The 54,464-nt window shown below is 39.8% G+C and carries 75 protein-coding genes and 1 pseudogene (2 of these 76 cut by a window edge); 13 read left to right on the forward strand and 63 right to left on the reverse strand.

All coding sequences use genetic code 11. The features are described from left to right. The 13 genes from ACTSEZ_RS09320 to ACTSEZ_RS09380 all read right to left on the reverse strand — a co-directional run. Window positions 1-529 carry the start of a hypothetical protein gene (locus ACTSEZ_RS09320; RefSeq protein ID WP_369733904.1) on the reverse strand. It extends 611 nt beyond the left edge of the window, so only the first 529 of its 1,140 coding nucleotides appear in the window; it begins with the start codon at window positions 527-529; the stop codon falls past the left edge of the window. A gap of 1 nt (window position 530) precedes the next feature. Then, window positions 531-1,766: a hypothetical protein gene (locus tag ACTSEZ_RS09325; RefSeq protein WP_369733907.1), complete on the reverse strand. Its 1,236-nt coding sequence runs from the start codon at window positions 1,764-1,766 to the stop codon at window positions 531-533. Window positions 1,767-1,771: 5 nt separating this feature from the next. Next, window positions 1,772-2,644: an ABC transporter ATP-binding protein gene (locus ACTSEZ_RS09330; protein ID WP_369733909.1), complete on the reverse strand. Its 873-nt coding sequence runs from the start codon at window positions 2,642-2,644 to the stop codon at window positions 1,772-1,774. Further along, a complete protein-coding gene (locus tag ACTSEZ_RS09335; protein ID WP_369733911.1) occupies window positions 2,638-3,402 on the reverse strand; it encodes a hypothetical protein in 765 nt (254 codons plus the stop codon). The genes ACTSEZ_RS09330 and ACTSEZ_RS09335 overlap by 7 nt, the downstream gene beginning before the upstream one ends. After that, the gene (locus ACTSEZ_RS09340) at window positions 3,389-3,943 is read right to left on the reverse strand and encodes an RNA polymerase sigma factor (protein WP_369733913.1); all 555 of its coding nucleotides are present in this window, start codon (window positions 3,941-3,943) and stop codon (window positions 3,389-3,391) included. The genes ACTSEZ_RS09335 and ACTSEZ_RS09340 overlap by 14 nt, the downstream gene beginning before the upstream one ends. 237 nt (window positions 3,944-4,180) lie before the next feature. Next, window positions 4,181-4,681, reverse strand: coding sequence for a DUF402 domain-containing protein (locus ACTSEZ_RS09345; protein WP_369733914.1), 501 nt, complete (start codon window positions 4,679-4,681; stop codon window positions 4,181-4,183). Between the two features lie 42 nt (window positions 4,682-4,723). Then, window positions 4,724-5,176 carry a GrpB family protein gene (locus ACTSEZ_RS09350; RefSeq protein ID WP_369734090.1) on the reverse strand — a complete coding sequence of 151 codons (453 nt, stop codon included), beginning with the start codon at window positions 5,174-5,176 and terminating at the stop codon, window positions 4,724-4,726. A gap of 117 nt (window positions 5,177-5,293) precedes the next feature. Next, entirely contained in the window at window positions 5,294-6,097 is an 804-nt protein-coding gene (locus ACTSEZ_RS09355; RefSeq protein ID WP_369733915.1) for a pentapeptide repeat-containing protein, read from the reverse strand. Between the two features lie 27 nt (window positions 6,098-6,124). Then, the gene (locus ACTSEZ_RS09360; RefSeq protein WP_369733916.1) at window positions 6,125-6,769 is read right to left on the reverse strand and encodes a uridine kinase family protein; all 645 of its coding nucleotides are present in this window, start codon (window positions 6,767-6,769) and stop codon (window positions 6,125-6,127) included. 27 nt (window positions 6,770-6,796) lie between these two features. Next, a complete protein-coding gene (locus ACTSEZ_RS09365; RefSeq protein WP_369733917.1) occupies window positions 6,797-7,258 on the reverse strand; it encodes an NUDIX hydrolase in 462 nt (153 codons plus the stop codon). 200 nt (window positions 7,259-7,458) lie between these two features. Next, on the reverse strand, window positions 7,459-7,929 hold the full coding sequence (locus ACTSEZ_RS09370) for a GNAT family N-acetyltransferase (protein ID WP_369733918.1): 471 nt from the start codon (window positions 7,927-7,929) through the stop codon (window positions 7,459-7,461). Between the two features lie 7 nt (window positions 7,930-7,936). Then, window positions 7,937-8,677 carry a class I SAM-dependent methyltransferase gene (locus tag ACTSEZ_RS09375; protein WP_369733919.1) on the reverse strand — a complete coding sequence of 247 codons (741 nt, stop codon included), beginning with the start codon at window positions 8,675-8,677 and terminating at the stop codon, window positions 7,937-7,939. A gap of 154 nt (window positions 8,678-8,831) precedes the next feature. After that, on the reverse strand, window positions 8,832-9,356 hold the full coding sequence (locus ACTSEZ_RS09380) for a tubby C-terminal domain-like protein (protein ID WP_369733920.1): 525 nt from the start codon (window positions 9,354-9,356) through the stop codon (window positions 8,832-8,834). Window positions 9,357-9,650: 294 nt separating this feature from the next. Here ACTSEZ_RS09380 and ACTSEZ_RS09385 point away from each other — a divergent pair, with 294 nt between their 5' ends. Then, on the forward strand, window positions 9,651-10,199 hold the full coding sequence (locus ACTSEZ_RS09385; protein WP_369733921.1) for a helix-turn-helix domain-containing protein: 549 nt from the start codon (window positions 9,651-9,653) through the stop codon (window positions 10,197-10,199). 2 nt (window positions 10,200-10,201) lie between these two features. Beyond that, window positions 10,202-10,996 (forward strand): phosphatidylserine decarboxylase, encoded by a 795-nt coding sequence (locus tag ACTSEZ_RS09390; protein ID WP_369733922.1) that lies wholly within the window; start codon window positions 10,202-10,204, stop codon window positions 10,994-10,996. A gap of 80 nt (window positions 10,997-11,076) precedes the next feature. On the opposite strand, the gene ACTSEZ_RS09395 is transcribed toward ACTSEZ_RS09390, so the two are convergent. The 18 genes from ACTSEZ_RS09395 to ACTSEZ_RS09480 form a co-directional block, all read right to left on the reverse strand. After that, window positions 11,077-11,784, reverse strand: coding sequence for a DNA alkylation repair protein (locus tag ACTSEZ_RS09395; protein ID WP_369734091.1), 708 nt, complete (start codon window positions 11,782-11,784; stop codon window positions 11,077-11,079). 36 nt (window positions 11,785-11,820) lie between these two features. Further along, window positions 11,821-12,363: a ribonuclease FAU-1 family protein gene (locus ACTSEZ_RS09400; protein ID WP_369733923.1), complete on the reverse strand. Its 543-nt coding sequence runs from the start codon at window positions 12,361-12,363 to the stop codon at window positions 11,821-11,823. Between the two features lie 30 nt (window positions 12,364-12,393). Next, window positions 12,394-13,188, reverse strand: coding sequence for a phosphotransferase (locus tag ACTSEZ_RS09405; protein ID WP_369733924.1), 795 nt, complete (start codon window positions 13,186-13,188; stop codon window positions 12,394-12,396). Between the two features lie 433 nt (window positions 13,189-13,621). After that, window positions 13,622-13,834: a DUF4017 family protein gene (locus ACTSEZ_RS09410; RefSeq protein WP_369733926.1), complete on the reverse strand. Its 213-nt coding sequence runs from the start codon at window positions 13,832-13,834 to the stop codon at window positions 13,622-13,624. Between the two features lie 99 nt (window positions 13,835-13,933). Beyond that, on the reverse strand, window positions 13,934-14,440 hold the full coding sequence (locus tag ACTSEZ_RS09415; protein ID WP_369733927.1) for a GNAT family N-acetyltransferase: 507 nt from the start codon (window positions 14,438-14,440) through the stop codon (window positions 13,934-13,936). Between the two features lie 94 nt (window positions 14,441-14,534). Further along, window positions 14,535-15,236 (reverse strand): class I SAM-dependent methyltransferase, encoded by a 702-nt coding sequence (locus ACTSEZ_RS09420; protein WP_369733929.1) that lies wholly within the window; start codon window positions 15,234-15,236, stop codon window positions 14,535-14,537. A 32-nt stretch (window positions 15,237-15,268) separates the two neighbouring features. Beyond that, window positions 15,269-15,652 (reverse strand): nuclear transport factor 2 family protein, encoded by a 384-nt coding sequence (locus tag ACTSEZ_RS09425; protein WP_369733930.1) that lies wholly within the window; start codon window positions 15,650-15,652, stop codon window positions 15,269-15,271. 114 nt (window positions 15,653-15,766) lie between these two features. Further along, on the reverse strand, window positions 15,767-16,501 hold the full coding sequence (locus ACTSEZ_RS09430) for a class I SAM-dependent methyltransferase (protein WP_369733931.1): 735 nt from the start codon (window positions 16,499-16,501) through the stop codon (window positions 15,767-15,769). A gap of 28 nt (window positions 16,502-16,529) precedes the next feature. Further along, complete coding sequence (locus tag ACTSEZ_RS09435; RefSeq protein WP_369733932.1) at window positions 16,530-17,069, reverse strand: nucleoside/nucleotide kinase family protein; 540 nt, start codon at window positions 17,067-17,069, stop codon at window positions 16,530-16,532. Next, window positions 17,056-17,640: a GNAT family N-acetyltransferase gene (locus ACTSEZ_RS09440; RefSeq protein WP_369733934.1), complete on the reverse strand. Its 585-nt coding sequence runs from the start codon at window positions 17,638-17,640 to the stop codon at window positions 17,056-17,058. Before ACTSEZ_RS09440 ends, ACTSEZ_RS09435 begins: the two co-directional genes overlap by 14 nt. A gap of 54 nt (window positions 17,641-17,694) precedes the next feature. Beyond that, window positions 17,695-18,108 (reverse strand): hypothetical protein, encoded by a 414-nt coding sequence (locus tag ACTSEZ_RS09445; RefSeq protein WP_369733935.1) that lies wholly within the window; start codon window positions 18,106-18,108, stop codon window positions 17,695-17,697. A 302-nt stretch (window positions 18,109-18,410) separates the two neighbouring features. Next, a complete protein-coding gene (locus tag ACTSEZ_RS09450) occupies window positions 18,411-19,817 on the reverse strand; it encodes an Ig-like domain-containing protein (RefSeq protein ID WP_369733936.1) in 1,407 nt (468 codons plus the stop codon). A gap of 421 nt (window positions 19,818-20,238) precedes the next feature. Next, complete coding sequence (gene nei, locus ACTSEZ_RS09455) at window positions 20,239-21,066, reverse strand: endonuclease VIII (RefSeq protein WP_369733937.1); 828 nt, start codon at window positions 21,064-21,066, stop codon at window positions 20,239-20,241. Between the two features lie 119 nt (window positions 21,067-21,185). Further along, window positions 21,186-21,734, reverse strand: a complete 549-nt coding sequence (locus tag ACTSEZ_RS09460) for a hypothetical protein (RefSeq protein ID WP_369733938.1) — start codon at window positions 21,732-21,734, stop codon at window positions 21,186-21,188. 158 nt (window positions 21,735-21,892) lie between these two features. Then, window positions 21,893-22,042, reverse strand: coding sequence for a 50S ribosomal protein L33 (gene rpmG, locus ACTSEZ_RS09465; protein ID WP_369733939.1), 150 nt, complete (start codon window positions 22,040-22,042; stop codon window positions 21,893-21,895). Window positions 22,043-22,116: 74 nt separating this feature from the next. After that, on the reverse strand, window positions 22,117-22,662 hold the full coding sequence (locus ACTSEZ_RS09470; RefSeq protein ID WP_369733940.1) for a histidine phosphatase family protein: 546 nt from the start codon (window positions 22,660-22,662) through the stop codon (window positions 22,117-22,119). Next, the gene (rnz, locus tag ACTSEZ_RS09475; RefSeq protein WP_369733941.1) at window positions 22,652-23,581 is read right to left on the reverse strand and encodes a ribonuclease Z; all 930 of its coding nucleotides are present in this window, start codon (window positions 23,579-23,581) and stop codon (window positions 22,652-22,654) included. The genes ACTSEZ_RS09470 and rnz overlap by 11 nt, the downstream gene beginning before the upstream one ends. A 158-nt stretch (window positions 23,582-23,739) precedes the next feature. Beyond that, window positions 23,740-24,765 (reverse strand): zinc-binding alcohol dehydrogenase family protein, encoded by a 1,026-nt coding sequence (locus ACTSEZ_RS09480; protein WP_369733942.1) that lies wholly within the window; start codon window positions 24,763-24,765, stop codon window positions 23,740-23,742. A gap of 181 nt (window positions 24,766-24,946) precedes the next feature. On the opposite strand from ACTSEZ_RS09480, the gene ACTSEZ_RS09485 reads away from it, so the two are divergent. Together ACTSEZ_RS09485 and ACTSEZ_RS09490 are read left to right on the forward strand one after the other, a co-directional pair. Then, the gene (locus ACTSEZ_RS09485; protein WP_369733944.1) at window positions 24,947-25,324 is read left to right on the forward strand and encodes a winged helix-turn-helix transcriptional regulator; all 378 of its coding nucleotides are present in this window, start codon (window positions 24,947-24,949) and stop codon (window positions 25,322-25,324) included. Between the two features lie 135 nt (window positions 25,325-25,459). Next, entirely contained in the window at window positions 25,460-25,849 is a 390-nt protein-coding gene (locus tag ACTSEZ_RS09490) for an RDD family protein (protein WP_369733945.1), read from the forward strand. A 76-nt stretch (window positions 25,850-25,925) separates the two neighbouring features. Here ACTSEZ_RS09490 and ACTSEZ_RS09495 read toward each other — a convergent pair whose 3' ends face one another. Further along, window positions 25,926-26,345, reverse strand: coding sequence for a GNAT family N-acetyltransferase (locus tag ACTSEZ_RS09495; RefSeq protein WP_369733946.1), 420 nt, complete (start codon window positions 26,343-26,345; stop codon window positions 25,926-25,928). 141 nt (window positions 26,346-26,486) lie between these two features. Between ACTSEZ_RS09495 and ACTSEZ_RS09500 the strand changes: the two genes are divergently transcribed. From ACTSEZ_RS09500 to ACTSEZ_RS09510, 3 genes are all read left to right on the forward strand, one after another. Continuing rightward, complete coding sequence (locus ACTSEZ_RS09500; protein WP_369733947.1) at window positions 26,487-27,272, forward strand: GNAT family N-acetyltransferase; 786 nt, start codon at window positions 26,487-26,489, stop codon at window positions 27,270-27,272. 223 nt (window positions 27,273-27,495) lie between these two features. Then, on the forward strand, window positions 27,496-27,843 hold the full coding sequence (locus ACTSEZ_RS09505) for a PadR family transcriptional regulator (RefSeq protein WP_369733948.1): 348 nt from the start codon (window positions 27,496-27,498) through the stop codon (window positions 27,841-27,843). Further along, entirely contained in the window at window positions 27,830-28,828 is a 999-nt protein-coding gene (locus ACTSEZ_RS09510) for an HAAS signaling domain-containing protein (protein WP_369733949.1), read from the forward strand. Before ACTSEZ_RS09505 ends, ACTSEZ_RS09510 begins: the two co-directional genes overlap by 14 nt. A gap of 95 nt (window positions 28,829-28,923) precedes the next feature. Here ACTSEZ_RS09510 and ACTSEZ_RS09515 read toward each other — a convergent pair whose 3' ends face one another. The 10 genes from ACTSEZ_RS09515 to ACTSEZ_RS09560 all read right to left on the reverse strand — a co-directional run bounded on the left by ACTSEZ_RS09515 (window position 28,924) and on the right by ACTSEZ_RS09560 (window position 34,981). Further along, a complete protein-coding gene (locus ACTSEZ_RS09515) occupies window positions 28,924-29,313 on the reverse strand; it encodes a VOC family protein (protein ID WP_369733951.1) in 390 nt (129 codons plus the stop codon). Window positions 29,314-29,646: 333 nt separating this feature from the next. Continuing rightward, on the reverse strand, window positions 29,647-30,186 hold the full coding sequence (locus ACTSEZ_RS09520) for a GNAT family N-acetyltransferase (RefSeq protein WP_369733952.1): 540 nt from the start codon (window positions 30,184-30,186) through the stop codon (window positions 29,647-29,649). A 138-nt stretch (window positions 30,187-30,324) separates the two neighbouring features. Next, the gene (locus ACTSEZ_RS09525) at window positions 30,325-30,606 is read right to left on the reverse strand and encodes a hypothetical protein (RefSeq protein WP_369733953.1); all 282 of its coding nucleotides are present in this window, start codon (window positions 30,604-30,606) and stop codon (window positions 30,325-30,327) included. Between the two features lie 101 nt (window positions 30,607-30,707). Continuing rightward, window positions 30,708-31,136 carry an HIT family protein gene (locus ACTSEZ_RS09530; protein WP_369733955.1) on the reverse strand — a complete coding sequence of 143 codons (429 nt, stop codon included), beginning with the start codon at window positions 31,134-31,136 and terminating at the stop codon, window positions 30,708-30,710. Between the two features lie 96 nt (window positions 31,137-31,232). Beyond that, the gene (locus ACTSEZ_RS09535) at window positions 31,233-31,661 is read right to left on the reverse strand and encodes a GNAT family N-acetyltransferase (protein WP_369734092.1); all 429 of its coding nucleotides are present in this window, start codon (window positions 31,659-31,661) and stop codon (window positions 31,233-31,235) included. Window positions 31,662-31,768: 107 nt separating this feature from the next. After that, entirely contained in the window at window positions 31,769-31,972 is a 204-nt protein-coding gene (locus ACTSEZ_RS09540; protein WP_369733957.1) for a GrpB family protein, read from the reverse strand. 102 nt (window positions 31,973-32,074) lie between these two features. Continuing rightward, entirely contained in the window at window positions 32,075-32,452 is a 378-nt protein-coding gene (locus ACTSEZ_RS09545; protein WP_369733959.1) for a VOC family protein, read from the reverse strand. 141 nt (window positions 32,453-32,593) lie between these two features. Beyond that, window positions 32,594-33,283, reverse strand: coding sequence for a response regulator transcription factor (locus tag ACTSEZ_RS09550; protein ID WP_369733960.1), 690 nt, complete (start codon window positions 33,281-33,283; stop codon window positions 32,594-32,596). Continuing rightward, the gene (locus ACTSEZ_RS09555; RefSeq protein ID WP_369733962.1) at window positions 33,261-34,370 is read right to left on the reverse strand and encodes a HAMP domain-containing sensor histidine kinase; all 1,110 of its coding nucleotides are present in this window, start codon (window positions 34,368-34,370) and stop codon (window positions 33,261-33,263) included. Before ACTSEZ_RS09555 ends, ACTSEZ_RS09550 begins: the two co-directional genes overlap by 23 nt. 107 nt (window positions 34,371-34,477) lie before the next feature. Continuing rightward, window positions 34,478-34,981 carry a hypothetical protein gene (locus ACTSEZ_RS09560; RefSeq protein ID WP_369733963.1) on the reverse strand — a complete coding sequence of 168 codons (504 nt, stop codon included), beginning with the start codon at window positions 34,979-34,981 and terminating at the stop codon, window positions 34,478-34,480. A 527-nt stretch (window positions 34,982-35,508) separates the two neighbouring features. On the opposite strand from ACTSEZ_RS09560, the gene ACTSEZ_RS09565 reads away from it, so the two are divergent. Next, entirely contained in the window at window positions 35,509-35,937 is a 429-nt protein-coding gene (locus ACTSEZ_RS09565) for a hypothetical protein (RefSeq protein WP_369733965.1), read from the forward strand. Window positions 35,938-35,982: 45 nt separating this feature from the next. Here ACTSEZ_RS09565 and ACTSEZ_RS09570 read toward each other — a convergent pair. Both ACTSEZ_RS09570 and ACTSEZ_RS09575 read right to left on the reverse strand, forming a co-directional pair. Further along, window positions 35,983-36,214, reverse strand: a pseudogene (locus ACTSEZ_RS09570) (IS1595 family transposase); the annotation flags it as partial. Between the two features lies 1 nt (window position 36,215). After that, on the reverse strand, window positions 36,216-36,731 hold the full coding sequence (locus tag ACTSEZ_RS09575) for an AAA family ATPase (RefSeq protein WP_369734093.1): 516 nt from the start codon (window positions 36,729-36,731) through the stop codon (window positions 36,216-36,218). A 276-nt stretch (window positions 36,732-37,007) separates the two neighbouring features. Here ACTSEZ_RS09575 and ACTSEZ_RS09580 point away from each other — a divergent pair, with 276 nt between their 5' ends. Beyond that, a complete protein-coding gene (locus ACTSEZ_RS09580) occupies window positions 37,008-37,412 on the forward strand; it encodes a hypothetical protein (protein WP_369733967.1) in 405 nt (134 codons plus the stop codon). Window positions 37,413-37,477: 65 nt separating this feature from the next. Here the strand turns inward: ACTSEZ_RS09580 and ACTSEZ_RS09585 are convergent, their stop codons facing one another. Both ACTSEZ_RS09585 and ACTSEZ_RS09590 read right to left on the reverse strand, forming a co-directional pair. Continuing rightward, a complete protein-coding gene (locus tag ACTSEZ_RS09585) occupies window positions 37,478-37,981 on the reverse strand; it encodes an NUDIX hydrolase (protein ID WP_369733969.1) in 504 nt (167 codons plus the stop codon). A gap of 436 nt (window positions 37,982-38,417) precedes the next feature. Continuing rightward, entirely contained in the window at window positions 38,418-39,407 is a 990-nt protein-coding gene (locus ACTSEZ_RS09590; RefSeq protein WP_369733970.1) for a LacI family DNA-binding transcriptional regulator, read from the reverse strand. A gap of 83 nt (window positions 39,408-39,490) precedes the next feature. On the opposite strand from ACTSEZ_RS09590, the gene ACTSEZ_RS09595 reads away from it, so the two are divergent. Continuing rightward, on the forward strand, window positions 39,491-40,342 hold the full coding sequence (locus ACTSEZ_RS09595) for an HAD-IIB family hydrolase (RefSeq protein ID WP_369733971.1): 852 nt from the start codon (window positions 39,491-39,493) through the stop codon (window positions 40,340-40,342). A 116-nt stretch (window positions 40,343-40,458) separates the two neighbouring features. Further along, complete coding sequence (locus ACTSEZ_RS09600) at window positions 40,459-40,884, forward strand: PH domain-containing protein (RefSeq protein WP_369733972.1); 426 nt, start codon at window positions 40,459-40,461, stop codon at window positions 40,882-40,884. Between the two features lie 78 nt (window positions 40,885-40,962). On the opposite strand, the gene ACTSEZ_RS09605 is transcribed toward ACTSEZ_RS09600, so the two are convergent. The 6 genes from ACTSEZ_RS09605 to ACTSEZ_RS09630 form a co-directional block, all read right to left on the reverse strand. Then, window positions 40,963-41,277, reverse strand: coding sequence for a hypothetical protein (locus ACTSEZ_RS09605; RefSeq protein WP_369733973.1), 315 nt, complete (start codon window positions 41,275-41,277; stop codon window positions 40,963-40,965). Between the two features lie 576 nt (window positions 41,278-41,853). Continuing rightward, complete coding sequence (locus ACTSEZ_RS09610) at window positions 41,854-42,252, reverse strand: VOC family protein (protein WP_369733975.1); 399 nt, start codon at window positions 42,250-42,252, stop codon at window positions 41,854-41,856. A 40-nt stretch (window positions 42,253-42,292) separates the two neighbouring features. Further along, complete coding sequence (locus ACTSEZ_RS09615) at window positions 42,293-42,811, reverse strand: DUF6584 family protein (protein ID WP_369733976.1); 519 nt, start codon at window positions 42,809-42,811, stop codon at window positions 42,293-42,295. A 282-nt stretch (window positions 42,812-43,093) separates the two neighbouring features. After that, the gene (locus ACTSEZ_RS09620) at window positions 43,094-43,234 is read right to left on the reverse strand and encodes a hypothetical protein (protein ID WP_369733977.1); all 141 of its coding nucleotides are present in this window, start codon (window positions 43,232-43,234) and stop codon (window positions 43,094-43,096) included. Between the two features lie 97 nt (window positions 43,235-43,331). Then, a complete protein-coding gene (locus ACTSEZ_RS09625) occupies window positions 43,332-43,607 on the reverse strand; it encodes a hypothetical protein (protein WP_369733978.1) in 276 nt (91 codons plus the stop codon). Window positions 43,608-43,706: 99 nt separating this feature from the next. Then, complete coding sequence (locus ACTSEZ_RS09630) at window positions 43,707-44,165, reverse strand: DUF2750 domain-containing protein (protein ID WP_369733980.1); 459 nt, start codon at window positions 44,163-44,165, stop codon at window positions 43,707-43,709. Window positions 44,166-44,353: 188 nt separating this feature from the next. Here ACTSEZ_RS09630 and ACTSEZ_RS09635 point away from each other — a divergent pair, with 188 nt between their 5' ends. After that, window positions 44,354-44,653 carry a hypothetical protein gene (locus tag ACTSEZ_RS09635; RefSeq protein ID WP_369733981.1) on the forward strand — a complete coding sequence of 100 codons (300 nt, stop codon included), beginning with the start codon at window positions 44,354-44,356 and terminating at the stop codon, window positions 44,651-44,653. Window positions 44,654-44,725: 72 nt separating this feature from the next. Here ACTSEZ_RS09635 and ACTSEZ_RS09640 read toward each other — a convergent pair whose 3' ends face one another. From ACTSEZ_RS09640 to ACTSEZ_RS09655, 4 genes are read right to left on the reverse strand one after another with little or no spacing between them, the layout of a single operon-like run. After that, window positions 44,726-45,187: a GNAT family N-acetyltransferase gene (locus ACTSEZ_RS09640; RefSeq protein ID WP_369733983.1), complete on the reverse strand. Its 462-nt coding sequence runs from the start codon at window positions 45,185-45,187 to the stop codon at window positions 44,726-44,728. Window positions 45,188-45,214: 27 nt separating this feature from the next. Further along, the gene (locus ACTSEZ_RS09645; protein WP_369733985.1) at window positions 45,215-46,246 is read right to left on the reverse strand and encodes a serine hydrolase domain-containing protein; all 1,032 of its coding nucleotides are present in this window, start codon (window positions 46,244-46,246) and stop codon (window positions 45,215-45,217) included. A 28-nt stretch (window positions 46,247-46,274) separates the two neighbouring features. After that, window positions 46,275-47,051, reverse strand: coding sequence for a hypothetical protein (locus ACTSEZ_RS09650; protein WP_369733986.1), 777 nt, complete (start codon window positions 47,049-47,051; stop codon window positions 46,275-46,277). Further along, window positions 47,026-47,562, reverse strand: coding sequence for an RNA polymerase sigma factor (locus ACTSEZ_RS09655; RefSeq protein ID WP_369733987.1), 537 nt, complete (start codon window positions 47,560-47,562; stop codon window positions 47,026-47,028). The genes ACTSEZ_RS09650 and ACTSEZ_RS09655 overlap by 26 nt, the downstream gene beginning before the upstream one ends. A 218-nt stretch (window positions 47,563-47,780) precedes the next feature. Here ACTSEZ_RS09655 and ACTSEZ_RS09660 point away from each other — a divergent pair, with 218 nt between their 5' ends. Then, window positions 47,781-48,749 carry a GNAT family N-acetyltransferase gene (locus tag ACTSEZ_RS09660; protein ID WP_369733988.1) on the forward strand — a complete coding sequence of 323 codons (969 nt, stop codon included), beginning with the start codon at window positions 47,781-47,783 and terminating at the stop codon, window positions 48,747-48,749. A gap of 43 nt (window positions 48,750-48,792) precedes the next feature. Here the strand turns inward: ACTSEZ_RS09660 and ACTSEZ_RS09665 are convergent, their stop codons facing one another. From ACTSEZ_RS09665 to ACTSEZ_RS09695, 7 genes are all read right to left on the reverse strand, one after another. Then, complete coding sequence (locus ACTSEZ_RS09665) at window positions 48,793-48,993, reverse strand: hypothetical protein (RefSeq protein ID WP_369733990.1); 201 nt, start codon at window positions 48,991-48,993, stop codon at window positions 48,793-48,795. A 387-nt stretch (window positions 48,994-49,380) separates the two neighbouring features. Next, window positions 49,381-49,749: a hypothetical protein gene (locus ACTSEZ_RS09670; RefSeq protein WP_369733991.1), complete on the reverse strand. Its 369-nt coding sequence runs from the start codon at window positions 49,747-49,749 to the stop codon at window positions 49,381-49,383. A gap of 53 nt (window positions 49,750-49,802) precedes the next feature. Continuing rightward, window positions 49,803-50,411 carry a hypothetical protein gene (locus ACTSEZ_RS09675; protein ID WP_369733993.1) on the reverse strand — a complete coding sequence of 203 codons (609 nt, stop codon included), beginning with the start codon at window positions 50,409-50,411 and terminating at the stop codon, window positions 49,803-49,805. A gap of 178 nt (window positions 50,412-50,589) precedes the next feature. Next, window positions 50,590-50,916, reverse strand: coding sequence for an ArsR/SmtB family transcription factor (locus ACTSEZ_RS09680; protein WP_029279892.1), 327 nt, complete (start codon window positions 50,914-50,916; stop codon window positions 50,590-50,592). Then, window positions 50,917-51,336 (reverse strand): SRPBCC family protein, encoded by a 420-nt coding sequence (locus tag ACTSEZ_RS09685; RefSeq protein ID WP_369733994.1) that lies wholly within the window; start codon window positions 51,334-51,336, stop codon window positions 50,917-50,919. Window positions 51,337-51,520: 184 nt separating this feature from the next. Continuing rightward, entirely contained in the window at window positions 51,521-53,773 is a 2,253-nt protein-coding gene (locus ACTSEZ_RS09690) for an ABC transporter permease (protein ID WP_369733995.1), read from the reverse strand. After that, window positions 53,770-54,464 carry the 3' portion of an ABC transporter ATP-binding protein gene (locus tag ACTSEZ_RS09695; RefSeq protein ID WP_369733996.1) on the reverse strand. 7 nt of this gene lie beyond the right edge of the window, so 695 of the gene's 702 nt are visible here — the last part of the coding sequence; its start codon lies off the right edge, out of view; the stop codon is at window positions 53,770-53,772. The genes ACTSEZ_RS09690 and ACTSEZ_RS09695 overlap by 4 nt, the downstream gene beginning before the upstream one ends.

Below are 54,464 nucleotides of genomic sequence, written 5' to 3' on the forward strand. Positions count from 1 at the left end.
AGAATGAATACTTTTCATCACGCATGATCTCTTCAATATGCTTCTTCAGAGCACCAGTTGTTCCCTCTTTTTTTAATTCCAAAGAGGCAGTCCGGTATTTGTAAAGCTCATCTATGGTGTATTCCATAGCCTGCAGCTCCCAAAAGAGGTCTTCATTCCGTTCAAAGAAGACTAAATCGTGATAGTCCATTTGTTTTTGATTGTTGTCATCTGCATTTTCAAAAGCTTCAAAAGACGTAAGCCCTGTGGCTTTCGCTTTTGGGTCATTCTGCAAGTATGTATCAGCGTCCTCCACTTTCTTTTCGTATTGCTTAACAAAGTCTGCAAATTCCCGCTCATTCACATCTGGTCCATACTTTGGAATGATCTGCTGCTCTAAGGTGAAATGGTCTAGTGCAGGGCGTCCATTCGGAAAATACTGAATATGAAATTCAAAGAGCAGAAAATACAAAACTGCATTTGCAAATAGAAGGAGAGTGATGATTTTCCAGGAAAAGATTTTTTTCATTTCCATCCAGAATAAGTGCATATTAAACGATATCCTTTCTATAAAAACGCCTTATCGAGAGAATGCTGAAAACAACGCATGCTGCAAACCAGCTTGTCAATGTTACTAATTCATAATGTTCAAACATCGTTAAGCTGGACACTCCAGAAAAATACATATGAGGGTTTACTAATAACAGCGTTAGATTGAAATTCATCAAAATCAGAACCAGTGGAATTCCAGCAGAAAAAGAAGGAATCACAAACATACTGACCAGCAGCAAAATCATGACGATCCATGTCATATAACTGTTTTTTATAACTATGCTTAATGCAAATGTCAGTAAAGACACGATTATCAATATGAATGATAGAATGGCAATTGCCATCCATAAATAATGGTGAAACTCTATTGGCCACCGTGTAATATACGGAAATTTGTATTCCCAGTTCAGACCGCTGCTAATCAGCGAATGCCAAAGCCCCGAATAATCATAAAATTGAAAGTATGCCAGTAGGCTTATACCGAATAATGGAACGATCAAAAGCAACGTGCTCAGCAGACTTGCCGCAAGCTTATTCCAGATTAAGTGCCGTCCTCTTTTTGTCGTATACGCAACTAACTGCGAGCGATTTTCAAACTCGTAATTTGCGATAAGCGCTGTCAGCAGCACAACGAGCATGACACCCTCAAGAGCCGTATTTTTCAATAGGTTTCGAAATAATTCAGTATGCATGCGATAATCCCCGGCAAAAAACCACTGCTTATATTCTGCGTTTTCTTTCATTTTCTCAAGACGCGTATCCAGCTTTTTATATTCAGCCGTTACGGCTTTTTGTGTTATCCCGCTTAAACCAAGCCCTTTAACCATCGAGTCCCGCATTTGACCGGCGTCAAGTTCCGAATAGCGTCCTTCCAGACTTTTCCCCAGCCCTATGTACATCTGCATCAGACCGATACGGTCGATTTCCTGCTGCTCTTCTTTACTCGCCATTGAGTATTGTTCAAACGTCATAGCCTTTAAGAATGCATCGGCATCTTGATAGCTAGAATCAACTTTACGTACATCTTCATTTACATGTTCCTGCATCGTGTTCAAAATGGAATCATCAAAAGTCAGTCCGTATTCTTCTACAATATGATTTACAACCTTTAACTCAGCCTTATAGTCAGCGCCACTGTAAATGGTAAAGAGATTAAACGAAATAAATAACCCCAGCAAACAAAGGATGACGGGTGAACCTAACGCTTTTTTCATTTCCATCCAGGTGATTTGCATGTTGATTACCCGCCCGTGCTTTCATTTGCATATTCAACCAAAAAGACATCTTCCAATTGCGGATGAACCGGTTTCCACGCCGGGTCAGCCTGTTCATCTGCAACAAATCTGACCAGCATTGCCCCATGCTCCTGCTTTTCCTGCAGGGTTAAATATGTTTTTCGGAATGATGAAAAATCATCAAATGACATGGACGTCTCAAACACTTTTCCAGCAAGGGTTTCACAAATCTCCGAAACAGAAGCCTTATGCAGCAGCTCTTTATTTTTAATCATAATGATTTCATTTGCGATGGATTCAATATCCGATACAATATGTGTGGAAATAATGATGATGCGGTTTCGGGCCAATTCAGATAATAAATGACGAAAACGCGCACGTTCTTTCGGGTCTAACCCTGCTGTCGGCTCATCTAGTATGAGAATCTTCGGATCGTTCAGCAATGCCTGAGCAATACCCACACGCTGAATCATTCCGCCCGAAAATTTCTTCATTTTTTTATTTTTCACTTCTGAAAGTGCCACCATCTCAAGTACTTCGTCGATACGCTGTCCTGCAGATTTTCTATCCATTCCTTTTAGCGCCGCTAAATACGTAAGGTATTGTTTTGGTGTCTTGTGTTTGTAATAACCGAATTGCTGCGGCAAGTAGCCTATCAGCTCACGGTAAGACTCTCCAAGCGATTCAATTGGCTCACCCTTATACAGGATGGTTCCGCTTGTCGGCTGAATAAGCGTAACCAGCATCTTAATTAACGTCGTCTTACCGGCGCCATTTGGCGACAGCAATCCGAAAATCCCCTGATCGAACGTCAAATGAACGGCATGAAGTGCTGTAAAATCACCATATCGTTTTCCTAAATCCTTTAGCTCTAACATCCCAAAGCCTCCTCCTGTCTTCGATTAAATATGTGTTTTAAGGAAATCAGATAAACCCAAAAGCTCACCAGCAGAATAACGCCATAAGAAATCATTGACAGACTGTTGAGCACCGCTCCATACTCTTCTCCTGGCAAAAGAAATAATGCTGTATTGACCAGAACCCATCCGGCTATAAATAAAACACTGCGTTTCAAGAAATGTCCTGACCTTAAAACGAACAGCAGCCCCGCTGAAAATACAAACAAACCGGTCATTGACACCAGGATTCCACGCAGGACATTGAGATCCACTTGATAGGACAGAATGAAAACAACTGTCATGTTAACAAAAATAGCCATGCTGCTGAACACAAGCATTCTAACAACTAATAATTGATAGACCGTATATTTCATTGTCATCTCTAATTCAAATGTGCCATTTGCTTTTTTCTGATAGTAGTCATATGCCATGAAGCTGAGAAAAGACAGTGGAGACAGAACAAAGAGCATGCCATAAAAGTCAGCTTCCTGAACAGCCGGTTCATTACTTACTAAAAACAAATAGGCCAATACGATGACCATTAAACAGCCGCTGAATAATGCCTCACCCCGATTAATGAAAAGATACTGCCAGCCCATTTGACGTCTGATTTCAGCAATAGATAAAATTATGTTTTGTTTTTTCGGAAGACCCTGTTTTACAATCAATGCTACCTGTTTATTGATGTCTTCATCAGAAGGATAGGGAATTGACCATTTACGCTTATCCGTTGCCATGATTCTCAATCTCCTTTCTCAACTTCTTTAAAATGGCATAATACTTCGTTTTCACCGTTGATTCAGACAGAACCAGCAGCCCTGCAATCTCATGAAATGTCAGTTCTAAAAACAATTTAAAACGGACTATTTGCTGATCTTTCACATCAAATCGCTGAAGCAGTTCAATCACAAGCTGTATATCTTCTTTTGTAGAGAGCTCCTCTACAACACTGTCTGCACCTTCCATTTCAATTTCCTCTACATATACCGTCTGCTGGCCAGCCTGATACGATTTCGAGCGGAAATAATCAATGCAATGATTAGAAGCAATACGATAAAGCCATGTGCGAAATGAAGCTTTCTTTCCATCAAAATGCGAAATGGACTGCAGCGCGCGGATAAAAATTTCCTGTGTCAAATCCTGTGCCATTTGTTCGTCAAAAAATTGTCTGTACACAAACGCGAACATTTCTTTGTAGTATTTCTTGATCAATTTATTGGCACTTTCTTCATGGGCATGCTGCTGTATCTTCCTAATCCATCTGCCCTCAAAATCCACCGCTGCATCACATCACTTTCATCGTTCACCTGTATATTCGTAAAGCCACTATAAATAGTTTTAAAAATTTTATTTTTTATCATAAAAAATGCAGGCAGAAAACATATCCGTTTTCTTCCTGCATTTTTCATTTTATCTATCTATTACGAATTTTTCCATCATCTTTTAGCATAATCAGTAAGATTAAGACTTAATTTTAAACTGATTTCGGATGATTTGGCCTCTAAGCATTTAGAATCATTCATCTATTATCCCCAACAAAGCCCCATCAAAAGGAAATTCTTCTCTCTTGATTTTCCCTTTCAATTCTTCCAGTGATTGAATGGCGTAGTCTTTAAGATCTGGAGGGTAGTTGTATGCAGAGCTATTAATCTCAAATTCGTCTTCATCTACAACTTCCCAGTCTGCATGTTTCCGTTTAACCAGATCCAAGTCTAAATCGACAAAGGAAAGATGCTTGTTTTTAAGCACAGACGGCATTGCGATGTTGCAGTAATATGAGATGACTTCCCAGTTCTCTATCTCCATCGCCACTGTGAATCCTTCCTTTAAAGAAAAAAATTCTAATGACTCATTAGAAAGTGTAAAGGTTGTTCCTTTTGTATGGTGCGTTAGCTTTCTTCCCGGCTTGCAAAACACTAACACGTATTCAGATGTGATCTTCAGTAATTCTCCCTGCCATTCATAGTGAATGGTGTTTGGGTACTTTAATGCTGAAATGGTGATGATTGTTCCCATATGAAGGCACCTCTTTACGGAGTTCATAAGAACGTACTCATTCTAGTTTTTTTCTAAGATTGCCTTAACAAATTCCGTCTTTTCTTCTGCATACTTATGTTTGTCATTCGAATTTGAGCTTGCTAATGCAAGCTTCAGCTGTTCATATTCCTTTCTCTGCTGCTCATTCCCTCTCAAGTAATCTCTGAATTTCAGCTGTTCTGCCAAGTATCTATTACCTGTTTCGTACATATGGATCTGGTGTGTTCTCGGTTCACCTTTATTGAAGTAATGCCTTTCCGGTAAAACGTTTGTGCCTCTGTAAGCGTAACCTATTTTCTCCAGGGAGGGTGCACACTTTTCTCCGTCTGAAAAATCATGTATTTCTATAGCTATATCAATGATCGGCTTTGCACAAAGACCTTCAATGGCTGTACTTCCAATATGATGAACACGATGGATGTAAGGACCAATCAAATCTTGAATGCGCTGCTTCTCTGTCTCAAATTCAGTTATTCATTCGTTCGTCCATGGTACTAAGAAAACTTCGCCTCTGGGTAATCCGAGCATGTTGCATCTCCTGTCTATTTAAACTGCCTTTATGTATCTTCATTATTTATCGTCAGCACTAATTTACCAATGCCCCGGCTTCTCCAAATACACCGGAATCTTAGTATGAACATCTCCAATAGCGGAATTAATTTGTGACTGTGTCAAAAAAAGAGCTTCCCTCAGGTCAGCACCCCTCAAATCTGCATCTCTCAGGTCGGCACCAATGAAATCCGCCCTTTTTAAATCACTGTTGCTTAAGTTTGCTGCTATCATCAATTTCCCGCGAAAATCTTTACCCTGCAGGTTCAGCCCTTTAAGATATGCACCTATGAAGTCCGCAGCCTTTCTGCTTTTTTTCTTTTGAGTATTAATCACTCTGCTTCTGTACAATTTGCTTGTTTCTATTAGTAGAGCATTGACCTTTCTCCGGTGTGCTGTCACATCTATTTGTAAGATATCCGCTGGTTTTCTTAAAGTAAGCTCAACCGTTTCCTCATAGTTCCTTTGGAGACTTGTTTGAATGGACTGAGTTTCTTTTAGATTCAGGGCCTGCTTAAGGTAGAACAGCATCTCATGCAGCTGCTGCACAATAGGAAAAACAGCGAACATCTCATCCGCATGTTCTTTATTCTTTCGCCAGTCCTGGCCGTTATAAATCGTTTGTGAAACATGCTGGCCGGCGCCAAAGCACTCATAGGATACACATCCCCGAAAGCCTTTTTCCCTTAATTGACTGTGTATGACGCAGGTATAAGTTGAACACAAATTCCGGCAAGGGTCTCCCCCATCTTTATCAAAAGGGAAATCGGCTGATTTTCCATAAGGTAATGCGACACAGCATAATGCAAAGCAATTTTGGCAATCTGATTTCAATTCATTAAGCATTACGAAGCACTTCCTGTTTATTGATTTCTAAAACTTAAAAAGATTTTTCTCTATGTATTCACCTTTTTCAAAAGATTTGATAACAATATCAAATTTCTCGCTGTACGGATGCATAAACAACTTGTACTGTATCCGGCGCTGATTATGGGAAAAGAGCAAGTACTCTTTATTCGTTCCACGTTCAAGAACATCCCGGTTCATTCTTCTGGCGAGCTCTGTTTCGTCATCCGTATAAAAATAAATTTTTAAATCATAGAGTTCCGGGTTCGTGAAAGCAACAGCCATACCCTCAACAATAGATATCCTTTTCTTTGAATCAATCAACATACTTTTTGAGTAAGGGGCATCGATTGTAAGAAAATCTAAACCTTGCCTGATCATCTGAACATCTCTTTCCAATGCAGGCAGATGATGAGCGTCCGGGTGACAGGCCGTCATTTTAAAGGTATGATTTTCGTTTCCATAGCTGTAGTCTATTCGGGCATGTTTTCTAACACCTGAACTTATGATGTAAGGATCTGTATTCAGATAATTGGCACCCTCTTTCAGTGCATTCCGGAGTTTAGCTGCGAAGGTGGTCTTCCCTGCAGCCCCGTGGCCTGAAATGCCGATTACGATACTTTTATCCGAGTTTCCAGTCCACTTTAAGATATCTTCAATTAGTTTATTCATGTGAGGTTCTCCCTTGAGTTCGTTACATTAAACTTCAAAAAAATGACGAATAAAAAAAGTACGGGTTTCTGCATGCGGCATTATTTTCATCAATTCAGTTCTGCTTACAAATTTGACGGCTTTTATCTCTTGATCAATGGGTTTGAGTAGGCTCAAGTCTCCTCTGTACTCAAAGTGAAACATCGTTGTTTCCTGCTGTTTAAAACCAGTTTTTGAATGCATATGCTGAGGAAATTTAAAACAGATTTTTTGTTCAAACTGCCCAATGAATTGAAATTGGTTTGACCCGGTTTCTTCTTCCAATTCTCTGCAAATGGATGCCTTCAAATCAGCGTCAGCCGGCTCAATGCCGCCTTTGACAAAATCCCATTGAGCTGGAATGTTTTCACATTCATTCATCGTGTTTATTTTCGTTTTATGTACAACCATAAACAAATCGTTATATGTTACGATAGCTCCGACTGCCATTCTGATAATCTCTTTCGACATCCCTTCTGTAAAACGTTCATATTAATCAAAAAATCTGATAAGATATACGATTCCATAAAGAGGTATACCGACAATCAGCATTCCCGCTAAAAAGTAACAGATACTTTTAAAGATACCCTTAAGGAAATCAGAGATTGCTCCAGCAAAATCATCTATAAAATGCTTCATGACACACACCTTCCAGTAAATGTTGAAAACCATTAGCCGAACGAGAAAATGCTGATCGAATAGTCCTCTTCAGGCAAATCACCCTGATAATCAAAGCCAGCCTTCAAATAGAAATTTTTCAGTTTCTCATTCCCCGCCCAGCAGTCCAAATATATTTTTTTCTTTACTGACATGGCGTAAGAACAAGCAAACTCTGTGATGTATAAGCCAATCCCTTTCCTCTGATTTTCAGGCAGAATCGCTATTTGACTTAAATACACACTGGCAGAATCAATGGCCAGCCCGCTTAATTGATTGATTTCTTCTATACAAAAGGCACCAATTAACACTGAGTCATCTACTAGTACGTACATTTCATGATTTTTAATTTTGTTTAAAAGCTTCTCTGCACACCAGGGATACTCCCATTGGTTTATTCCCTTTTCGTGCAAGTCGGCTGTAACTTGATTGTACACATGCAAAAGTTGCTTCAGGTCTTGTATATTAGCTAATCTTATGTTCATCTTCATATTATCCATTATCTTTTACACAAGAAAAAACCAAGACTACCGGAATCCGCTGTCTTCTTAAAAATTCTTCTTCACTGCTGAAATGCTCTCTTTGCGGTGTGCCTTCACGCAGATCAAGCACTGTAAAACCAGCTTGTCTAAGAGCCGAAAAGTAGTGTTCAGTTGTACGATGATACTTAATGACGGTTTGTTCAATCCACGGTTCTTTTCTTTCTCCCTCAAGGAAATAGTCATCAACAAGCCAGCTGCCTCGCTTATCTCCCTGCTCTTTACTTGCAAAAGCAGAGGTTGTAAGCGGGTGCTGAATGCTGAAAATGAATTTGCCGTTTTCTTTAAGTGTTTGATATACATCTTGAAAAAGGTTGCGAAGATTTGAGACATAATGCAGGACAAACCGGGACGTTACAAGATCAAATGCTTCTTTAGGAAAGGTATGTGCTTCTATCGTTTCGCAAAATACATTTCCATTTTGTCCAATCAGATTGGATCGCGCTGCTTCAGCCATTTGCTCCGAACCTTCTACTCCTGTATAGTGTTTTGCCCCCTGGTGTAAAAGCTCTTTACCAAACCTTGCATCACCGCACCCTAAATCAAGGATGCACTTATCCTGAATGTCCCCAATTAATTCATGAATGATCGGACCTTCAATGGCATTATTGGGACTGTCCTGTCTGTTCCTTCTGTTCATGTACTGGTCAAAAAAATCCGGCTGATTATAGGCACTGGCTCCTCTGAATTCCACTCATATCTCTCCCTGTTTTTTACAATTCTGCTCCTTGATTTAGGCTCTATTAAATTTAAATTTTGTATTTAAATACTATTAAGTGAAAGTCAAAGTGAAAAAATCCCCTATTTATTGAGTAAAAGTATTCTTAGATTTTTAAGAATCAGATTCCCTAATCTCCAATATAAAATATACATTGAAAAAGACATATGAAGAATTCAGGTTCCTTTATAGGTGAATGTTCTTCAATTTCCAAGTAAGTTTTAAAGAGTTCCGTTGTTTTCATATTCCACCTTGCAGCTTCCTTACCATCACAATAAAATTTTGCCCAATCCATTAACTCTTTCTTTACAATGAATTCATTACCAGATGTGCATTTAATTAGAAATTCAGGAGATATTGTTTGCCAACTACTATAAGATACAAGATATTCTTCCTGATTATCTAAGTTAACTATTTTATATTGTGATCTTCCCCATCGCGGCATCTTATTTCCCTGATATTTTATTTCTCGGCTTTCTGTAAATACATCGAACTGGACAAAAAAATTATGGCTTAAAAAGATATCAGCAATTCTTGTGAACATGTTATGATATGTTCGTTTAAAACTGCATACGATTTCACCCTTACTATCTGTTACGCTAACCATTTTTGTTGAATTTTTAACTTTTGGCGGGTTATAAGTTAAGCTCTGCATGTATCCTCCAAGTTTAGATTTACCAATGTACTTTAACAAGTTGTTAAAAACGTTGCTTATCTTGACAAACTGAACGAACACTAGTTTTCATATTGGTTAGATTCATAATTTCGAAGGCATCAATTATCAGCACAGTCTATTTTTATAAAGTTCTGACTCTACTTTAGCATAATTATCCAATTCTATAATAGTACTTCTTTACAGTGTTAACCATTTATCTAAACGATGTTTGACAATCTCTTTGCTTTCAACTATTATCATTACTAATAACAATAATAATTAAGGGTGAGAACAGTGACCAAGGCCAAGATGGATTTAATGCTGCATCCTGTCCGAATGCAAATTATCCAGCAGCTCTCGAGAAACGATGCGACTGTAAGCCAGCTGAAGGAATGGATCTCCGATATTCCACAGGCAACTCTATACCGCCATTTAAATATTCTCAAGAATAATAAGATTATTTTTGTGAAGGAAGAACGCAAAATAAGAGGGGCCGTTGAGAGGACGTATGCGATTGAAAAGCAGAATCCCCTCGTATCATTGGAAGAACTGACAAGTATGTCCGGTGAAGACCACCTGAACATGTTTATGACCTTTTTATCCAATGTGACCGGCCAGGCCAAAAGCTATCTGCTTGCGAATCCCGATCTGTCCAATGATCCATTTGGATACAGCCAAATCGATCTCTATCTCACAAAAGAGGAAGTTCAGGATCTATCTAAAAGCATGAATGAACTCCTCAGCCGATATCTATCAAATAAACCTTCCCCGGAGAACGAGAAGGTTACTCTGATTCAAATGCTTTTACCGGAGCCAAAGACTATCAAAGGAAGTGCTGACTGACAATGTTAACCCGATTTTATCGTAAAGTATTTGAATTAAACGGCCATCCTGCCGCTGCAAAATTACTCAAAAGGTTTGCGCAATCTAAAGCAAGTAAACCTTTCACAGGTTCATTTTCCAGACTCTATAAATTAAATATGCAGGAAGCAGGCAAAAGTCTGCAAGAATACGAATCTCTTCACGATCTTTTCACCCGTGAATTAAAACCGGGTGTCCGTCCGATTGCAGGAGGACAGGATTCGTTCGTTAGTCCGAGTGACAGTGTGTTGTCGGTTGTTGACGACCTGACGCCTGAAAGCAGGTTCGTTGTGAAGGGTCAGGAATACACAGTGGAAGAGCTGCTTGGCTCTAAAAGCGAAGCCGAGGTGTATTCCGGAGGACAAGTGCTGATCTTTTATTTAAGTCCCACTGACTATCACCGGGTTCACGTCCCAATGGATGCAGTGGTTGAAAACGTATATACATTGGGAAAAGAAGCCGCTCCCGTTAATACTATCGGCTTAAAATACGGACTCCGCCCTCTGACGAGAAATTACCGCCTTGTGACGAAATTCACCGTTGAAGGAGCACCATTTGCACAGGTGATGGTCGGTGCCCTCAATGTAAATTCCATTGAAAGAACCAATCATCAGCCTAATGTTCGCCGCGGTGACCCGTTTGGCTACTTCTCATTCGGTTCAACTGTTGTGATCTGTGTTCCAAAAGGACGTTTGAATTTTACCGGAAAGACGGGACCAGTGAAAATGGGCGAGGAAATTGGCAAATGGAAATCTGATGGTGACATTCCGAAGTTATAATGTCACGCAGTCTAATAAAAGAACGAAACATTATAAAAAGCAGCCAATGGCTGCTTTTTATCGTTGAATATAAATAAATTCTAACACCTAACATACTTACGCTTAAACCCAAGCCGTCCTTTATCCAGATCCTTTTGTATATTTTCAAAAGCATTAAGAGTACTGCTTTTTTTCGTGTCCCGCCTGATTTCTACTGTTCCGATTGCCTTGGCCGTTTCAACTGCTCTTTCACTCAGCGGCACATACGAAATCCCGACCGTATAAACAAATTGATTCATCGCATATTTCGCTCGTTCCGGCGAATCATGAATGGTGTTTTTGATCCCATCAAGCATCGCTGCAATCTTGCTTTCGGAAAATTCATGATCCTTGCGGTTTCCAAGCAGCCAGCAGTAGCAGCTCCAGCCTGCAGACATTTTGAGCTCTTCACCGCTCGCAATCCACTTATCTGCCACATCCTGAGCAATATCTGATTCAGATAATGTCACTGCCACTACATAGTCAGAAATCATATAAAAATATGCTGCATCGATCCAGCGGTCAAAATCCTCCTCTGTCATGGCTTTTGGATTTGCAATAATCCCGGCAAAATACATCGCATCATAATTCCCCGTGGCATACAGCTCTTCTGCAAGTGCCTGATTGATTTTAATTTGCTTGGCCATTGGTTTCATCGCTCCAGTTGCCACACCAAAAAGAGGTTCCTGCGCCCCGTTTGACATGTACATTTTCTTGGTCCGCTCCTTGCCGAGGGATTCAAGCTCCTGCATCACCGTTTTGGCATCCATTGTTTTTGCACGTCCTTTCATATCTTTAAAACGATCCTATCTGAGTTTTTGTTCGAGCAAACATTTATGTTCATTCACTAAATGTAATAGAGGGAATTCATTGTTATGTATTCTCTTTGTTATTCGATGAGCTTCATGCAAGGCTAGTTCATAAAGCTCATGATCAATAACTCCCTGCTTGCGGGCTTCCTCCAGCTCTTCTGTATCCAACTGAAACCATTCTCCCGATGGAAGGACAACAATGTCAATGAACAAGTCATCTATCCACGGCACATGTTCCTCTGCCCCAATTTCTTTACATACATCTATATACCACTGTGTCACCTTTCCGCAGGAATCAAACATGACAGTAAGCGAAAAATTTTCGTTTTTGGGGAAGTACTGAAGCCATTTGTAGCCGTTATCTGCAATACAAACACTCGTTTCTCCATATTTCTTAATTAGAGGTTCGGTTACTTGGACAATTTCGATTAAGGTTACATGCCCTATAAACTCTTTAGAACAAATTATCGTACTTGCAAACCTTTTTTGTACAACTCGTTTCCAGTCCCTGTAATCTCCGTATTTCCGCTTTAGCATGCCAACCCCCGCTTTCAGATCGAAAATGAATTATTCCCAATCATTCCTATGATTTGATATAAATGAAAGGTCTTTTTGATAATGTTCAAGATGGCCTTCTTCAATCATTTTCTGAAAAGCAGGATGACCTTCTCCCGCTTCCCTTATAATCGTCTTGCACAAGCCTTCGATACGCAGCAGAACGATATCCAGAAGAACATCCTCTACAAATGTTTTTCCGTAAGAATCAAGGAACATGTTTATTCTCTTTTTAATCCTGCTGGCATGCTCCGATGCTTGATAATAAACCTTCTCGCCTTTTTCAGAGAGATAAAATCTGCTTAACGGGACGCATGTATAAAGAGTGTACGCAATGTCCCAAATGCGCGGACCAGGTCCGGCGACATCAAAATCAATGATTCCGATTGGACGCTGGTTATTAAAAATGATGTTATATACCGCAAAATCATTATGACAGAGTACTTCATACGGCTGCGGAGTATTATCAAGCGGTTTCCAGCTGCTGTCGAATGGAAAATGACTGACAGCATCATGATAGAGCCGGAGCATTTCAGCTGTTTCTTCCAAAACCGCATCTGACCACATGTACTTTTTCAGCGGATAATGCCCGGCTTCGCCTTCAATAAAGGTCAGAATTTCTCTTCCTTTTTCATCCATGCCAAGATATTTGGGAGCATACTTAAACTCTTTGTCTTCCAGATGCTTTAGTAGTGAATGAATCTTTCTGCTATTTTGCTTGCATTCCCGTCTTACTGTCTGACCTGAGCGGTACACACTTGACACGTTGCCGCCAGTGAGCAATTCTTCGTCTGAAAGATTTGACAAAACGAGGCACCTCCTTCTTCATTTTTATATAATTAGAACATCATGAAATTTCTTCTCTCCACAACGACCTGTAATAACCTGACATCAATCCATCAACTTGAAAATGATCCATCTAAAACCTTCTTATCTGAAAAAGAAGATATACATCTCTTGAATAACCACTGCAAGCAGTGCTGTCATCAAAATATCAGAAACAACCCATTTCTTTTTTTCTCTGCTTATACTTTGAATCAAAAATATACCTGATTACATACACTGCCGTAAAAATGGCTAACAGTTCAAAAATCGTCAATTTCCGCGTCCTCAAGCGTCTGTTTGTTTCAAGAGTGTATTCAACAAAAAGAAGCATGAACCCTTCTCCGGACGCACGCTTCGATAAAAACATTCGATGTTCTATTAATATATGCTTTCTGTTCTTCGACTTAAATCCTTTTTACCCGTCAGTCCTCTTTTTTCTGTTCGCAAACAGCGAAACCATCATCGCGATCAGAAATCCAGGGACAGCATAAACCTGGACAACAAGTAAAGTCCAGCCCACTGTATCATATCCGGAACCCTCCGGACTTCCAGAGGGTATAAGGAGTCCAACCAAGCAAATCACAAGATACACTAGCACAGGCAGCATGATTATTTCCAAAATTTTCATTGTGAATCCTCCTTTAGTGTAATTTTACACTAAATGGACTTAAATGGAAACAACTTACAATAAATATTGGTAATAATTTCACTTGGATTATTTCTACCTTTACATTTCACGGCGGTATCTAAGAGAAATGTAGTCTTCATTTTCTTCATTGTCAAAGCTGCCCTGCTCTTTCACAAACTGAAAGCCTCTTGCTTCGTAGAAAGGAATGCCTTTCATATTCCCTTGTGAGACTGAAACCCACTGTTCAGTAGCTCCTTTGCTTTTTTGCACCTCAGTGAGAGCTCGTAAAAGCTTGGTTCCAATTCCTTCTCCCCGGCGGTCAGGATTTAAATATAAGACAAATACTTCCCCCTTGTCCTTATCAATTAATCCTCCGCCAATTGCTCCTGCGACTTCTTCACCCTGTAAAGCTACAAAATAACCATTCCAGCTGTCATTAGTGTTTAAAACCTCTTTATGAACTCGATCATAATTGTAAAAGTCTTTGATAATTCTTTCTATGTATTCAGATGAATGTGTTTCCATATAAGTAGCCCTATAACCGTCTGAACATACTTTGATGATGCCTTCAATATGCTGTATTCCTGCTTTTACTACTGTAATCAAACAATTCCCTCCTTATACTGGATACTTGGCGGTAAAATAAGCACTATTATGAAAATAAGTATATACTCTGTATCAAATAATTCTATTAACTCGGTCAGTTTTTCAAACTCATCAGACTCGTCCATAAAAAGTCTTCCCCGAATGTTTTATCAGGCTGTCTGACTTTCTTCATTCTCCTGAAAGTATGAATGGAGAAATCCTTTGTGAAAATTTCTTTAAAGCGCTCTTCTGAATAGCCAATTCCCCCACTTAGATGTCCATTCCGATAAACATCCCAATCCGGCGTCCCTGCAGCCCCCTCGGTTGTAAAACAGACAATGCCAAAGCGGCCATCTTTCTTTAGAGCTTTTTTTAATAATTGCAAGTAGGTCAGCCTGCGATGCGGAGCTAAATGATGAAAAAGCCCGCAATCATAAACAAAATCATAAGAATGTGGAACAAAATCAAAATCGAATAAGGAAGTGCAGATAAAGTTAATGGACAGGCTCTCTGTTGCCGCTCTTTCCGACGCCCAGTCAATCGCATTTTGAGAAATGTCCAATGCATCTACGTCACAGCCTATCTTGGCCATATAAATGGCATTCCTTCCAGGACCGCACCCAAGTTCAAGTACTCTCCCCGGCTTAATATCATGGTGAAAGTATTCTGTTAAATTTTCATCAGGTCCGTTTATCTTGAAGAATGGAACTTCTTTTGATCTGTCCCTGTAAAAACCCTCCCAGAAATCCTTTGGCTCTCTTAACAAAGCGTCTAACATATCAAAAACATCTTCTTCATTTAAGATGGATTTACTCATTTTTTATCCCCTAATTTGAGACATTGCTGCTTTTATTTCTCCACTTTACTAGTAATGACATCACTTACTTCTAAAGGAGTAATTGTACCCTGATGAAAATACAGCTGCCACCTGCCATCAATGACTTTCCAGATAGAACTGCGCAGCGTGTTTCGATTTCTTGTGTGGTCAACAATAAAATAAGTTGTTAGAATGACACCCTCAGATAATGGAAAGATTTCAAAATTGTAGAGAGAACATTCTGATAGCACAGCACTTTCCAGGCATTCCTCTTTATAAAAAATATAACCGGAGCTGCCTATTTCAAAGAAATCATCGGCCAGTATTTCGCCAAGTTTTTCTCGGGATTTACGCACATCAATTCTTATGTGACTTTCTTCTAATTCTTTTAAATGGTTCACTAAATCAATTGGCATGTTCCTTGCTCCTTTAACTCAATCAGAAAAGACACCATCCTTCTTCTTCCTCCCAATGTAAAGCAAGTGCGAAGATATTCCCAAAATAGAAGGATCCGCTGCTTTCTCTTTGATTCAGTCGATTAATTTCTGTACTTCTTCCTCCCCTTTATCATGCCAGTAAGTCCAGTTATCTTTTGATAAAATGGCACCCGCATTAGACCCGATTAACTCAAGTGTTTCAAATCCATGGTCTTCCATAAAGGGGTTAATATCGGCAATCTCAAAATAATAAGCACCTGTGAACCGGCCCTTATCCGCATGATTAAAGCGTCCTTTTTGCGAGAACTGTGTAATGCTGTCCAAGTTATCGTTCGGTCTCCAGTTGTCGGGATACAAGAGGGACGTGAGGATGTGTCTGATTCTTGGCATAAATGCTACAAACACTAAGCCGTCCTGCTTTGTTACGCGGTATAACTCCCTTATGGCTTTGATCCGGTCGTTTTCTTCCTGAAGATGATACATGGGGCCAAGCATTAAGGCTGAGTCAAACTGTTCATCCTCTAACATGGACAACTCTCTCGCATCTGCCACATGAAAAGCTTCAAACTGTTCTGCTAAATGAAGTTCTTTTGCTTTATCCTCAGCTATTTTTACCAGCCTCGGAGTTAAATCGGTCAGCGTCACGCTATATCTATCAGCAGCTAGCGCCATTGAATATTTACCGGGTCCCGCCCCGTTGTCAAGAATATGCCCTGTACTCGGAAGATATTTTTTGATATAGTGCCAGTTCACTTGGAATTCGACCGGCTCCCGTTCAAGCCGGCCCCATTCATCAAAGGTATTGTAGTAGCTGATGATGTCACTCATGCACTTCACCCGTTTTCATTATAATTGTTCAAGCGTTTTCAATTTCCCTTTGAATAATCTTAATCATTTGATCAGGAGGCAGAGTACCATCCACTATTAAATCAGAATCGGGTTTAATCGATTTCTCCATCTCAAGATAAGCCATTCTCCCGTGATTCAGGTAAAAATCTAGGTCATGGTGCAAATCCCAAACGTTCGTTGGATCATAGTCTCTCCGTAACCTTCTAGCCATAGCTACATCCAAAGGTGTATCAATGTATATTGAAAAATCGATAAGTTCTTTCATTCTTTCGTTCTTATATGAGAAAGGATAGTCGAGCAATATGTATGATACCGTATCCTTGGCAGCAATCGATTCAACGTCATGAATCATTGGTTCCAGATTCCACAAGTTGTAATCTGCGCCTTCTTTCACCCACTTAATTAAATCGCGTGGAGAATCCTGAAAATCATACTCATCAAAGAACAGTGCTTTTGAATTCTTTAATGTAATTTCTAATTTCTTTGTTATGGTCGTCTTTCCTCCGCCTGATACGGCTGCAATGGAGATGACTTTAGGTTTGGGCATGACAGGCTTCCTTCACTTCATGAGATTTCCAGTCTTTCCATTCTTCTTTCAGTAATCCATATATCACTCTGTCATGGTATTCTTCGTTCAAGTGCTCATAACTTCGAATGACACCTTCTTGGGTAAAACCAAGCCGTTCTGGGATTGATCTGCTTTTAAAATTTTTGCTTGCTGCATTTATTTCAACTTTTCTCAGATTCAGATCGTTAAAAGCGTGTTCAATTAATTGCGTGACTGATTTTGTAGCCAGCCCCTTCCCTGTAAATTCATCTCCAAGCCAATATCCGATTTCAGTCTTCCTTGCCTCCCAATCTATGTAAAGAAAACCTATTGAACCAGCAATCTCATTCTTATACCAGATTCCAGCCCAATAGCCGTTGTTCTCGGCAAGCCTTTTTAAAGATTTCTCAATAAATGAATGTGTGTCCTGTACTTGATTTGTGTGACTGGGAAATGCAAGCCATTGCCCGTTACTTTCACGGCTTTTATCTATTAATGCGTACAGCCCGTCTGCATGTCTTGGTTCCAGAATAGCTAGATATGTCTGTGAATTAATCTTGGCTTTATACACGTTTTTTCCTCCCTGAGGCTCAGTAATTTCTATTGAACCAATTCATTGTTGTTTTTATGAATCTACTGGATTATTATTTTCTGAAAAATCACTCATATACTCTACTAGCTCACTTTCAACTTCTTCAACCGATTCATCAAGAAACTCACCACTTATATTACTCCCGGGAATATTCTTTGAGATAGTCAACCCTAAAAAAGCCCGATTGCACTCCCAAATTTTAATCATATGTAAATCAATAAGTTCCCCGTTTTCTTCAGAAACGCCAATCGATACAGAAGAACGGTAATCAGGTAGAAAAGGATCGTTTCCTTCTCTATAGAACTCACCATTCAGGTTCAGCTTTTTTTCTGCAAAAACAGGCTTGTTTTCAAGCAGCAACCTTTCTATCAGTCTCTTCATTGCGGTTTCAATCGTTATGATATTGGTTAAAAAAGCTTCTGAAAAATCCTTTTGGTAAACCTTCATCTCACTCACCATCCAATGCTACAGCGTATGACTGAGCTAACTACTCAAGTAGCTTATGATACTTTGACTACTGATGACTCTGATAAAATGCAATCTGAACTAGAAGAGCTTTCTGCTTAAATCGACAATGTATCAACTTAAAAAAATTAAATACGAAAGCATTGCTTGATGGCGCAAATGCCGGTGAAACAATAACTCTGCAAATCAGGCGTCTCAGGGAGTACTTCAACTCCTTCGTTAATGACAGAAAGAGCAGCTTTAAAGCTGCTCTTTTTTAATATTAGTATAAATTATTGTCAATTCTAATGCTTGATTACTGTAACGCTGGATGGAGAGCTGACATTGCCTGCGCCGTCTTTAGCAGTAACAGTTAGATTTACTCCTGCTTTTTGGACAGGTATAGAGACAGAAAATGATCCACTTTTCGCAGTCTTACTTGTTCCAAGTACAGTTTTTCCATTCTTTACAGTAATTGTTGAATTGTACTCTGCTTTACCAGTTACAATTTTGTCATTACTATCTACTTTATTTACAGTCGGCTTTGTAGGGGCAATTACATCAGCTACTTTAACAGAAGTTGGTTGACTAACATTTCCGGCGCTGTCCTTGGCAGTCACATCAAGTTTGGCGCCAGCTCCTTGAACAGGTATGGTTATTGAGAAAGTTCCATTTGATGCAGCTTTCGTAGTTCCCAATACCGAACTCCCTCTTTTAACAGCAACGGTAGAATTTGCCTCGGCTTTACCTGTTACTACTTTATCATTATTATCAACCTTATTCACTGTGGGCTTACTCGGTGGAGTGCCATCTACCACTGTGGCATTCACAGTTACACTTAAGTTTCCAGCTTTATCTTTAGCTGTCACAGTTAATTTGGCACCCGTTTTTTGTGCAGCTATTTTTACTGAATAACTGCCATTTGATGCTGCTTTAGCAGATCCTAGTACAGTGCTTCCGTTTTTAACAGTAATGGTCGCGCCTGATTCTCCTTTGCCAGTTACAGATACGTCATTGTTATCAACTCTGTTTACTGTAGGTGCATTTGGAGGAACATTGTCTACAAATCCAGTGGCAATCGCATATAAATCATCTTCAGTATTGTCGTCATAATAATCATTGTCCATATCATAGACGGCAGCATAGTATGTACCACCTTTGGCCTGATATGCCTGATAAACAACCCCATCCTCAACTTCCGTGCCTATATACACCAGTTTGTCACTGTTAACGAAATCTTTTTGAGTTGCAGCAAAGCCCAGATCAATAGCATATGAATTTGTAGTGCCAGCTAGAAGCAAGACACCATTTACCGGGACCACTACCTTGTGGAAATCAACATCATACAAAGGAAGCAATTGCCCGATGGTTGGCTTATCGTAGGAACTTGAATTAGCCGTATTAAAGGTATCGTTATACTCTGCTTCTAAAATATAATCCTCATCATTACTAGCAGATGAAGTCGACATCATCCCCATTTTGGCCAGGGTTTTTTGCAAGTAAGATTCTGAGTTTTTTATATCTTTCTCTAATTCTTCAAAACCACGGGAATTAATAAGATCTTGAGATAATGGTTTCTCCTTTATCATTTGAGTTTCATTCGTTTTTTTCGAAAGCTCAAATTCATCGCCTTGAGCACTAGCGCTACCTGCAGATAATCCAAGCGCCAACCCGCCAACTGCCAACAAAGAAACAATATTTTTTTTACTCATAGACAACCTCTCCCCTATTCCATATTAAGAACAATTTAATCATACTATGAAATAACCCAATATTTCCATTTTTTAATTCTTATTACCTAAAAATTTAAGAAAAAATAAAAAAACTAGCTTGTAAGCCGCTCTTCAATTTAGATATATGGTTAAAAAAACCTAGATATACTTATTTCTGATTATATAATGGATAATTGTTCGTGCGTTCAGAAAATATTCCAGTGTCATTAAAAGTCTCCACTTTTGAAGAAATTTTCTTATAACTAAATCAGCAAATCAACGGCGCAAGTTTCTCAAATTAACTTGCCTATTAAACTCATTAACTAAATAGAAAACACAATCACAGCAAGACAGAACACCCTATAAAAAACAGGATGCTTGTTTCGCATCCTGTAAACCTGTTCTCATATGGTTTTCCCACTCATTCTCCCCTTTTCTGACACTCCGGGCAGTAATACACCCGCCTGGATGAAGCGATAATCTTCACAATTTCCGTTCCGTCTTTCCGGCAGGGCCTTCCCTCGCGGTTGAAAACCCAGTGGCGGTACTGGGACCTCTTTTCACCCTGCTTTTTAAGCTTTTCGGCAAGCTCAAGGTCATTTGTAATTCCCTTGTGCCTGTAGGATTGGACCGTGATGCTGATGATGGCTTCAGCGGCTGCGCGAAGCTGCTCTTCTGTGCAGTCGACGGGTCTCAGGTCCGGATGGATTTTTGCCGCATACAGGATTTCGCTTCGAAGGTAGTTTCCGATTCCGGCTACAAATCCCTGATCTAAAAGAAGGGCTGACCATCTTCTCCGGAAAAAGCGCTTGTCCATGAAACGGTAAAATAAATCCTCAGGCGTGATGTCGTCGTTCAGGACATCAGGACCTGCTTTACAGATGAACGGATGAGCCGGCACTTCACTGTCTCTGAGAACCTCAATGTCAGAGGCGCTGTAGAGTAGAGCCGATTTTTTCTCGTTGTGAATGGCGAGTCTGAGAATCCGGTTTGTTTTAGGGTATGTATAGGCATTTCGGACAACCCATTTCCCGTACAGCTGGTTGTGGGAATAGATGGTGTAGCCGTTGTTGAAGCGGATCAGCATCGCTTTTCCTTTTGTCTCTACTTTTTCAACTCGCGCCCCTTCAAAAAGAGGTTCGTAATCTTTCAGATGGTCAAATGCAAAGGACACCTCTCCTACCGGCAGCGGAAGAAGAGCTTTTTCAATCTGGTCGGCTGCACGCCGGATTTCCGGGCCTTCAGGCATTGAGCAGCACTCCTTTCATCTAAGTAATAAACCTTTTGTGATGAAGTGTACCCTCATCCAGCTGCCATCAAAACAAGTCAGTATGCAGCCAAAAAAAAGAAGCCTTGGAAGCTTCAGCGCTAAAACCCTTTTTTATTCAGAACAATGACACTGTTTTTCAGCGTTTTCACACCTTCAGGCATCGGATCTTTCTGCTGGTAATACCAGAGGATTTTATCCTTGAGGTTATGTTTTTGCGCTACTTCCTGCTCGAGCATGGCACCAACTTCAAGTGTCCGTGCCGGTGCACCGTTTACGTTCACTTCGAGTGCTCCTTCTGTGTCAGAAAGAAGACCGTATATCATGGAATTATCGTACACATGGTAGTCAATGAGTTTTTGATCCGCCTGCATTTTTTGCTGGGGGCTGGCTGAAATCACGCCTGCTTTCCACCCGTAAATACCTTGTTTCATAAATGCCGTACCGAGCTGATCGTTTTCATCAATGAAGAAATAGAGGGCTTCGTCGTTGATATTGTAGGCTGGAATGATGACTTCCATATCCTGCTTTGTCTGTTTGAGAGCTTCAAGGGGTTCGTCGTAGGAGTGAGAGATTTCTGTCATGGACCAGATCACAAATGCCAGGCCAAAACAAATGAACAAGCCTAAATAAATGCGGTATTTATTCATCCTATTCCCCCTTCTCTTTCTGTCTTCTTACCTTTTTATATTCTAGGTCTTTGTGCTGTATTCCTTTTGAGTCAAGGAGAAATCATGCGAGGGATTTCGCTAATTCCGGGCAAGAAAAAAGGAACTTCATCATATTCCGATGAGTTCCCTGTGAATTCTTACTTTGTTTCGCGGTGCACCGTTACTTTTTTAAGGCGCGGAGAATATTTTATCAGCTCCAGACGGTCCGGATTGTTGCGTTTGTTCTTAGTTGTAATGTAATTGCGGTCCCCTGACTCTGTGCATTGAAGTGTAACGTTGACTCTCATGAATGTTCCTCCTAAAAATAAAACGTAATAGTTACGATTTGATAAGAACATTCTATCTTCTCTGCCCAAAGTTGTCAACTCCATATCCGGCGAATGTTTGCTTTACCTTCATTTAATTCAATATGGAAAACATCCGGATTGCTCATCTTCATCATGTGGTCATATCCATAGCTCTCTTCAAAGAATCTAAGCAAAAGCGCAGACAGATTTCCATGGCTGACTAAAACGAGGTGCATCTCCTCAGCTGCCAGCAAATCGCAAATGAGCGAGCTTACCCGCTTTATGCCTGATTCATTTGATTCTCCTCCGTCAAAAGCGAGGGAAAAATCATCAAACGTTTCCTTCAATTTCTCTTTCCAGTCTGCCATATCTGTTCCGCTCATGACCCGCTCTGCCAGTCTGTCATCCCGTTCAATTTCAAGTCCCCTCGCAGCAGCAAGCGGCCCAGCGGTTTGGATTGCACGGCGAAACGGACTTGAGAGAATCCGGTCTATTTTTTTCCCTTCAAAAAAAGAAACAAGCCTTTCAGCCTGCTGAAACCCAACTTCGGTCAGAGAGGCAGAAACCTCCTGACCATGCGCCTGACAGTGGCGGACCAAATAGAGGTGTTTAGCTGTCATGTCTCTCCACCTCAAAACATGAAAAATCTTCTGCAACAGAAGTATTCGGGAAAATAGCCGACGCTTCGCTTAAAAGAGTAAGCTGATCCTCATTCTGATACCGGGCGCTGATATGTGTGAGAACCAATTTTTTCACACCTGCATTCAGGGCAGCTCTGGCGGCCTGAGTAGTGGAGGAATGAAAATACTCATATGCAAGCTGTTCATCATCCTTGCCGAACGTTGATTCATGCACAAGGAGGTCGGCATTTGCCGCAAGCTCCTCTACCTGAGGGCAAGTTCTTGTATCACCAAGAATCGTAACGATTCTGCCTTTTTTAGGAGCACCCAGAAAGTCCTGCCCGTGCAGTGTCCGTCCGTCCTCAAGCGTGACCGATTCTCCTTCTTTCAATTTCTTGTAGAGCGGTCCTGGCTGAACACCCGCTTCTTTCAGCTTATCCACCATGAGCATGCCGGGCAGATCCTTTTCCGTGATCCTGTATCCGTAGGACGGCACCCCATGGGAAAGCCTCTTGGCCTCTACTTTAAACTGGCTGTCTTCAAAAACAGTCCCGTCTTCAAATTCCACGATTTCAAGCGGATATTTTAAATGCGTATAACTTAACTTCAGAGAAACTTCCACATAGTCTTTTATGCCCAATGGACCATAAATCACTAGCGGTTCTTCCCCTCCCTGAAACGAGCGGCTTCCAAGCAGACCCGGAAGACCGTATATATGATCCCCGTGCATATGGGTGATGAATATCTTCTCTATTTTTCTCGGTCTAATGCTTGTATGCAGGATCTGATGCTGCGTGGCCTCCCCGCAGTCAAACAGCCAGACCGCCTGCCGCTCCTCAAGCAGCCGCAGCGCAACCGACGTAACGTTTCTCGCTTTTGCCGGCATCCCGGCACCTGTCCCTAAAAACAGCAAATCCATGAAGCTTCACCTCATCCGCATTCTAGTACCTCTAGAATACATGAAAACGGGGAAAAGTTGAAGAATGGACGTATGAATAGGAGCACAAAGCGTCTTTATTACTTTCATTGTATAAGGTGGCTGCCCTTATGAAACAGCCAATTTTACTAGAACTATTGTCAAAAATGTTCGACTACTACTTTTCCAATCGTCTTTCCTTCCTCAAGAAGGGAATGTGCTTTCCGTATGTTTTCTGCATTTATAGGCGATAATCGCTTATTTAGGGTCGTTTTTATTTCATTCGCATCAATCATCTCAGCAACTCTGTTTAAAAGATTGTGCTGTTCTATCATGTCTTCTGTCTGAAACATGGATCTAGTAAACATCAGCTCCCAGACAAAAGCTGCACTTTTATTCTTAAGCAGCGTCAGATCGAGCAACTCTTCTGTTTCGACAATTGAGCAAATTTTGCCCTGAGGTGCAATAGCGCTTGCCATATTGGCCCAGTGTTTCTCCGTAGTATTTAAACATAGAATATAATGCACGTCTTTAAAACCGATTCTTTCTAATTGAGGAACAAAATCTTCAAAATGATTGATTGAATAATCGGCCCCGTGATTTTTAATCCAGGCAGCTGATTCAGGTCTTGAAGCAGTTCCAATAACAGTAAGTCCTGCTTTTTTTGCCAGTTGGGTTGCAATAGATCCAACTCCTCCTGCAGCACCAATGATTAACAAGGTTTTCCCACTGTTTTCTCCAATTTTTTGGCTGATGTCCAGACGATCAAACAGCGCTTCATAGGCAGTGATCGAGGTTAAAGGGAGTGCTGCAGCTTCAGCAAAATCAAGCGATTTAGGCTTTCTGCCGACAATTCTTTCGTCTATGAGGTGGTATTCGCTGTTTCCTCCCTGACGAGTGATGTCACCAGCATAGTACACTTCATCTCCCTGCTGAAAAAGGGTGCAATCAGGGCCTGTTTCCTCCACAACTCCTGATACATCCCATCCAAGAACTTTCGGGTATTTCTCTGTTTTGTCTTTTGGTGCCCGGACTTTAGTATCAACAGGATTAACGGATACAGCTTTTACGCGGACAAGCAGGTCCTTCCCTTTTGCTGCTGGCTTTTCAACTTGAAGATCAAGCAGGCTTTCCTCATTTTCAATTGGCAAGTAACGGTACAATCCAACAGCTTTCATAGTGTTCATGATCTATCATCCCTTCTATATTTTTAACGTAATGACGACTTCCATTATTCATTTGGCAGCGGCAACCTTTATTTACCCCGCTACATTTGCTATGATAAGACATATTTGTTCGATATGTAAGTACGCACATTCTTGTGGGATAGTATCCTTTTTTATACTAATGCATCATGGAGGGATTCCAATGGAAAATTCATATAACCCCTATTCAGACTGTCCGGCTCCATATGGCTGCCCTGTCGAAGCAACCTTAGATGTAATCGGGGGAAAATGGAAGGGCGTCATTTTGTTTCATTTGCTCTCAGGTACAAAACGATTTAATGAATTCCGGAGATTGATGCCCGAGATTACACAGCGGATGCTGACTCTTCAGCTTCGCGAATTAGAAAAAGACGGTGTTGTGCATAGAGAGATCTTCAAAGAAGTTCCCCCAAAAGTTGAATACTCATTAACTGATTTCGGACTTACATTGGAACCCATAATCCACCTTATGAGAGACTGGGGCGAGAGGTACAACCAAGAAATTGCCATCAGGAGATTTGACTCAAACGAGGAGGTATAAAGTCCCGGGACCCCTCCAAAGCCAGCCGAATTTGTGGTTCATCAAACAATAAATGGTTACATCCGGACGGAGCAGGAATCTTTCCGGCCTGATATCCATCTAAGTACTTGTCACTAAAAAAGAGGAGGTATACCGTTGAAATCATTAACAAAAAAACGGACAAAAGCGATTCTAATAGACTTGGCGATCTCAAGCGCTGTAACAGCTGGAGTTGAGTATTTCCTGCGCAAAAAAGTCAAAAGCGAAGCAGTACATACACTGCTCACACCGACTATCGTCATGTGGACACTCGAGTACGCACAGCTGCGTAAAAGCGGTCAAACCGCCGGCTACAAAAAAATGGGGCTGACCCTTGAAAATGAGGATGGTTCAGAACTGACTTCCCGCCAAATTATTAAAAGGATGGCCTACAGGGATACATTGAGTACATTTGATTACATAAAAAACCGGAAAACGTTTGAAGCCCAAGAAGGTGCCGTCCTTCCTCATGATCGCTTTTCGGGTACAGAAGTACGGGAAGTTTAGAGGTGGAGGGGTTTTGAATTTACTAAAAAGATCGGTCCCTAAACATGCGGACCGATCTTTTTACTCATGCATTCTATTATTTTTTTGAAATGACAGTAAACATCCCTGTCATGTTCGGTGAATAATCTTTAAAGTCATATTTTTCATAGAACGGTCCTTTACCCTGCGAGGCAAACAAACCGACAAACGCCTTATCCGGGGCATTTTGATTCAAATATTCGGTCAGCATGTTCATCATTTCTTTGCCAATACCGCTTTTTTGATAGTCAGGATGAACCACCAGATCTTGAATATAGAAATAAATTGCGCCATCACCAACAATTCTCCCCATACCTATCACTTGGTCTTGATCTTTTACGGTAACCCCGAAAATAGAATTCTTCAAAGATGTTTCCGCCGCTTCAAAATTCATATGTTCGGTCCAGCCCACCAATTCGCACAGGTATTTGTATTCTTCCAATGTTGGACAGTTTTTTTCATACGTATATATTTTCAAAATACAGCCTCCAAAACATCATTCTTTCAATTAACTATGCTACTAAAATATATTCTGCTGCTTTCGCGATAAACTCATAAAAACGCAGTATGCTATAATTTGGTTATTCATCAACTATATTAACATACAGGGGTAACGACTATGACAAGCATACAAGATATATTCAAACTGGATTTTGCCTATCTGGAAACCTTCACTACCCGGACAGACACCGATTGGGGAGCCTTGTTCTGCAACGAAAATCAGCCTTCTTATTACGATGCCAATCATGCTCATATCGACCAGGTTAGTGAGCAGCCTCAACTAGTGATTAATGAAGTCATGAATTTCTATCAATCTAAGAAAATCATTCCGAGGTTTTACATCTACAACCTGGAAGCTCAACAGGAATTGGTCAACCTTCTGAAGAAGAATCATTTTGGATTTGAAGAATTAATCAGCCCTGTTCAATTGTGGGATCAAGTGATTTCGGAGAAAGAAATGGATGAGGCAGTTACTATTGAAGTGGTCACAAAAGACAATTATTCTGAAGCATTGGACATAGAGTGCAGCATTACCGAATTTGGGGGCAAAGCCGTCAGGGAAAAGGCTTTTGAAGGAGAATTTAATCATCCAAGCTTTGTACACTATATCCTCCGCTTTAATGGCACAGCCTGTGCAACAGCCTGTCTATTTATAAGTGGCCAGCAGGCTAGGATGGAAAGTGTAGCAACTCTGAAAGAATACAGGGGCAGAGGTTTAATCGGCGAGCTGATTCGTTACATACAGACAGAGGTTGTGAGACAGGGCCTGGAGAAACTCTGGGTATTTCCGATTAACGAAAACATTGAAAAAGTGTATCAGAAATATGGGTTTAAGACTGTTGCAAAACTGAAGACAGGACATGCTTTTTTAGGAGGAAGAAGTATTAAAGACATCCAAGGGTGATGCTTTTAGAATACATTAGCCTCCGAATATTTTTCATTACCAAGCGCTTTCCTATCACAAGGATCAGCGCTTTTTTGCATTTCATGCAGCATCCAAAGGTCTAAACTGTTTTTCACTAAATCAACTGACTATTTTCCATTATTCCTGTAACCACAATAGTGTATGTCACATAGCATAAGACAAATAGTGTGTGTCATACAGTATTTAAAAACGAGGTGGGTGAATGAGCACGTTATTGAATTCATTATCGACAGAGCTTAGGAGAGGAACGCTGACATTGGCCGTTTTAAGTCAATTACGGTCACCACAATATGGCTATTCACTTGTACAGTTACTGGAGGAATCAGGCATAAACATCGATCAAAGCACCTTATATCCATTGCTTCGCCGTCTAGAAAAACAGGAATTAGTCACAAGCAGCTGGGACACTTCCGAAAGCAGGCCCCGCAAATATTACGTATTAAGCGAATACGGACTGGACATTTTTTTGCAGCTGAAACAAGAATGGTTAAAAAATACGAAAGAACTTTATCGTTTGGTAAAAGGAGAGAACGAAGATGAATGTGATTGAGGTTTATATACATGAAGTCACTCACAGGCTGCCTGAAAAAAACCGTCAGGATATCGCCCTTGAGCTGCGGTCAACCATTGAGGATATGCTGCCCGCTAATTACAATGAGGAAGATGCACATGCGGTTCTTGAAAAACTGGGAAATCCCGCAGCGTTAGCCAGCGGATACCGGGATCAGCCCATGCATCTAATTGGACCGCGCTATTATGATGTGTATGTCTCTTTATTGAAAATGATCTTGCCTATAGCTGCTGCTATTTCCCTGATTTCTGTTATCGCAGAATATGTTATGGGGTTTCCCAGCGGAGAAACAGTCATTGATGCGGTTTTAGCTATAACCGGCTTTGGAATTGGGAAAATGATCGAAGTAAGCATCCACACCTTTTTCTGGCTTACGCTCGTTTTCGTCATCATCGAAAGAACGGATAAAGAAAAAGACCAGCAGCCACTATCCGCAAGTTTGAAAAAGTGGACACCCGATGATCTGAAGAACATTCCTTATATCCCCAAGAAAAAAGCCATTACAAAACTTGAAGTGTTTGGGTATTTAATGTGGACGGCGATTTGGGCAGCCTTTTACTTCTATGCAAATCACCTTTTGGGTATCTATGAAAGCGGAGAAGCGGGTCTCAAATTTTTGATTCCAGCCTTAAATCAAGAAGTATTATTTCAGTACTGGCCAATAGTTCTCGTGATTGTTGCCCTCGAAATAGCATTATCTCTTTACAAACTGATCAAGGGGCAATGGACAAAGAAAATGGCCATCTTTACTGCTGCTCTTGAACTTATCGGAACAGTTGTATTCCTTATCATATTAAGCAATTCAAAGGTAATGAACCAAGAGTTTATTGCGTATATGAGCAAATTATTTAACACCTCAGCTGTGGAATTTCACACATGGCTTGTCGGAAGCGCGATCATCATCTATATACTGTCTGCGGCATTCAATGTGTTCAATGGATTTCGCAAGGCTAGAATTCGTTGATTTTGTGTGGGCATAATTTAGCAAGAATTGCGAGTCGTTATATGTAAGGAACTTCCAACTTAGAAGTTCCTTTGTTTTTTTATAAAAAACTTCAACTAAATACCTTTAGTACACATTAAAACAATACGCCAGCCATCTGGATCTTCAATCGTAACGCCAGATTCTTTCCAGTAAGGATTTTCAGGTTCGACCGCCTTGTAGCCCATTGTTGTCAAACGGCTATGTAAAAGCTGAATTTCATCTTGAACAGGAATATAGAAAACAAGTAAATTATCTTTTGTTGGAGCTGGACACGGACTTCCTTCTATATGCTGAGTGAATTCCAAATGGTAGGATGCATCTGGAATGCCAAACATAACCCCGTCATAGCCTTCATGATTTTGAAATTGCCCGATTTGTTTCAACCCTAATCCTTCTCCATAAAACCGAACGATTTCCTTTAATTTGTTTGTTGGTCTAGCTATACGTACTTGTACGTAATTCATCTAGTCTCACCCTTTAATTGTAATTACATAGCTTTGTATCTGGGTCTCTCTATTAGTGAAAATGAAATAAGTCCATCTGGTTCTTTAACAATTAATTCGGCTGTTATTTCCAGCTTACTTGTTTTAAGAAGGAAAGGCTTCAGCTGTTTGGAGGAATGACTATCCTACTTTCGATGTACAAATGGGTTTGGCTTAGTCACGTAACAGATGGGAATGACCTTAAGCGTCTTTGATTTCGCAACAGTTCACCCGGGAAAAGAAAAAAAAGGAACTCCAGCTTAAGAAAGGAGTTCTCTTTCTTATTCCATTTAATCCTGAATTGTTTAATAGATACTAACTAGATTTTTTATATTCAATCAGCCAACAATCACGATATTCTCCCTCATGAAATTCATGTTCAGGAAGAAGTTTCACCTTTTTAAATCCACAACTTTCATAACACTTAATGGCTCTCTCATTCCAGGTTTGTGGGTCCATGACTACTCTATCAGCTTGTTTTTGTCCTACTAGAAATATGACCATTGAATTCACAAGAAGTTTTCCAATCCCTTTATTCCAGTAGTCAATTTCTCCAATAAATTGGTCAGTTCCATAAATAGTTTCTTTTCCATCAAAACCGTATGTTTTACTGGACTTCTCATCTAAAAGGTAATATTGTATGTATCCAATTTCTTTTCCTTCGTATTCAATCATACAGCGAGTAACATCACTCTCGCGGTTATAAAACGTTTTATTAACCTTTTCTAAATCAAAAGGATTGTCCCTGCCTTCGTAATATTTTAAAACGATTGAGTTTGAAAGCCATTTTGCTAACAAATAATTATCTTTTGATTCTAGTTCACGAACGATCAGTTTTTCATTTTGAAATATCATATATTTCACTCACTTTCATTTACAACTAAATGAAGTAGAATTTCGCTTATTTAATCAATAGTTCAGCAATTTTCAGCTAAAGTGGCTGATTATATAGTTTAAAAAATCCGCTGCAATCGGACCGAAATATAAGTAAAGTTATTGTTTTTTACGCCTTTTCCAAATTGCCTTTCTATCGTCTCTCTCCGCAATCCAGCCGTGAGGTAAATCCGAAATCGAAGCAAGGGAATCATCAATCTCTATCATTTCTTCAAGAGTAACTATTCTTGCGTCGTCTGTATCAAATACCATCGATCCATCAAGAAATTGCCACATTCCGTCTTCTTTATCGTGAGATACATACAATACAGTTTGCGTTCTATCCATTATTTGTTTTATTGTGATAACCATTGTATCCGGGGAATCTTTAAAATGAAGCATTTTCACGCCCTCCAATATTTTTAAGCAAATGATATATAAAAGTATTCTGTCAGCTTCTTTATTAAGAAAGCAATAAAACTGCAGCAATCGCAGGCGACAGCTTAAAATTGTGATTCTATTAGCTTGTTTAATTTCGATTTTGTTTCCAGGAATTTATTCTTCTCTTTCTCATTATCTTTTTGTTCTTCATAATAGAATGGTTCGCCTTCAAACCTTGGGATAATATGCATATGGTAATGATTTAAATCATTAAATTTCCCGCCATTCTGGCAAATAGTTATCCCGTCTGGGGCGAATAATTTCTTTATTGCTTTTGAAATCTTCATAGATGCTTCCATAATGGCATTTGCCGTTTCAATATCTAAATCCTCAACATCTAGATAGTGCTTTTTTGGAAGAATTAACGTATGACCTTCGTTAAATGGTTCAATATCTAAGAAACAGCAAATATATTCATTCTCATACACAACATTAACCGGTTCCATTTTATTAGCAAGTTTGCAGCCCAAACATTCAAAATTCACGGACATAGTTGAATCACCTTTTTTAAAATATTGTGTAGGACTTTCTCTTTTATTGGAATTCAACCTAAAAGAGCGATAACCCTTCTTGGATAATCTCCTCTTTTAATTGATTAGTTTCTTTTCCAGAACAATTTTGTGTAATCCTTTTTCATCTGTATAAGTATTAATTACATCAAATCCATTTTTTATATTCAAAACTAACATATTACGCCATTTATTCATTGTTTTAGTTTGAATACTACTATATCCATTCTCTATTAAATACCTATGCTGCATATCCATTAACATAGAAGCTACTCCATATTTTCTGTAATTAATTCTTACTCCGCCCAACCAGCTATAAAATTGATCTCTATCAAGTGCATATCCAATCTTGTATCCAATTATGTTTTTTCCGTCCATCGCTGTGATAACTAACAATTGAGATTTACTTGTCATTTTGTTGACGAGGTCATCAGAAGTTCCAAAAATGTCTTTATGAAGTTCCAGAATGTCTTTTAATACATAGCCATTGGGTATTGAATGATAAATAAATTAATTAAAACTCAATTTACTCCGCCTTTCCGAACGACTTACCCCTATCAAATATAACGATTTTTCAAGGGCAAAACAGTTCTTATTTAAATTTCAAAAGACATTTAGCAGTTGATTAATCTTCTAGCAGGAAAATAGCTGCCACGAAAGCATACAAAAAAGGCGATCACACTTTGCAGCAATCGCACTCTTAAATTAAAGAATTCTGTTTTACCTTCTGTATATCTCTTACGGTCATCATTAAAATCTCGTGCTAACTGCCTTTTTATTTCAGCATATTCATTTCTCTCCAGCGGAAGAATAGACAATTTTCTATAAATGGAGAAAACCCATAGGATACCTTGAATATCTTATTTATTTTAGTATTCTTCCGGACGATTCCTTGTCTCAGTCGATGGATGCTTCTTTCATTACTGCCTTTCCTGTACAGCAAAATAATGATCTTCATCATCGGCAAAGTTGAACAGTTTTCCAGACGGTAAGTCTACAATCTCACCGACCTTCACCCCTTTATTCTTTAAGTCGTCGTACAAACGGTCCACGTTGTCTGTAAAGAACATGAGAGAAGGAGTACCGAGATTCAGTTCAGGTTCCATTTGAGCAATAATGTCTTTATTATGAAGCACGATACTTGTTCCTCCCCCTTCCGGAGCTACTTCAATCCATCTCATGCCTTGTTTGTTATCTTCTTCTGCGATGACGGTAAAGCCTGCTTTTTCTACCCAAAAATCCTTAGCTTGATCTTGATTTTTAACATATACCATTACTTGACCTAGACTGTGTATCATTTTCTTCACTCCATATCCCAAAGTTAATTTAAAGGCTGTTCGCCCTTGAATGCACTACTAATTATTGATTTCGAGAAAGGTGCTCATGATTCCTTCAACGAGTAGAGATGAGCCGCCTCCCATTGCCTCGTTCTTTTGTTATTATTCCTTTTTAAATCTGTAACCTACTCCCCAAATGGTTTCAATAAACTTAGGCACAGATGGATCCTGCTCAATCTTCTCCCGGATTTTCCTGATGTGCACAGTGACCGTTGTAATGTCTCCAAGGGAGTCATATCCCCAGATCCTTTCGAATAGGTGTTCCTTCGTGAAGACCCTTTCAGGATAAGTCGCCATGAACACCAATAAATCGAACTCTTTTGCGGTAAATGTTTTTTCTTCATGATCGACGTATACTCTCCGGGAATCGAGATCCACCCTCAAGTTTTTAATCTCAATTTCATTTTTCAGGAGATCCCGCTTGATTAACCGGTCATATCTTGAAATATGCGCTTTTACTCGAGCAACCAGTTCACTTGGTGTGAAGGGCTTTACAATATAATCATCTGCCCCGCGGTCGAATCCCCTGATTTTATCAATGTCTTCTTTTCTGGCGGTCACCATGAGAATGGGAATATCCAGAAGGTCCCGAAGTTTTTTGCATAACTCGAGTCCATCCATCCCCGGCAACATTAAATCAAGTAATATGAGATTGTACGAATGAGTCCTTGCCATGCGCAGCCCTTCCTCCCCGTTCGAAGCGATATCACTGTCAAATCCGTTCACTTCTAAATAATCCCTTTCAAGTTCAGCAATATCCGTCTCGTCTTCAATTATCAATATTTTCTTCACGCTCATTCACCTTTTTCAGTGTAAAATAAATACTCGTCCCCACTCCCGGTTCACTCGCTGCCCAGATTTTCCCTCCGTGTTTTTCAATGATTTTTTTGGCTATCGACAGTCCGAGACCAGTGCCCCCAGTAGAAGAATTTCTCGATTCATCTGTCCGGTAGAAGCTGTCAAAAATATGGTCAATATCCTTTTTCCCGATTCCGCTCCCATTATCTTTGATTTCCACCTGAACTTCCTTTTCTCTTTCGCTCATGATGATCTGAATGTCTTTCACAGATTTATCCATATACTTCAGACTGTTTTGACTGATATTCATGACGACCCTGTTTAATTTTTCCCTGTCCGCTTCCACACTATAAGATTGAAGAGGATCATAGATCAGAACCGCTTTCCCCTGTTCCTGTTCAAGTGTTAACGAAAGTTCCTCAATGAAATCATGAAAATAATCGTCCAGTTTTACGTTCTCAAACGCAAATGGAATTTGTTCAAGGTCCAGCTTGGAATAGAGAAACAGTTCATCGATGAGGACGTCCATCTCATGTGCGTTTTTTTCAATTTTGGAAAGATAACGGTTCAGTTTCTCAGGAGTGCCCGCCACTCCATCCTGAATGCCGCTCACATATCCTTTTATCGAGGTTAAGGGAGTCTTTAGATCGTGCGAAATACTGGCAATGAGCTCCTGCCTGCTCACCTCGTACTGTTGTTGAACCGCTGCCGCTTTCTTAAGTTTCAACCGCATGTCTTCAAAGGTATTGGACAGCTGCCCCAATTCATGCTTCTGATTTGAAGCACAGCTGTGATTGAGGTCGCCTTCACTAATCTTTTTCGCCGTTATAGTTAATATCTCAATCGGTTTAAGAATACTTCTGGAAATCGAATAGGTCAGGATGCCGCTGGTGATGGCCAGTATCACAATCATTGCTGCGAAACGAAAGGTTTGAAAGACTTGCATGTCCTCCCCTTCCGGCTTTCTTCCGAGCACATAAAAAAACAAATACCCGGCAGCGAGTTCGACAATGATTAAAGCGAGCATCGGGATGATAACCATACCGATATTAGATAGAATCAGCCTTTTCTTTAAGGACACCTCTATGTCACCTCCTCATTCACACTCATATCTTCAGTTCTTGTGCTGGTAAAGCCGGACGTTTATCCAGCTTCAAAAAAACACTGTCCGGCAATCGTTTCTATGATTTAGTTATTTCCATTTGCTGTCATAAAACGGTCAAACTTAATAAATCCTATGAAAATAAACAGTGATCCAAAGATATTACACATTACCCTGAACCAATGCACGATCTTGAATTCCTTCACCGTTTGTTTTAGAAATTCTGCAGAATGAACGTCAGCACCTTCAATAAACATAATCTCATTCCGCGGCCACTCAAAAAGAATGGAAGCTGCCCCTTCTAATAGGATTGCCAGCAAGCTGAAGAGTACCCACTTTCTTGCGGGTTTCACTTTCCACACAAAAATTCCAGCCAGAATACCAGTTAAGATACTTACAAATCCCAATGGCGGAAAATAAGTATGGGGACTAGCGACTTCCATCCAATCCATCGTTGATTCCAATGTTTCCGGTACGTTATGAAAAATATTCGGATAGACCATAAACGTATTAAGCAAGATGCCCCCTAACATGATCCACTGAATCCAAAGATGAGATAAAACCGAGTAATAACCTGCTTTTTTTGCCATGCGAAAAACTCCTTTTCAATCAATAGTTTTCGTCGCCTTATCGACTAACTAGAACTCATTGTAAGGAACAATTCGAAATGATTTCTTATGTAGTTCTTAAATAATTCTTAAATGCCGCAATTAAAAAAACGCAATCTCATAAGGATCACGTCAGAGCGGTATATATTCATTTTTGAAATTTCTTTTATTAGATGACGATTTAGTTCTGTTCTAATTGTTGGCCTCTTTGGAATAATAGAACCTCTTCTTTAAGATCTTTATAAATGTCTATGGTGTCGTCAGTCTGAACCTAAGAATTTGCCGACTTCTTTTGATATCATATCTCTTTCCTCCCTTTCACAATTAGCAATATATCCTTATTCAACAACCCTTTACAATCCTGCAAACGCCTCCGTTAAGGATATTTTAATTTTATGGTATTGTTTATGCATATGGCTTAATCCGTTAATGTGCAGGACTTCTAAATAAGAAATATAATCTTAGTACTTTATCGTTGTCATTTTGGATAAGTTCAAGGAGTGATGAAATTGTTTCAAAAAGTTGAAGTCCATAATTGGATTATTGAAGTGGATGTTGATGCAACTAAAAAGCAATACAATAATAATTGGAGATTATGCCAATGCTCAGATTGTTTGAACTATTATGAAGTTATGAAATCATTATCTTTAGAGTTGAAATTCTTAAATAGTCTAGGTGTTAACCCTTCTAAGTGTGTTCACTTATCAGAATTTGGTCCCAATGAAAAGGGTCTGCACTTGTACAGCGGCTGCTACCATATCGTCGGCAAAATAATAAAGGGAAATCCTGTGAACACAAACAGTTGGAATGATAACAATGTAATTCAAATAGGTCGTTTCACTTTTGTTTTTTCAAACGATTTACACTTTGTTCCCAATGGATTTGCCAGTCCAACTCTTCAGATAGATTTCGAAGTGGAAATACATTGGATACTTTAAGAATCGCAATGATTTCGTGCAGCAAACACTTTTCCTTGCAAACTATTTATCATTCATCGCAGTATTGGTGCACAGGACTGCAGATGGAAGAATAAATTCTCCTGTCACTGCATCAATTTCTTCGTATTGAACCCGACCAGTACCTGCTATGCGAGCAATCATATTCCCATTTCGGTCTTGTGCAACTACTACTACTATTTTGATTGAAAATTCCTCTTTTTGTATCCTTTTCTCCACGTTTCTTTGCTTTTCTAGGGATAATATCGCGGCGACCTTTGCTATTTCAAATAATCTTCAATATCACTCATATTAGTTACAACTAATATTTTGTTACTATATTTGCCGAATTTACTATAGAAATTTGGTTTTCCCACCTGTTCAAAATGTCTATTCCACTTAAACATCTTTAAAAATATTTTAAATGTAGGTTTATAATTTGACTTTTCTAATCTGAGTTGCTGTAAGAGGAACCGCCTTACAATTCGATACGTTCTCACTGAATAATTTGTATCTAGGAAGATGATTAATTCAGCTTTATGAAAGCTATGAGAAACCCATTCTGCATTATGAACCCCTTCTATAATCCAAGATTCAGAATCAATAATAGTTTTCAAATAATCATCTCTTTCTACTTCAGTTCTTCTTATATCACCAGAGTTATGCCTTATCCAAATGACGTTATCTAATTCATAGAATGGGAGATTCAATTTAGTTGATAAACCTCTTGCTAACGTTGTTTTCCCACTACCAACTGAACCTATAATATGTATTTTCTTAGGGAAATTCTTTATCATTTTTTCAGACCACCATTTATCATTTTTCATTAAAAAATTTTTCTATTTGGAAAAAGGAAATCCCCTCTATATTTAAAGTTCGTCCAGATTCTAAATATGTCAATGTTTTATCTTGTTTCATTCGCCACTCTATATTCCAAAAAACACTTTGGATGATAGTTTTTCAAAAAAAAGATTAACCCGCTAGATTAATTAGTGTTCTATCGATTTTCGTTGTGAATATCTGGTACTATTAGAAATAACTATTATACGTGAAACCAAAAAGGAGGGTTTTTAGTGAAGCGATTAGTCTTTTTATATAGAAAATGCATAGTCGTAGTCATTTCTGCCATGATGTATACTGTATATGCTTATACAGAAGGTTTTTCAAATGTTGAATTGGATCCAACTGGTTTGTTTTCAAGTATCATTTTTTTTGCCATCTGCATAATTGGTTGTACAGCCTATGGGCTTCCAATTTCCATACTTGCAGAGCTTATGACTAAAAAGATATCGTATAATTTTGTGCGTGCTTTTGCTTCGGGATTCCTACATTTATTAGGGGGGTTTTTGTTTTACTTTATTAGTGAAGATCTTATGTACTATTCAATTCAGTGCTCAATCGTGTTTTTTCTGACAGACGAAGGCTTGAGAGTGCTTGAAAAAAGATATTCGCACATTTGTTTGAAGGGTTGGGTTTAAGTATTCTTTTTTATCGTTTGGACGTTTTGTATAAAACGCCCAAACTGCAGAAGATACAGCATACCTTATACTAATTCATAAATTTTTTTAAATTCCTTCAAAACAAAATTTTCACGGTGTATCCATACGTTCTGCTCACATTGATTTAACATGATTTGGTTTTGTTTAATCGCATCTTCAAGCTTTACCCATTTAGGTGTATATTCTTGTTCAGACTCGTACTCATCTAACTGTTGTACATCGACCTTCTCGTCTGTTAATTCACAAATGTAATAATGCGAAGTCATTTGAAAGATAGCATCTTTATCATAGTCATCTAGATGTCTTTCAATGACAACGCCCATTTTGTCTCCAACTAAACCCTTGAGATAGCCTGTCTCTTCTGCTACCTCACGCATTAGAGCTTCTGCATGACTTTCATTCTTATCCACTCCACCACCTGGAAATTTATAGTCTCCAAGATTTGAATGAACCATAAGGATCTTGTTATTATGGATAATTACAGCCCTGACCGCTTCTCTGTTGTTTATCCTAAATCTTTTATCATCAATCTCCTGAATTCCTAACATTTTATTAAAAATGATAACCCCTCCATTCTGAATCAGAGAAATACGGCGTTTAGTCTTATTGAAATCAGATAAACCTTATGTCACACTTTTAAAAACAAATCATTTTACACCGTTTGCCATTCCCCTTCAATGATAATATTCATTCGATTGATCTATCTCTCATATTCCGAGTTCAGTGCACCTTTTCCTAGATTCGTAACACACTATTTTTTTAGGATGTCTAATCAAATAGATAATGATTGAGTAAAAGTAATACTAATGCTACCCCAGAAAAAACATAATACGCAATTGTCGTTTTACTCATTTTTGTTCTTTCGGATTTCATTTCACAAACCTCTCCCTTTCAAAAGTTCTATCTTTTTTGACCCTCTCGGCACTAAGAAATCATTATGTCAGTACCTCACTATGAAAGTAATAGGCTTTCAATGTCATGTTTTCAATCTGTCGTCCCGCGAATAACCAGCTCTGCTTCAAGCTCATAAAACGCCGGAGATGCATGCTCCCCCCTCAGCCTTTTGGATAAACAGGTCATAACCGTATTGGCCATCTCTTCAAACGAATACGAGATACTTGATAAAGGAGGAGTCGTCGCTGAGCAAATCTGGTGATTGTCAAAACCGATAATGGAAACATCACGGGGAATGGACTTCCCTGCAGCAGCCGCACTGCGAAGCAAGCCGGCTGCCACAAAATCGCTGCCGGCGAGAATGCCGTCTATTTTCCCGCCTGCCTGGAACAGTTTCTCACCAAGCTGAATCCCGTCCCGGATGGTGATCATTCCTTTAAATCGATTCGAGACAGTGCAGGGCATTCCATAGTTCCTGTGGGCCCGTTTAAAGCCTTTCCATCTCTTTTGCTGAAGAGGATAGGCAAAATCATCACCGCATAAGACAAGGTTACGGCGGCCTTGTTCCAATAAGTAGCTTGCAGCTGCAAACAGAGCTTTTTCCTCGTTTACTGAGATGACATCATAAACGTCTCCATTGAATTGCTCATTGCAGACAACGACAATACGGTCTCCGGCTATGTCGAGAATTTCCTGTTCTGTAAGAGTTGAGTATGTGACCACAACGGCATCCATTTCTTTATGAAGAAGTCTCTCGTATACCTCCGCTTCTTCTTCCCTGTTAAAAAAGGTTTGATAAACAGCCGTTTTATAGCCTGCTTCATGGCAAGATATTGAAAGAATTCCTGTAACCTGGCTGAAATACGGATGATCAAGCATTGGTATGATGATTCCAATTGTGCTGGTCGTTTGGAGCCGAAGGTTAACGGCTTGTGAATTTCGAACATAAGACAGCGTCCTGATCGCTTTATTGACCTTTTGCACGCTTTCAGCGGATACGTGGGGATGGCTGTTCAAAACCCGGGAAACTGTTGATTTTGAAACGCCGCTAAGACGTGCGATATCCAAAATAGTTGGCATTTTATCCACTCCGTTTTTTTAAGTTGACATGGGAACGTTCCCGGAAAATAAGCTTTAAAAAGATGAAGGGAGCTGTTCACAGCATGTCAAAACGAGTATTTTATTCTACTGAGAAAACTGATTTTCTGCTTTTTTTAGATTTCGATGAAACGTATTTTCCGCATGAATGTACAAATAAACAACTAGTCATGCTGAGAAACCTTGAAGAATATCTTAATTGGCTGTCAAAGACATATCGTGTAAAAGTCGGATGGGTTACAGGCAGCAGTCTTCAGCAAGTTGAACAGAAAATGAAAAAAGCAAACCTGCGTTATTTGCCGCACTTTATTTCCAGTAATCTAGGGACTGAATTGTGGCAGCCTGACCAACACGGTGATTTAAAGACTGTATCCGAATGGGACAGCTATGTTTTAAAGGCTGGATTTTCACATCAGCTTGTGGAAGATTTGCTTTTTGAACTAAAAAATACATTTAACATTCCGCTCCACCCGCAAACACAGCTGGGACAACAGAAATATAAAATGAATTACTATTATTATATAACGTCTGATGCAATTGCAGAGTACCATCTCCCCATTATTAAAAGACTCGCTCAAAACAACGGGATTGGCATAAATATTAACCGGTGCAACCCGAAAGCCGGAGATCCGGAGCAGGCATTTGATGTTGACTTTATTCCCGTTGGAACAGGAAAAAAAGAGATTGTAAGGTTTATGAGACATTTTTATCAGGTCCCCGCCGAAGGCACGCTCGCTTTTGGCGACAGCGGAAATGATGTTGAAATGTTAAATGAAGTTCAGCATGGATACCTTCTGAAAAATGCAACACAAGAGGCGCGGGGTCTGTACAGAAAAATCACAGAGAATGAGTACGGGGAGGGCATTATGGAGATATGCAAAAAAAGAGTCGAGGCTGCAGAAAGCAGGATGATCTGACTCTCTCGAAAAAGCCATTGCTCCCTCGGCACTGGAATCAATAAAGGAAAATCGGTTTTGACCAATGAAACTTACTTATTTTTTAAACGTAAAAAGGAAGAAAGGGGGTTGGCAGCATGTATTATCCTTCAAAAAGAGACATATGGATGTCAGTTATTCTCTTGCTCTTTTCATTTCTTTTTATCGTTCCGCCGATTTTCTTCCCGGACTTTGGAGCCTGGATGACACCGGAGTCTTTAGATAAACAATGGATTAAAATCGCCTGCTTATTTCCAATCGGTTTTTTATGTCTGTGGATTTGGTTTAAAACCGGTTATACACTTACAGAAAACCTCCTGATTGTCCAATCCGGTCCCTTTAGGCAGAAAATCAAAATTGACGAAATTCACAGCTTTAGGGATACAAAAAATCCTTTTACAGCTCCTGCTTTGTCAAAGGATCGATTAGAGATTAACTATGCAACCTACAACTCTATTCAAATTTCTCCAAAACACAAACAGGAATTTGTGAATCATTTAAGAAAAAAGAATGGAAAAATATAAAATGACTGATGTCAGAAAAAGAGGCAGAATCCCTATTCAGCCTCTTTTCCTCGGTTATAAACAGGATCTGAGAGCCATTCAATTTCCCATAAAGGTAATTGCATCGGACTTAATCATGTCTATGTAATTTCTTTTTTTAAACGGGTATGTTAAATGGGAGATGTTTCTCAAGCTCCCCCTTACCGTCGTTTTGTTCAGCCGAACATCCACTGTCACCGTAAGGTAAACTGTGCCGTCATATTTAACAACACCTGTTACTTGCTTGTTTTCCAAATCAATCGTTGTGTACTCAGGTGCAATTCTCAAGGGGGCAAAGGCTGTATATCCTATATTTTTTTGGGGACGCAGTTGACTATATAAAGATTGAATACGTTCTTTAAATACACTTAGCATATTGATCCCCCTCAAAGATTTGTCCATAACATGACAGTCTCCCAATAGCAACAATAATTAACAGAGTAAAAGTAAGACATACCAAAAGATAAACGATAAGGTTTTTCAACGATTAATAAACAATCATTTATAAGCTGTATTCCATCAACCAGCAATCCTGATAGTTCCCTTCGTGGTGCTCATGTTCTGGCGGCAATTTTACTTTTTCAAATCCGCATTTCCCGTAACATTCCCCTTAAATTGCAGCAATACCCCGCTATTGTTTTCTGTCTCACTACCTGAATAAGGATTAATGATATTATCTTTTCACCAGGTCTAAAATAGACGTTTATTGCATATATACTTTTTGAAAATTGATTGGAGGTAATGGAGTGCGGCAATTAACGGGGGCAGTTTACCTATCATTTGGAATATTATTTTATCTCTTAGGTGCACCAAATAACACAGGCTGGATTACATTCTTTTTTATTCTAACAGGATTCATATATCTGTTTTTGGATTTTAGAGATTTCGTAAAAAAGAAACTGGAAGATGGATAAAACTAATGGGCGTTCATTCAATGACCGCCCCCAATTGCTATAAGGGCGCTACAAGTTCCACTTTTATTCTATCCGGATCTTCAAAATATACGGCATAATGTTCATTACCACCTGCGAATGGGTGTTTGTCCGGATAAAGGATATGAATCCCGTTCGACTTTAATTTACTTGTCATTTCATCTACGTGCTCTCGTGAACTCGAGTGAAAGGCCAGATGGTTTAGGCCGACTCGGCATCTATTATAAGAAACATCCATATATCGTTCCTGTGTTTGTACGAAGACAAGGTAAGTATCTTCAATTTTCCAGCTCTGTCCCTGGTCCCATTCTTGATACCGGCTGTAACCCAGCTCTTCAAGAAACCAACCCCAGAACTCTATAGATCTTTTTAAGTCAGATACATATATTTCAATGTGGTGAATCAATCCTTTTGACAAAATATCCGCTCCTATCATTTATCTTGCATATTTCCCCTTGCTACATTAGCCATTCCACAAAAGAATACATCCCTAAAGCAGCAAAGAGAACGGTCCCTACTAAGACTGTAAGACAGCCGGCAACAAGCAGTTTATCAAACACTGAATCCTCAGGTTCCTCCAGCAGTTTTTCAGTTACTTTTTTTTGTACAGGTGAAAAATTCTCACTGAATTCCAGATCTTTTACTATTTCTTGATCACCTTTGAACTTTAAAGCTCTTACAATCTGAAAAGGATCATTACCCATCGATTTTTCGAATTCAATACAGGCTTGCTGCATCTCATGTGTTTTATTTTTTTCCAAATACCAGTACCGTCCTGCCATTGACGGGTATTTCAATGCGTAGTAAATATCCCCTAATTTTCTGCGGAGCTCTATTTCATCAGGGTATGTTGCAATCAATCCATGCAGTCTGTCCCTGGCTTTCCCTAAATCGTTTTTCTTAAGATCCTCTTCAATCTTAAGGAGAGTATTTGCCGGCACTTTTTCTATGTGAGACACCTCATTTGATTTTTTCATTCCATCTTTTTATAATCCGTCTTTTTAACAGGAAATTTACCAGTTTGACGACACCAAATAAAAGCCAATACATGATACATACATTCAACAGAAAACCCCAGATTTCGAAGCTGATTTGTCCGTCTCCGTAGTACCCGAGCCATTGAGCCGACATTCCAAAAAAACGGTAGCTTCCTTCCTCCCGGTATCCTATGCCAGGAATAAATGACAGGAAGACTGTCAAAATCAATGAACTGACGAACACCCATTGTTTCTTATTCACTTGTACTCATTAACAGCCGGTCACCCGGCTAACCATTGATATCCGATATAAACGGCAATTAATCCGATGACGGCAAAACCTCCAATTGTTGGACTGCCGAAAACAGTACGGTTCCATCCGTCATCCGTATTGATTTTGCTTTTATCTTTCTCTTTCTTCATTGTGTTCCTCCCCTTTCTTATTTCCCTCTAAAGCGAATGCTGTTCATCAGGCAGCTGTCGGCCTATGCCTTCCATTCAGCTGGCTATAGAAGAATGTTCAGACCTTGCTTTTCCTCTTCTTCAACGGCAAAAACATTAGTATAAGTGACAAGCCTGCGATTACGTATATGGGCGTTAACCAGATTCGGTAAACAGAGCCTGGTTCTCCCTCCTGAAACTTGGTGTCGATATGAATGCTGTTCCATTCAAAGCTTATGGGGTTGACGGCGTCTGCGGAGAAATGGGGGAGGTGCAGTTCGCTTTGAAGGAGTTTGAACAGGATGTAGACAGAGCAGCCTAGTAAGATCAATGCTGCAGCTAACAGTTTTTTCATAGGACAGGTCTCCTTATACAAATATTCCAATACAGTTCGCCATAAAAAGCGCCAATCCCTCTTGATTGACGCTCCTGTCAGAAGCAAATTAGATGACCATTAAATTCGGGTTAGCATTTCCTTTATCTCGTCACGATTTTGTATGCTCGTATTCTTTTCGTTTGGAAAAATGGCTGCAGCTCCCCCGTCTTTTTCAATATCCACCAACAGTTCTTCTAGAAATTCCGAAAGCGGCATGTTGAATGCTGCGGCTGATTTATTGACATGCGCTGCCTCCATCTCGGCAAAGCTTCGACTTGGCCAAACCGGCAGTAAAAAAGGATACTCTCCAAGTTCATCTTCAATTAGAACCAATTCTCCATTCTCGTCCTTAAGCAGCCACACCTGCTCATCTGTTGCAATCATTCCGTAAAAATAGGCCAGCCGCTTTTCAGCAGGCCGGTTTAAAATAAATCGTTTAATGAATTTCATCATCCATCTTTCCTTTGTATGTAGTTTCTCTGTCTCAGGAACTCTCGAGCTCTTCCATTCTCTTGAGGCTGCAGTCAGGCAAGGCATCCTCTTCATCCGCCTGATCCATACTAATTATTCCAAATAGATACACCAGTAACAACACCTTTTTTCATTCAAGAAACATTTATTTCTTTCAACAGAGAGGTCTAATTTATATATCTGAATTCAGCCTTCCTATGATAAACTCATCTTATCAGTATTTTCCAATAGTAATGAAGAAAGGAGATCCAGATATGATGCATGTTCTATTGCTTACTGCAGGACTTTTCGTTTTGCTGTTTGCAGTCCGTAAAATGGTTTCAGGTGAAAAAACAAATCCAAAGACGATTCTTGCAGAAGCAAAACAAATTGCCCGTTCCATGCTGTTGGGAATTGTCATTTTCTTATCACTCATCTTTATCACATATGAGGTCTGGATCCTGGCAGGGAGTTCTGAGGATTGGGATGGCGTTTACATTTCAGCAGCTGCTGTCATAGGAACCGTTCTTTTATCTTTTGGCTATTATCATAGAGTGAAATTCAAGTACAGTTAGAAGCTTATCGTTTGCCCCAGCCATCGATTTCTGTCGATGAACAAAGGCAAACGTAAGAACTAAATCGTCCACTTAAGATGGAAAATATTCCATCGGCTCCACACAGTGGACATACCCATTTTTTTTATAATAACCAACTGAATCATCACTTGGCCAAACAATGACAAATTCACACTTAGTATCTTTAATCCACTGATTAATCGAGCTTAGCACCATACTCCCAATCCCCTTATTTCTATATTCAGGAATGGTATACACGTTGGTCATGTAAGCAAAAGGATAGGTTGTTCTTCCTGGCCTCGGGACTTTTTCAATTAGCTCTATGTATATGTGAGATACCAGTTTTCCATTTTCTTCAGCAACCCAAATCATCCACCTGTCACCCTTAATAGCGTGCTCCAAGAAACTTCGGCATTCTTTCTCAAAGTCTGTAAAAGATGAGATTTTCTTGCTCTCATCATGTTCAATTGTGAAATCCCATCTCATTTTGATTAATTGGTTAATATCCTTTTCTTCAGCAAACCTTATTTTCAAATGATATTCCTCTCCTGTCTTCTGAACTTAACTTCTCACTTTTCCCAAACACCTCATCACCGTATCGCCGAATGACCTGACATCCTCTAAATAATCATATCCCTCAGGTGACCCAAAGCTATTAAACATGCGGACAGCAACGATGTTTTCTTCGGGGATCACCAATAATGTGACGCCTGTATAGCCCAATATCTGATATGAACCACTAGGAACTCTTTCTCCAATTTCTGATTTCTTGGTCGGTAAATTGTTCACAAACCACAGGAAACCATTTTGCGGTGAGTCATAATTTAAGTCTGCCGGGCTCTGCAGGGATGTAGCCAGTTGGATGACTTCTTTAGGAATGATTTGTTCTCCGTTCACTCTTCCTTCTTTAAGATGCAGATATCCCCATAAAGCCAGTTCTCGAGCAGAAACATACATGTTCATCTTGTCGCCTTCTGTGCTTTTGCTCGTTCTCCAACTGCTATCCTGTTCAGATCTCAGAATGACATCAACAAGTTTTTCATTTCTTTCGGCATACCAATCCGATTCTGAAAAACCCAGTGGCGTGAACACTTGTCCATGAACAATTTCGGATATGGTTTGTCCAGTTGTCCGCTTGACAATTTGTGTCAGGGTATTAACGCCGACTTGCCTGTAGGTCCAGTTCTCACCAGCTTCATACTCCCGATAGACTGCGCCCTCTTTTTCCGATAAGCCGTGGGTATGAGTCAATAAATGCCTGATAGTTGTGTCTTTCCAAACATTTTCATCAAGCTCGGGGAGATAGATTATTGCCAAATCATCTATGCTGTGAATGCAGCCGGTATGTACAGCATATGCCACAGCAAAACCGATATAGCTTTTTCTTACAGACGCTACGTGAAATTGAGTATCACGCTGAATATTTCTTGCATCAGGCTTGTTTGATTGCTTTCCAATATATTCTTCCAAAACAACAGAATCGTTTTGAATGACAAAAACAGCACCTCCTGAACAGATGACTTTATTAAATGTTTGTGTGAGGTGTTTTAACAATGGGTTAAAAATTGAATTTGGTTCAGTTTTAAGAAGCAACGAACATTCCTCCGGTATCAGTAATCTGCTATTCTTTTTTGAATTGAAGTAAGTTTGCAAGTCTAATAAGTTCCTGCGGGTCTATTCTAGTGTCTTTTTTACTCATTCCAGCAGAATAGATATGATAAATAAAGTTTTCAGTAACTACATACAGGTCAGTCTTGCCGATTCCTGTTTTTTCTTCCTGCATAACAGCTCTGTGACCTGAAATTTTCATTTTGTATATTGATTGAGACGAACTTGGATATTTCGTATGCGGAAGCAGCATTTCTATTCTTGTATCGATTGGTTCATCGTGTCTTTGAGTATCGATGTATATGTGCTGCCCTAAAGTAGTTGTTGCGTAAATGGCCTGCGTTTCAAATACTTCTTCCTTTCCCTGCTTAGATATACTGAGATGGATTTCCGGTTCTCCTGCAATGGTTTTGATAGTTTCATTGGCATCCGTTGGATAAACCGTATTTTCAATTCCTTCATTTGTAAGTACCGCTGTTTTTTGTCCGTTGATTGTCTCCATTTGATAATGGACACCTTCGATGAATTTTCTGTTTCCGATGCTATGATCGCCTGTCCCGGCCAAATTCAGCTGTCCGCTGATCTGAGCAGCCATCACAAACAGAAATAATGCAGCTAACACTGAGGTTATTGAAAAAATATAAACGCGCTGTAGCTTCGACATCATATTTGTCTTATGAATGCTTTTTTGTAGTCTTATTTGAACCATGTGCGAACGATGAGGACTCCATTCTACTTGGTCATCTAAATTCTGCAGAAGCTTGTCATAATAACTTACTTCTTTGTTCATCCTGATAACCCTCCTTGATCAATGTTTTTTCCAGAGCAAGAATGGCTCTTGAGAGTGTAGATTTCACCTTTGTTTCGGACCAACCTAGTATTTCGGACGTCTCACTGATTGAGAATCCTTTGATTTTTCTTATAATAATAACCTCACGGTGAGAATCCTTCAGCATTTCCAAGGCCTGATAAAGCTCCTTTGAACTCTCTTTCATCTCAACGAAATGCTCCGGAAGCAGACTGGGATCTTTCTTTTGACGGAAGAGCTCCATTATTAATCGAATCGGCTTTTGCTTTCTTGCGTAATCCACCGTCACATTGTGCGCAATTCGAAACAGCCAGGTTTTCGGACTTGAATCCTGCCTGAAAGAATGATGTTGCCTGAATGCCTTTAAAAATGTTTCGTGCGTTAAGTCTTCAGCCTGCTGATAATCTTTTGTCATCATTAAAATATACTTGAAGATGGTCTGATGATACTGGCTGTACCATTCTTCTATTTCGGTCTCTCTTGCATCTTTCAAATGAATCGTCCTCTTCCTTAGATTGTGGGTGCCTGTTATTTAGACGTATGACGTGTTGAAAAGTTGTGTTTTAGTTGAAAAAGTTTGAAAGCTGCGCTCAAATAAGAAAGAATTGACGTCTTTGTGTTCGCACCATTCTAAAATTATACTTAATTTTAAATATATGGTAACGTTTACTTTTGATGGTACAATGAGACTATCAACCTGTAAACTTAGTAATGGTGAATAGAATTCATTTCTATTTGCGGACAAGGGAGAATAGAACATTGATAACAATTGAAAGAGCAGTCATATCAGATGCCGGAAAGCTAACAGAAATAATGAAAACGGCATTTGATGAAGAAGCAAGAAGATGGCTTCCGAATCAGGAAATTCTTGATTACAACATCCAGCCTCCTGGATATTCTTCAATCGAAATGACAAAATATATGATTGATGAATTGAATTATTTTAAAATCATCTATAACAGCCATATTGTTGGCGGAATCATCGTGAGTATAACGGGTAAATCTTTCGGGAGAATCGACCGGATCTTCCTGGCCCCGGATCATCAGGGGCAAAAAATCGGTTCAAGGGTCATTGAATTAGTGGAAGAGGAATTTCCCGAAGTAAGAACATGGGACCTTGAGACATCCAGCAGACAAGTGAATAACCACCATTTTTACGAGAAAATGGGTTACAGAACTACTTTCAAAACAGCAGATGAATACTGTTATATAAAGAGAAAAGAAAGTTCAGCAGAAATAGAAAGGCTGACAGAGAATCAAGATCTTGAGAAAACTCAATATGAAAACTGCAATATGAGTCAAACAGAGTTTTATCAAGTAAACGCAGAAGGCAGTTCCTTTAGTAACAGCAATTTAATGAATACTCATATCAGCAACTGTAACCTCAGTCACTCAAAATTTCAGAATATTAATTTCAGACATTCATTTTTCGCGGATTTAAACCTTTCTTACAGCAAAATGAGATTGGTCACTCTTGCAGGAGCCCACTTTATGGATACCAGCCTCGGAGATGATGAAGAACCAATCTCTTTTGAAAGATGTGAGCTGCAGGGAACGACCATTAAGAACAGCAGCCTGAGAAACATGCGCATTGCAGATTGTGATATCGCAGGTATGACAATTGACGACATTCCAGTGGAAAAGCTTCTTGAGGTATATTACCAGGAGATGAAAAAATAACGAATGCATGAAAAAAACAGCCTTTTTAGGAATAAAGGGCTGTTTAGTATTTCTTTCGAATTAAATCAATTAATTGATAAATTTGTGAGACTAAAAATGAAAGTAAGATGACGATGATGGCCCCGAATGTGTATACAGCCTCTTCCGCAGCATTTCCCCCTCTCATGAAGAGAGAGCCAAAAAGAAAGAAAAGCACTACACTGATAATAATAGCCAAAAAGAAGATGCTTATATATTTAGACATACGATCACTCCAAGCGATTTTCAACTAATTTATTCAGACAGTCACTTTATTATCAATTTTTTCTATGTGTCCCACATCTGCCAGCCCAGTAATTAGAGTTAACCTTGTGTCTATTCATACTTTAAAGCACTGTATGTCAATGAATATCTCCATCTATCTTTTAATTTCAGATGATTACGGAGCATTAATTATGATCAAAAATGCTTTTCACAAGACGAAACAGCATCCTTGGAATAAACGTGATGATATTCCAAACCACTTCAAACAGAATTTCAAATCCAAATTCCCTGCATTTCTCTTTAAATGAGTCTCTTCTTATACTTCTTCTGTTCCTATTCAATTGTCGGACCTCCAAAGTAAACTTTCATATCAATTCGCTCGTCAAACTTACTTCTCTTGCAAATAGAAGGTTTCCTCATTCAGATCGTCCCATTTAATTGTCACCTTCTGCTTTTCCCCTTTTCCTGTTAAAGAACATCCTCTGCAGTTGGAAGACAGAGTAATCGTAGCGGCTTTAACATTTTTTTCTGATTGGGTCGTCTTTCCGTCGCCTATGTTTATGTCAAGAGCGTTAAATTGAGTGCTCTCATTTCCGTCCTTAAAATGAAATTCATAGCTGCCATGCTCTTCATTTCCATCCATAGTTGCTGTGTATTTTCCGGTCCAGCTTTTGCTTTCCCCTGAAAGGTTTATAAATGAATTCGTGCATCCAGACAATACTCCTAATAAAAGGACGGCAATAAATAGTTTCTTCATCAATTTCTCCCTTCTCGCAACGGTGCAGCCTGCTGTAAATGGATACAAATACGCTACCTCTTGATTGGATTAATTTCTTCGATCCTCCACTTAAGAGTCTTATCATTAAATCCTTCAGTCTTTGTCATGACAAATTGATAATCGTCCTTTATCATTTCTACTGTTTGATAGGTAAGTAGTATTTTTTCTCCTTCTATCCCCAACTCCTTAAGATCCAGCACTGATTTTGGCTTCCATTCAATGTTGCCATTCTTGAAAAAAATACTGCAAGGACAATTCCCTGCTCTGTCTAAAGTGGATAACCCCCCATTTAAGGAAAGTGCAAAATAGTCTTTTGCCTTACTGAATGAATCTTCCTTTTTATAATCTTCGACTGTACGAACAGCTTCCAGGAAATTTTGATACAAAACTGGTGTTTTCAACCGTTCAATTTCTTTTTTAAGATCGTCAGCATCACTTTTTAACCGTTCATTTTCTTTCGATGTCTCCTCTAATGCAGCAGCATTTTTTTCTCTGTCCTTTTTAAAAGCTGCAACCTGCTCTGTCAGATTGTCTCTTTCCTGCTGAAGTTTCTCTGCCTCATTTCCCATGTTTAGATTATTGATGATCATCATGGCTAAAAATATGACCACAGCGATGATTGCATAAGTTCTCTTTTTCAAACCAGGTCCCCCTCATCAAAGGATAAAAAATAGAATAGTTAAATTACGTAATCAGACGGGGAAAAGTTTCATTTTTCTAATAATTCAAGCTGATCAATTGCTGAATGTCACATGACTGTGTAGCCAGCAAGAAAAAACTCAGTTCATGAATGAACTGAGTAAACATGTATATGAAACTCTAAAGCGATTCATCATCATTCTCAACAATATGTTTAAGGATAGACAATTTGTTATTCCAAAACTGTTCATAGTAGGACAGCCATTGTTTTACTTCTGTCAGCGGCTCTGGATGCAGTTGATAAATTTTTTCTCTGCCTACCTTTTTACCGCTGACTAAATTAGCTTCTGAAAGAATATGAAGATGTTTAGCTATAGCCGTCCGGCTTATAGGAAAATGAGAAGTTATTTCGGTAATGGCCAATTCTTTGCCCGCAAGTAATCGAAGCACTTCTCTTCTTGTTGGATCAGCTATAGCTTGAAATACATCATGCTTTAATGCTGACATTTATCCTTCAACAACCTTCAGGAGTCGTTCATGAACAATACTAATCCAGCCATACTCCATTCTCTCGCGAATAACAGAACTTTTTTCGTTTGCTTTTGGAAGAACTTCATCAGCGGATTTCCAGCCGCCATGAATCAGAGTGAATTCTGTTTTTCCGCCCAAATCTTTCAGGAGAAAAGTAACGACCCATCCATCTGTATCCCAGGAAAAAGAAATTTTTGTTGGTTCATCCACTTCTAATACTTTGCAGGGAGATGGGCCAAAAGGGGATTGAATGTGGAACTCATGACCAACCTTGGCTTCGAAGTCATTGGGCATAAACCATGCTGCAATCCCTTCAGAATTGCTTACTTTTGCCCATACCTTTTGGATAGGAGCTTCAAATATAATTGTTTGTTTAATATCTTGTAATGTCTCCACTAAAAACACTCCTTGTCAATTAAAAATACAGAACCATTTGGTTTCGTTTTTTAGTATATAACACCTTTTGGTTTCATGTCCACATGAACTCTCTCGTTTATCCTTCTCCTTTTTAGTATTCATCAAAAAAAGACAATCACATATAAATGCAATTGTCTCTCTCAAATTTCCAGGGCAATACTCCTTACTCCTGGCGCTTCAGCACTTCCTGCAGCGGAATGCGGCTGATTTTTCGTTTTGATAGCTGCAGGGAGGTTACATATGATGCATATATGATGATAAAACCGGCGGCGATCATCAGGTATTCGGGTTCGATGGGAAGGGAGAATCCCGTTGATTCCGAAACGGATGCCATAAGTCCTTTGTAGCTGATAAATGCGAGGGGAACACCGAGTACGTATCCCGCTATGACGACCGGAGTATAGACATTCAGTAGAAGGGATGAAATTTCTTTCCGGTCATAGCCCATGACTTTCAACAGGGAAATGTTCACGGTGTGCTCATCCATCATCATGCTGGTGATCAGGTAAATGATGAGGAGACCGATCAAAAAGGCGAACACCCCGATCACAGCAGCCGAATAGTTGGTCGGCTCAAGGAGCTGTTCCATGCCTTTTTTCATGGCATTTTTGTCTTCAATCGCAGCGATTGCTTCACCAGATTCCTTTTCTGGCTTTTCAAGCGTCCATTTTCCGATGTATGCATCTTCTTCAAGGTTCAAAAAGCGGTTTACGTCCCCGCGCTCCATATAGATGGCATGACCGATGAAGATTTCTGCAACACCGGTGATAGTGACGGATTGCTCCTGGTCTGTCCAGGGATTTTCAATCGTGATGGAATCTCCGGCTTTAAGTCCTTCAGCTGCGGCCAAAGCCTGAGTTACGACTGCCCCGTCAGGAAGCTTGCCGTTCAGCTCTGTCCCGCTGCTGTCAATCAGTTTCAGCCTTGGTGTTGAGGGGTCCATTCCAATGAGCTGCGTTTTAACATCTTTTCTGCCGTCTTCCCCTTTTATAATGGCTTCTGCTGCAGAAAACGGACTTTCCTCTGCTGCAGCAGGCTCTGTTTTTACTTCCTGAAAATAGACCGCATAGTTATAGCGATAGGCATCTTCATATGTTTTTTCCATCAGCACGTTCATTGAATTCATGGAAATGAATCCAAAAGTGACTAACAATGAAGAAAAGAGAATGCCTGTAAACAGGACAAGGCTCTTGGATGGACTGCTGAGCAGCATCTTCAGACGGAACCTTCTTTTAAAGCTCCATTTCAAAGGGAGCTTTATTGCTCCTTTTCTTGAAAAAGACGGTCTGGAATGCAGCAGTTGGAGCGGCGGTTTGTTGACTTTTTTCCTGATTGTCAGGAAACCGGCCAGACAGAGAACGAAGATTGGCACGGCAAATCCCGCAATCAGAGTCACCGGATCAAAGGCAAGCCGGTTTAAAATAGGAAGATTGTAAAAAGCGGTGTAGAGCTCTGTCAGCGGTCCTGCTGCAACTAGTCCTGCCGCTATCCCGACTACCGTGCCGGCAACGGAAATGATCAAAGGATACATCATAAAGGAGACCGTGACCTCTTTTCTCGTATACCCGAGTGCAAGAAGGGTTCCAATTTGAGTGGACTGCACGTCTATTTGCCGCTTTAGCATTAAAACGACCATAAACAGGGCAAGCAGCCCGATAAAGACGGGAAGGACACTTCCAAATGACTGATTTGACTCAATTTCTGCTTCAATGTATGAAATTCTGACGTTGTCTTTGGCATCCGTCCATTTCAATACAGGGACTGTTTCTGAAACAGCCTTTTTCAGGCTGCTTAAGGAACCGCTGTTTTCAAGAAATCTGCCGGTGTAATAAACCGGCGGCTGATTTCCCCCTGGAAAATCCTCATTAGCCATCAGGACGACACCGAATGTTTTCGGATCAGCCATCAGGTCATTCTCATTTTGAACACCGTAAATATAGTCCGGAAGATAAACATGGGCCGTTATTTTGTAGGTATTCCCGCCGGCGTCAAAGCTGTCTCCCACTTTCAGCCCGTGTGCGCCTGCAAAAGATGGTGTTGTGGCTGCTTCATTTTTTCCATCCGGAAGATTGCCCATGACCACATACGGTTCATTGATGCCTTGCTGAATGGAAAGAATACGGGCAGTAACTCCCTCCTTCCATTCGATATCAAGCCATTGGCGGGCCTGGATTGTTACGCCAAATTCCTTTTCGATAGATGCGAGCTGATCCTCAGACAGGCGCTCTCCTGCTGTAAATTGAAAATCCTCCTGCTTATACTCTTCTCTGAACTGCTGATTGCTCGAATCCATCAGTGCCATTGTGCTTGAGAGCGTCACAAAAAGCATGACGGCAACTGCAAGAAGGAGAGCTGAGCCTCCAAACTGCAGCGGCTTTTGCCTGATGGTGCGCAGGGCCATGGCCGTGATTTTCATACCCATTTCACCTGCTCTGCAGGTATTGGAGCTTCATTTTTAACGGTTTCAATGATTTTTCCGCTTTTCATTTTCATGACGGTATGGGCCATATCGGCAATGCCTGGATTATGGGTGATCATTAAAATGGTTGTACCGTACATGCGGTTAATTTCCTGAATAAGCGAGAGAATTTTTTTCCCGGTCTCTTCATCGAGAGCTCCTGTCGGTTCATCGCAGAACAGGACACTTGGATTTTTGACGATTGCCCGTGCAATGGCTGTTCTCTGCTGTTCCCCTCCGCTTAATTGATGCGGAAATTTGTGCTGATGTTCACTCATTCCAACTTTATCTAGAATTTCATCAGGTGAAAGAGGTTCAGCGCTGATGTCAGCGCCTGTTTCAACATTCTCCCTGACAGTCAGCGCAGAAATAAGATTATAGGACTGAAAAATAAAGCCCGCGTGCTTTCTTCTAAAATACGTTAGCTGCCTGTCGTTCATTTCATGAAGGTTTTCACCCTGGACGGTGACCTGCCCCCCGTCCGCTCTGTCAATGCCTCCGGCCACGTTCAGAAAGGTGGATTTCCCGGAGCCGGATGGTCCCAGAATGACAATGATTTCTCCTTTTCCGCAGGCAATGCTTACGTCATTTAAAGCAGGCACCTCTACTTCACCTGTACGGTAAATTTTTTTGACATTCTTAAAGATGA

The sequence above is a fragment of the Metabacillus mesotrionivorans genome (genome assembly GCF_052171315.1).
Taxonomy (GTDB): Bacteria; Bacillota; Bacilli; order Bacillales; family Bacillaceae; genus Bacillus_P.

Bases quoted from the DNA above. Each gene is read 5' to 3' on its own strand.
- ACTSEZ_RS09470 (WP_369733940.1), bottom strand. From the start codon at position 22,662: ATGACAGCTAAACACCTCTATTTGGTCCGCCACTGTCAGGCGCATGGT.
- ACTSEZ_RS09615 (WP_369733976.1), bottom strand. From the start codon at position 42,811: ATGAAAAAATCAAATGAGGTGTCTCACATAGAAAAAGTGCCGGCAAAT.
- ACTSEZ_RS09575 (WP_369734093.1), bottom strand. From the start codon at position 36,731: ATGATAAAGAATTTCCCTAAGAAAATACATATTATAGGTTCAGTTGGT.
- ACTSEZ_RS09480 (WP_369733942.1), bottom strand. From the start codon at position 24,765: ATGAACACTATGAAAGCTGTTGGATTGTACCGTTACTTGCCAATTGAA.
- ACTSEZ_RS09620 (WP_369733977.1), bottom strand. From the start codon at position 43,234: ATGAAGAAAGAGAAAGATAAAAGCAAAATCAATACGGATGACGGATGG.
- ACTSEZ_RS09390 (WP_369733922.1), top strand. From the start codon at position 10,202: ATGTTAACCCGATTTTATCGTAAAGTATTTGAATTAAACGGCCATCCT.
- ACTSEZ_RS09380 (WP_369733920.1), bottom strand. From the start codon at position 9,356: ATGCAGAGCTTAACTTATAACCCGCCAAAAGTTAAAAATTCAACAAAA.
- ACTSEZ_RS09360 (WP_369733916.1), bottom strand. From the start codon at position 6,769: ATGAATAAACTAATTGAAGATATCTTAAAGTGGACTGGAAACTCGGAT.
- ACTSEZ_RS09600 (WP_369733972.1), top strand. From the start codon at position 40,459: ATGTATTATCCTTCAAAAAGAGACATATGGATGTCAGTTATTCTCTTG.
- ACTSEZ_RS09680 (WP_029279892.1), bottom strand. From the start codon at position 50,916: ATGTCAGCATTAAAGCATGATGTATTTCAAGCTATAGCTGATCCAACA.
- ACTSEZ_RS09560 (WP_369733963.1), bottom strand. From the start codon at position 34,981: ATGGCAAAAAAAGCAGGTTATTACTCGGTTTTATCTCATCTTTGGATT.
- ACTSEZ_RS09325 (WP_369733907.1), bottom strand. From the start codon at position 1,766: ATGCAAATCACCTGGATGGAAATGAAAAAAGCGTTAGGTTCACCCGTC.
- ACTSEZ_RS09460 (WP_369733938.1), bottom strand. From the start codon at position 21,734: ATGAATAAATACCGCATTTATTTAGGCTTGTTCATTTGTTTTGGCCTG.
- ACTSEZ_RS09410 (WP_369733926.1), bottom strand. From the start codon at position 13,834: ATGAAAATTTTGGAAATAATCATGCTGCCTGTGCTAGTGTATCTTGTG.
- ACTSEZ_RS09420 (WP_369733929.1), bottom strand. From the start codon at position 15,236: ATGAGTAAATCCATCTTAAATGAAGAAGATGTTTTTGATATGTTAGAC.
- ACTSEZ_RS09445 (WP_369733935.1), bottom strand. From the start codon at position 18,108: ATGAAGGTTTACCAAAAGGATTTTTCAGAAGCTTTTTTAACCAATATC.
- ACTSEZ_RS09530 (WP_369733955.1), bottom strand. From the start codon at position 31,136: ATGTCCGTGAATTTTGAATGTTTGGGCTGCAAACTTGCTAATAAAATG.
- ACTSEZ_RS09505 (WP_369733948.1), top strand. From the start codon at position 27,496: ATGAGCACGTTATTGAATTCATTATCGACAGAGCTTAGGAGAGGAACG.
- ACTSEZ_RS09595 (WP_369733971.1), top strand. From the start codon at position 39,491: ATGTCAAAACGAGTATTTTATTCTACTGAGAAAACTGATTTTCTGCTT.
- rpmG (WP_369733939.1), bottom strand. From the start codon at position 22,042: ATGAGAGTCAACGTTACACTTCAATGCACAGAGTCAGGGGACCGCAAT.
- ACTSEZ_RS09585 (WP_369733969.1), bottom strand. From the start codon at position 37,981: ATGTTAGGAATTCAGGAGATTGATGATAAAAGATTTAGGATAAACAAC.
- ACTSEZ_RS09450 (WP_369733936.1), bottom strand. From the start codon at position 19,817: ATGAGTAAAAAAAATATTGTTTCTTTGTTGGCAGTTGGCGGGTTGGCG.
- ACTSEZ_RS09520 (WP_369733952.1), bottom strand. From the start codon at position 30,186: ATGATATTTCAAAATGAAAAACTGATCGTTCGTGAACTAGAATCAAAA.
- ACTSEZ_RS09330 (WP_369733909.1), bottom strand. From the start codon at position 2,644: ATGTTAGAGCTAAAGGATTTAGGAAAACGATATGGTGATTTTACAGCA.
- ACTSEZ_RS09590 (WP_369733970.1), bottom strand. From the start codon at position 39,407: ATGCCAACTATTTTGGATATCGCACGTCTTAGCGGCGTTTCAAAATCA.
- ACTSEZ_RS09395 (WP_369734091.1), bottom strand. From the start codon at position 11,784: ATGGATGCCAAAACGGTGATGCAGGAGCTTGAATCCCTCGGCAAGGAG.
- ACTSEZ_RS09625 (WP_369733978.1), bottom strand. From the start codon at position 43,607: ATGAAAAAACTGTTAGCTGCAGCATTGATCTTACTAGGCTGCTCTGTC.
- ACTSEZ_RS09660 (WP_369733988.1), top strand. From the start codon at position 47,781: ATGGTGAATAGAATTCATTTCTATTTGCGGACAAGGGAGAATAGAACA.
- ACTSEZ_RS09500 (WP_369733947.1), top strand. From the start codon at position 26,487: ATGACAAGCATACAAGATATATTCAAACTGGATTTTGCCTATCTGGAA.
- ACTSEZ_RS09630 (WP_369733980.1), bottom strand. From the start codon at position 44,165: ATGCCTTGCCTGACTGCAGCCTCAAGAGAATGGAAGAGCTCGAGAGTT.
- ACTSEZ_RS09650 (WP_369733986.1), bottom strand. From the start codon at position 47,051: ATGAACAAAGAAGTAAGTTATTATGACAAGCTTCTGCAGAATTTAGAT.
- ACTSEZ_RS09400 (WP_369733923.1), bottom strand. From the start codon at position 12,363: ATGCTAAAGCGGAAATACGGAGATTACAGGGACTGGAAACGAGTTGTA.
- ACTSEZ_RS09365 (WP_369733917.1), bottom strand. From the start codon at position 7,258: ATGTCGAAAGAGATTATCAGAATGGCAGTCGGAGCTATCGTAACATAT.
- ACTSEZ_RS09670 (WP_369733991.1), bottom strand. From the start codon at position 49,749: ATGAAGAAACTATTTATTGCCGTCCTTTTATTAGGAGTATTGTCTGGA.
- ACTSEZ_RS09370 (WP_369733918.1), bottom strand. From the start codon at position 7,929: ATGAACATAAGATTAGCTAATATACAAGACCTGAAGCAACTTTTGCAT.
- ACTSEZ_RS09435 (WP_369733932.1), bottom strand. From the start codon at position 17,069: ATGCCCAAACCTAAAGTCATCTCCATTGCAGCCGTATCAGGCGGAGGA.
- ACTSEZ_RS09635 (WP_369733981.1), top strand. From the start codon at position 44,354: ATGATGCATGTTCTATTGCTTACTGCAGGACTTTTCGTTTTGCTGTTT.
- ACTSEZ_RS09690 (WP_369733995.1), bottom strand. From the start codon at position 53,773: ATGAAAATCACGGCCATGGCCCTGCGCACCATCAGGCAAAAGCCGCTG.
- ACTSEZ_RS09510 (WP_369733949.1), top strand. From the start codon at position 27,830: ATGAATGTGATTGAGGTTTATATACATGAAGTCACTCACAGGCTGCCT.
- rnz (WP_369733941.1), bottom strand. From the start codon at position 23,581: ATGGATTTGCTGTTTTTAGGGACAGGTGCCGGGATGCCGGCAAAAGCG.
- ACTSEZ_RS09515 (WP_369733951.1), bottom strand. From the start codon at position 29,313: ATGAATTACGTACAAGTACGTATAGCTAGACCAACAAACAAATTAAAG.
- ACTSEZ_RS09335 (WP_369733911.1), bottom strand. From the start codon at position 3,402: ATGGCAACGGATAAGCGTAAATGGTCAATTCCCTATCCTTCTGATGAA.
- ACTSEZ_RS09485 (WP_369733944.1), top strand. From the start codon at position 24,947: ATGGAAAATTCATATAACCCCTATTCAGACTGTCCGGCTCCATATGGC.
- ACTSEZ_RS09355 (WP_369733915.1), bottom strand. From the start codon at position 6,097: ATGCTTAATGAATTGAAATCAGATTGCCAAAATTGCTTTGCATTATGC.
- ACTSEZ_RS09605 (WP_369733973.1), bottom strand. From the start codon at position 41,277: ATGCTAAGTGTATTTAAAGAACGTATTCAATCTTTATATAGTCAACTG.
- ACTSEZ_RS09665 (WP_369733990.1), bottom strand. From the start codon at position 48,993: ATGTCTAAATATATAAGCATCTTCTTTTTGGCTATTATTATCAGTGTA.
- ACTSEZ_RS09525 (WP_369733953.1), bottom strand. From the start codon at position 30,606: ATGCTTCATTTTAAAGATTCCCCGGATACAATGGTTATCACAATAAAA.
- nei (WP_369733937.1), bottom strand. From the start codon at position 21,066: ATGCCTGAAGGCCCGGAAATCCGGCGTGCAGCCGACCAGATTGAAAAA.
- ACTSEZ_RS09425 (WP_369733930.1), bottom strand. From the start codon at position 15,652: ATGCCAATTGATTTAGTGAACCATTTAAAAGAATTAGAAGAAAGTCAC.
- ACTSEZ_RS09545 (WP_369733959.1), bottom strand. From the start codon at position 32,452: ATGATACACAGTCTAGGTCAAGTAATGGTATATGTTAAAAATCAAGAT.
- ACTSEZ_RS09430 (WP_369733931.1), bottom strand. From the start codon at position 16,501: ATGAGTGACATCATCAGCTACTACAATACCTTTGATGAATGGGGCCGG.
- ACTSEZ_RS09345 (WP_369733914.1), bottom strand. From the start codon at position 4,681: ATGGGAACAATCATCACCATTTCAGCATTAAAGTACCCAAACACCATT.